Origin of the sequence: Deinococcus cellulosilyticus NBRC 106333 = KACC 11606 (genome assembly GCF_007990775.1) — a bacterium.
Classification (GTDB): domain Bacteria; phylum Deinococcota; class Deinococci; order Deinococcales; family Deinococcaceae; genus Deinococcus_C; species Deinococcus_C cellulosilyticus.
Window position 1 is genome coordinate 346,029 of sequence record NZ_BJXB01000001.1, and the last position, 57,005, is coordinate 403,033.

A 57,005-nucleotide genomic window follows, 5' to 3' on the forward strand; every position below is an offset into this window, starting at 1 on the left:
TTCCTGGGGAAGGAGACCGTGCAGAACCTGATGGTGTTCAGGTTTGCCAACCGTTTCATGGAGCCCATCTGGAACGCTGCCAACATTGCCCAGGTGCAGATCACAGCTGCTGAAACCCTCGGGCTGGAAGGCAGGTACAAGTACTACGATCAGGCCGGAGCAATGCGGGACATGCTGCAAAACCACCTGATGCAGATTTTTGCCCTGACCGCCATTGAACCGGTCAGCAAGTGGGATGCCAACAACCTGCGCCAGCACAAAGTGGAGGTGTTGCAAAGTGTCCGGCCCATTCCGCAGGAGAGGGTCAAGGAGTTTGCGGTGCGTGGACGCTACGGCCCTGGAGTCATGGATGGCAAGAATGTTCCAGGCTATCTGGAAGAAGAAGGTGTTCCTCACGACTCCCGCACCGAGACCTTCGCTGCCATCAAACTGTACATCGACAACTGGCGCTGGGAGGGAGTTCCCTTCTACCTGCGCAGCGGCAAGCGCATGAAACAGAGCTACACCGAGGTGGCGGTGCAGTTCAAAGAGGTCCCGACCCAGCTTTTCTCAGGCGTGGAGGACCTCAGCAACTGGCTGATCTTCCGCATGAAACCCGAAGAGAAAATTGATCTGGTCGCCTATGCCAAGACTCCGGGACTCAATCTGGAGACCCGCACGGTGGTCCTGTGCACCGAAATTTCCAGAAAAGAGGAAATGGATTTCACCGCCTACGAGCAACTGATCATGGACGCAGCAGAAGGGGACCAGACCCACTTCCTGCGCTTTGATGAAGTGGAAGAGGCCTGGCGCATCCTGGACCCCATCCTCAAAGCGTGGCAGCACGGACAGCCTGAAGAGTACGCCTCGGGTTCACTGGGGCCAAACGGTCAGGGTCGCCTGATGGACCCGGGTCACTACTGGCGCAGCCCTGAAGACGATTGAAACTTGAGTTCCCAACCTGTCGTATCTGTTTCAAATTGATCCAGAAAGGAGATTGGACATGAATGTGGAACAGGTGATTGTGAGTGAGGTCTGGCGAATGCTGCCCTGGTGGCAATGGGTGCTGGGGGCCGTTCTGGCCCTTCCATTCACTTTGCTGATGGGCCATGTGCTCAGGAGGGTTTTTCCGTATTGGGTGGAGGACAGCAGCAGGACAGCCTCCCAGGGCTTCAAATAGAGCAACAGTTTTCAGGTCAACAGGACCAGAGATCGGTCATTCTGGTCCTGCTTTCATTCCTGCCCGTTGTTCCTGAACTGCAACTCGTACAGGTCGCGGTACAGTCCTCCTTTTGCCAGCAGTGCTTCGTGTCTGCCTTCTTCCACAATCCGGCCCTGATCGAGCACCACAATGCGGTCTGCACTGCGGATGGTGGAGAGCCTGTGGGCAATCACAAAGGTGGTGCGGCCCTGCATCAGCGTGTTGAGGGCTTCTTGCACCAGCGATTCCGATTCGGAATCCAGAGAACTGGTGGCTTCATCCAGAATCAGCAGCCTGGGATTCTTCAGAAGGGCTCTGGCAATGGCAATGCGCTGCCTCTGGCCTCCAGAGAGCTTGACCCCACGTTCACCCACCACGGTCTGGAATCCTTCAGGAAAACGCCCAATGAATTCATGGGCATTCGCTGCCTGGGCGGCCTCCCGCACTTCTTTTTCAGTGGCACCGGGTCTTCCATACAGGATGTTGTCGGCAATGGTTCCTGAGAAGAGCAGGGTTTCCTGGGGAACGATCGCAATGTGTGCCCGCAGTTCTTCCAGGGACAGGTCGCGCAGGTCCACCCCGTCCAGTGTGATGCGGCCTGCAGTGACGTCATAGAACCTGGGGATCAGGGAAACCAGGGTGCTCTTGCCAGACCCACTCGGGCCCACAATGGCGACCACCTCTCCCGGGTCTGCCTGCAGGTTGATGTTCTCCAGAACATGCCCACGGTCACCGTAACCAAACTGCACCTGCTCGAATTTCACCCGGCCCTCGGCCCTGGACAGGGACACAGGACGTTCAGACTCTTTGAGGTCCGTGTGGGTGTCCAGCAGCTCAAAAATGCGGCTGGAGGCTCCAAGGGCACTCTGGACCTGGGCAAAAATGCTGGTGAGTGTGCCCACTGTGCCCGCAATGTTGAAGGTGTAGAGCACGAAGGTCAGCAGTTCTCCGGGGCTGATTTCTTTGAGGGCCACCAGACGCCCCCCATACCACAACACCAGGGCCAGGGCCGCAAAAATTGAAAAGAAGATCATGGGGCCCAGAAAGGCGCTCATCCTGGCCCGCTGCAGGGCCACTTTCAGGGAAGCCTGGATCAACTCTCCATAACGGGTGGTCTCCACGTTTTCTGCGGTGAAAGACTGCACCACCCGCACCCCACTGATGGTCTCCTCGGCGTGGGCGTTGGCGTGGGCCACCTGGTCCTGGAAGGCCTTGGACATCTGGCGGATCTGCCTCCCCAGAAAACGGGCAATCAGGGCCACTGGAGGCACAACAGAGAGGATCAGGAGGGTGAGCTTCCAGTTGGTGAAAAACAGGATGGCCAGCGTTCCGAGCAGCACAATGGGCAGGGTGAACACCTGAACCAGGGTGGTGGATACCACCGACTGCACTGTGGAGATGTCTGAAGTCAGGCGACTGGTGATGTCGCCTGTGCGGTTGTTCTCAAAGAAGCTGGAAGAGAGCCCCAGCAGGTGCCGGAACAGGGACTTGCGCAACTCTGCCACCACGCTTTCTCCAGTGCGGGCAATCAGGTAGTTCTGGATGCCACTGAAGATGGCCTGCCCGGCAAATACCCCCAGCAGGATGGGCAGAATGCGGTTCAGCTGATCCAGGTTGGCCTCAAGAAAAGACACATCGATGAGACGCCCCACCAGTTGTGGAAAGAGCAGGTTGAATGCTGTGGAAATCAGGCTGGCGATGCCCGCCACCACCAGCCCTCCCATGTAAGGCCGGGCGTAGGCCAGCAGGCGCGACAGCTGTCTGAAGCTGTTGCGGTTCAGGGGTTGCCGGGAACCAGGAGACAGCGGGGGAGAACGGAACATGGCTCCATCCTATCCGTGTTTTGCCCGTTCAATGCAGCTCGGATTGCTTTTTGCAATTCGAAACTTTGCTTCTGCCTGTGCCACTCAGGGATTTCCCTTATCTGCTGGCAGTCCAGCAGCCCTTGATGAACTGCAACCAATCAGACAACATGGTTGTAAGGAGACAACATGGGGACCAAAAGGTTCATCAACAACACTGGCTACAACGTGAGTGTCACTCTGGCTGTCCCTGAGGGTGCAGACCCAGGCCCTTCAGTGTTCACCCGCAATTTTCAGCTGTCCGTGGCTGGAGATCAGGTGTACACCTACAGCGATGACCTCAATCCGTTTCTGAATGGCATCAGTGTGGCGGCCTCGGACACAGAGCAGGGGACCATTGTTGGTGCAGATTTTATTGGTTCCCAGCGGGGCACCACCATTGACAATGACCTCAACATGAATGACACAGTGTTGATCAATCTTCAAAGCCGAAACATTGTGCTGGCTTTTGAAAACACAGGTGTAGGGTCACAGTAACACCACACAGAAGAAAACCCCGACCACTGGCCGGGGTTTCATATATTGATCACACACTCCTGAGGATCTGAACAAGAATAGCATGTCCTGGTTACGCCAGGGTTACGACGGTCACATGGAGGCGTGTGTCAACATCAAAACAGCCCGAGGCATCACGGCACTCGGGCCATTCAGAGGAGCTTTCCAGGCTGGAACAGCCCTCTTTGATTTTCTTTAGGGGCTTCTTGAGTATGGTCGATGTCCCCTGGCAATTGCAAGGCCAAAAGAAATTTTCTGGGTTGCCTGTTGGTTTTTTTGCAACTCTGTGCACAAAACCATCAAAAAGGAGAGCAAGTGCTCTCCTTTCAACAGAATCGGATTTTTATCCCCCCACGTGAACGTAAGGTCGGTGTTGCGGATCGGGTTCCGCCTTGCGCAGGATTTCACGGGTGACGGGTGCAATGTCCCCCTCACCGAACAGGATGAAGCGCAGCAGGTACAGAATCGGGTTGCCTTCGGTCCAGCCAAAATAGATGTGTGGGATGCGGCCTGTTTCATCCCGGATGTGCAGCAGGGAAGCGGCCAGAGCGTTGGGCACACTGGAACTCGTGCCCCTGAGGATGCGGTGGGGTCCCACCTGCACACCCTGCAGATCCAGACGGTGTGCGAAGTCAGAAGCGTCATCAATGCTGATCTCCAGAAACAGCACCACGTCGTCTTCGGGGATGTGGGTGTCGTCCCGCACCTGGGCTTCTTTCAGGCGGTATTCCCGTTCATCTCCGGCATTTTTGCGGTTGGCGATGATGCGGATGCGTCCGTGGTTGTGCCTGGCCTCTTCACGCACAAAACGCTGTGCGGCCTCATCCAGGGTGACTTCTGTGACCCGCAATTCGGTGGCGCGGAACACCCGCGAAATCAGGGAAGTGAAGGTGATCAGCAAAATGAAGAATCCTGCGATTTTCAGACCTCCGAGGTCCTTGAAGAGGTTGATGGCGATGGTGTATGCAAAAAGCAGGGTGACCACTGCAAAAAATCCCATGAGCACCTTCTGCTTCTTGTGCTTGGCCGATAAGGTGGTGGCCACAGCAGCCGAGCCCATCAGGGCCAGAACGCCAGTGGCGTAGGCAGCAGCCTGGGCATTCACATCTGCTTTGAAAATGATGGTGACCACGAAGGCAATCAGGGTGAAGATCAGGACCAGAGGTCTGGAGGCCAGCGTCCATTCGGGGGCCATGCCGTATTTGGGCAGGTAGCGGGGCACGATGTTCAGGAGTCCTGCCATGGCGCTTGATCCAGCGAACCACAGAATCAGGATGGTGGCAACGTCATACAGGGTGGCAAACCAGGTGCTGAAGTGTTCGTGGGCCAGATAGGCCAGAGCACGGCCATTGGCTTCTCCTCCAGGCTGGAATTCCTGGGGGGGAATCAGCAGGGTGGTCACCAGGCTGCTGCACAACAGCATCACACTCATGATCAGGGCGGCAGCGGTGAGCAGCTTCTTGCCGTTCTGGATTCGGCCCACAGGGTTCTGCGGGGTGTCTTTCGGACCCCCTTTGATCTGGGGCATCACCAGCACGCCGGTCTCAAAGCCTGAAAGTCCCAGGGCCAGATAGGGAAACAGCAGGAAACTGGTTCCGAAAATCGACCACCAGTTGTGAGACTGGAAAATCTGTTGTTGCCAGCTGGTCCACACCTGGGGATTTTTGAAGATCTCGTAGAAGCCTTCCATCACCACCACGGCACTCAGGCCGATGTAAAGGGCAACGAGGGCAATGGCAATGCCGATGGCTTCCTTGAAGCCTTTCAGGAACACTGCACCCAGCAGGCCAATCAGGACCAGGGTCAGCCCTACCGGGTGGTCCATCCAGTGGGGAACCAGTGGGTTTTCGATGATGTGGGCCGTGGCGTCGGCGGCAGAGAGTGTGATGGTGATGATGAAGCCAGTGAGGGCAAAGCCAATCAGGATCAGCACCAGGAATTTTTCCTGCCAGAAGGAGAGCAGGCGTTCCAGCATGCTGATCGACCCGTCCCCGTGAGGAGACTCTTCAGCCACACGGCGGTACATGGGGAGTGCGCCAAAGAGAGTCACAATGACCAGAACAAGTGTTGCAAAGGGGCTCAGCGCTCCTGCCGCCAGTGCTGCGATCCCGGGCTGGTATCCCAGGGTGGAAAAATAATCCACTCCAGTCAGGCACATCACCTGATACCAGGGATGGGTGTGTTTTTCAGCTTTGCTTTCGGCTTCGAAAGGGCCTTCGATGGTCTGTGTCTGTCCCTGGAGCAGCCACCGCAGAAAGGGAGATTGAGGACGAAGAGGGGTTCTGGTTTTCGGCATTGGAATCCTTACCGCAAGGTGAATTTTACAGCGATGAGACAGACAGAAGTCCGTCTGGAGGGTCTGTTCGGGCCGCTCCGTCTGCCATCGTATCAGTTTTTCCTCCCGTTGCCATCCAGCTGAAACCCTGCTGATGTCTGCTTTTCTTTCAATCGAAAGCCATGCAGATCAATCCCGTTGCAGATGGATAAATGACAGGTCGGAAACTGAATTCAATCTGAAAATAGGCAAGTCATGTATGTTCCATGAACCCACCATTAATTTCGTTCTGACGCTCCCATGTTTATTTTCACTCCACAACCGTTAGAGTATGTGCATGGTCCACATCTATGAACGCAAATATCCCTGCCCCTGTTCACGGAGTACCATCACCACCACCACCACCGAAGACCCGATGACAGGCACCACCACGACCTATCACATGGATTGCATATTGTGTGACCGTGCATATGAGATCATGCAGCTTTCTGCAAGGCGCATCCACAAATTCCAGTCTCCTTTCTCGATGTATGTGCGGGTGGTGAAAAAAAGAGAAGCTGAACTCTATGAGAACCTCTTTCAGGAGTTCTACCAGTTGCAGACCCAGTTGCTCACCCGTTCCAAACAGCAGTACCTCACAAGCTTTATGGAAGCTGTGCTGTCTGGAGAAGGAAAAAGAGGCATCTGGCTGAAACTTCAGTCCATTGCCGGTGAACCCACGCGCACCCTCAGGGCTTTCTACCGTTACACCCGCAAGCGCATTGAGGAAATTGTGCGCAGCCACTTCACCCTGGAGCGCCTTCCCAGCATCCTGAACAACCTGAACATCAAGGACCCTGAAATCCAGACGATCTTTGGCCGCATGGAGCAGATCCAGCGCCAGATCCACCACCTGGAAGAAGACATGATCAACAATGCCTACCGTCTGGAGGCGGGTGTGACTGTGCAATAAATCTCAGCGTCAGAAATGTAACGTGATTTTGCCCTTCCCCATGTGATCTTGCTGTCTCCTGCAGCCTGGACTGTGGGGTTTTTGTGGTGCAGCCTCCAGAATGGGCTGGATTTGGGGCAATTCCTCCTGTGAACCCCTGAACAGGCCTTTATGCTTTGCACCATGAGACAGAACAAAAAGGAGGCAGCAAGCACCAGACTGTCCACCCCCAACAAGAAATTTGATTATTCGCTGGATTATCCAAACCTCAATTTGCGCGAACATCCCGAGCTTTATCGGGTGGGGGTGGGCGAGCAGGGCGTTTTGCTGGTTGAACCGTACAAGAGCGAAATCCTTCCTGTCTGGCGCTTCAAGACGCCAGAGATTGCCTCAGAAAGCAGTGAGGCCATTTACCGGATGTTCCTGGAATATCTGGCCCGGGAGGATTTTGTGGGTGCGGACATGGCCCGCAAATTCATGCAGATGGGGTACACGCGGGCAAGGCGTTATGCCAACCACAAAAGTGGCCGCAAATATGATGCTGTCACCGGAGAGTTGCTGCCCAATGAAGAGGATGCCGTCAAGGCGGCCGCTGCACTGGTGTTTAAAGAGAAGCTTGCACTGCTGAATTCCAATGCAAAATACCAGCAGATGAAAGCAGAGCACAAATCAAAATACGGTTGAAGTGTTTGGGTCTGTCGTCTGGCACATGGTCTGTTCAGCCGGGGACACGTCTCACCCACACCGACCCACTGGCCTGAGCGATCTGGGTTTCTCTTTTCTTCGATCACCAGATCTGTTATGCTATTTACATATGATCTGTTTGTATTCCGCTTTTAGTGAATCCATGTCGGTGAGGCCACCTGCATGAAACAGCCAACCCTGGAGCAGCAGCAGATCATCCAGCACAACAAAGGAGCTGCGCTGGTCTATGCGGTGGCCGGAGCAGGCAAAACCACCTGCCTGACCCAGCGCATTGCAAGGCTGGTCCGGGACGGCATCTTCCGTCCAGAGCGCATTCTGGCAACCAGTTTCAGCCGTGAAAGCGTGAAGGACATCCAGAGCAAACTTGCTGGTGGCCCGGAAGTGCAGAGGGTGCAGGTCAAGACCCTGCACGGCGTGGGTCTGCATGTCCTGAAAAAGGCCGTTCAGATGGGGCTGTTGCCTGAATTCAAATCCGAAGCAGACAGCGAAGCCACCCGCTCTCGGCTGATCAAACAGGTTCTCCGGGAGTCCAGGTTGCGGGGCCTTCCCATCCCGGACCACTTTGACCTCGAAGATTTCATGAATTACGTGGGGTCCTGCAAGGCGTCTCTCAAATACGCTGAACTGCTGGAATGGGATTTTCCAGAAACCGCCCTGAAGGTGATCTCCCAGGCAGAAGCCCCCGAAGGACTGCCCCACTATCTGGAGCTCTACCGGGCCTTTGAGCGCCACAGGGAACGGGAGAACTTCATCACCTTCGATGACATGATCGGACTTGCCTGGGACCTCTCGGTGAAAAACCCAGACCTGATGGAATGGGTGTCCAGCCAGTACGACTGTGTGCTCATCGATGAATTTCAGGACCTCAACCTGGCCCAGTCGGAATTTGTGCACCTGCTCGTCCAGAACCACCTGAACATCATGGCCCTCGGAGACGACGACCAGACCATTTACAGCTGGCGCGGATCGAGTCCCGAATTCATTCGCAACTTCCAGCAGCGTTACGCGGCCCGCAAGTACCACATCACCCACAACTTTCGGTCCTGCGCAACGCACCTGGCCCTGGCCAATTTTGTGATCTCCCAGAACGAGAACCGGGAAGTCAAACACCTCAGGCTCACCAGGGGCTTTGAGGGGATCACGGAAGTGCATGGGGTGGATTCACAGTTTGAAAGTGCAAAACGCATTGCGGACCAGATCGAGCAGAACCTTGAAAAGGGCTTCAAAGTGCAGGACCACGCAATCCTGGTTCGCACCTATGCCATGACCCCCTTCATTGAAACGGAATTCATCGAACGGCAGATTTCCTACCGGATTCTGGGAGGGCACTACTTTTACAAGAGAGAGGAAATCCGGGTGCTGCTGGACTACCTGAGGGTGGCCCGCACCCTGTACCAGCTTCAGACCGGAACGAAGCTCGACCCGGTGCAGCTCAGGGACCTCAAGACCCAGATGCTCTCCATCATTGGAAGCCCTCGCCGATACATCACCCGCCAGTACATCAACTCGCTGTTCATCCGCCTGCTCGGTCAGGAAGACCATTTGCTTGCGCAAATCCAGCTGGACAGTGAGAATCCCAACCACCAGCGCTTTCAACACGGGCTTCAGGCCTTGCATTTTGTGCTGGACAGCCTCGCTCGCATGGTCGCCTACGATGCGGAGGCCTACGCTGTTCTCGAAAATCTGCTCTACTGGACCGATTACGAACAGCACCTGCTGGCCACCACCGCCGACCCGGAACTGGCAGAGGCCAGAATGCTGGGGGCCAGAAACCTGATTCGTTATGCTTCAGGTAAGGGCAACACCGAGGACTTCCTGCAGCACATGGAGTTCGTGATGTTCCGGGAAACCACCCTCGACGCCATCAGCGATGAACGGGTGCTGATCACCACCCCTTACCGGGCCAAAGGGCTGGAATGGCCGGTGGTGTTTGTGCCCGGACTCAACGAGGGAAGCGTCCCCTCCATGCGCAGTCTGGAGGACCCTGCACAGCTTGAGGAAGAGAGGCGGGTGCTGTATGTCTGCATCACCCGGGCCAGAGAACAGCTTTACCTGTACCACACCGACCGGGAGGATGCCCCTCCGATCAGCCGTTTCCTGCTGGGCAAAAACGAGGAGAAGGCAGACCCGGAAGACCTGTACACCTACCAGAATGTCCTGCAGGAGGTGGGTCACATTCAACAGGCCCTCCAGAAGCCAGAAGAGGAACCCCTGACCCCGCAGGACGTGCATGCCCTGGTGCGTTCCGTTGCTGACCACCACTTCCGCACGTACCTGCAGCACTACGCCTACCATCACTTTGACCTGGACCATCTGATGGTGCTCAGCAGCAAGGTGCTCGGGGCTGCAGAGGGCCTCAAAGCCCTGTCCCATTTCACCGAGGAAGAATTGACCGTGTGGGAGAGCTACGGTCAGGCCCCGGAACCCATGCAGTTCACCCAGAAGGACCTGGAGGTCTACGCCAGAACCCTGAACCTGCATGCCAGCAGGAGCGCCTGATCAGGAAGAAAGGGTCAATTCCTGACGTTGCGGGCTCAGGTGCTCAAAGTTTGGCTCTGGATGCATCAGGAAAGCCGTGTGGGAAATGTTCCAGGCGTAGGCCCCTGCCATTGGGAACACCACCCAGTCACCCACTGCCGCTCCGGAGATCCAGGCACCTGAGCTCAGGCGGTCTTTGGGGGTGCAAAGCTGGCCCACCACATGGACCTGAAGGTCTTGCACCTCAGGTGTTTTCAGGTTGATGACCTCAAAAGGATGGGAATGCCCTTGCGCTGCCGGAGTGCGGAAGTGATGGGTGCCCCCCTGAAGGAGCAAGAAGGTCTCTCCGTGACTTTTTTTGATGTCCAGAATGGGTGTGGCGTAATAACCACAGTGGGCCACCATGCTGCGACCCGGTTCGATGCGCAGGTCCAGATGGGAATGTTGCTGCAGGGCTGCTCCCAGCGTTGCCCAGTCGTATTTCTGCTCCGGGTGCTGGTAATTCACCCCCATCCCTCCTCCCAGATTGATTTCATGCCAGTCCAGATGGTGCTTTCTGGTGAACCCCTCAAACCACCTGAGGGCTTCCTGCAACAGCACAGCATGTCGGTGTGCGTCCCTGATCCCTGAAGCCAGATGCAGGTGCACCCCGTGACAGACCAGTTCAGGGTGCTTTCTCAGCAGGGTCAGGGCTTCTTGCAACAACACCTCATCCATCCCGAAAGGAGAGGGTTTTCCGCCCATTGCCAGGGGCGCATCTGGCAGAGACAGGCCCAGATTGACCCTCAGCAGGATGTGCGCACGCTGGTTCAATCTCCGGGCGATGTCTGAAAGCTGCACGAGTTCACGGGGACCCTCAACGTGGATGCGGTGCACCCCGGACCTGAGGGCAAACTCCAGATCGGCAGGCAGCTTTGAGGGGGCTCCAAAAGACACCTGTGCATCAGGATGGTGGTGCACCACATGGCGAAATTCTCCGCCAGAGGCCACCTCGAATCCATCCACAATGCCGTGCAGGGTCTGCAGGATCTGGGGGTCCGGGTTGGCCTTGGCTGCATAGAGCACCCTGACCCTGCCCAGATGCTGCTTCACCTGCTTTGCATGGTGTTGCAGTGCATCCAGGTTATACAGGTAGGTGGGGTGGGGCTGAAGCCCAGAGATTCTTTTGCGAACCGTCTCAGGAATCACCGGAGCTCCTTCAAAGGGTTTGCAACGGGCACGTATCCCGCTTCCCGGTCTGCCTGGCGTTGCCAGCGGTTGAGCAGGTTGGCCTTGCCAGGAAGGGGAGATCCACTGAGCAGGTCCTGAAGTTCAGGCTCTGCGCCAAATTTCTGCTGGTGGGCCTCAACCTCATCCGCCAGGGCCTGCCACGCGTCCTGCTTGAGCTGCGGATTCTGAATCAGGATGCCTTTGCCCACTTCCAGCAGGTGGTTGACCAGCAGGCAGTAGGCCACCCGCTTCCAGCCCTGATCCCGGTCGTAGGTGATGGCTTTTCGGACCTCTTGTGGTGCATTCTGGAGCAGGTCAGAGTGGTGTTCGGGCAGCACCTTGGTGCCCTCCAGATCCCGGAAGATGGCCTGGGCAGGCAGGCCGTCACGCAGCACGATCAGCACATTCTGCAGGTGCGGTTCCAGCACCACACCATGCTGGAAAAACAGGTGGAGCACGGGAGCCACGGTTTGCCTGAGGTAGGCTTTCCACCAGGGCAGCAGGTCTTTTGAGGAAACACGGGAGAGGTGGGCTGGATGCTGGGCTGCCTCATCGGTCAGGGTGGCACACAGGACCAGGGCCTCTCCGTCCCGGAGGTCAGGGGCAGGGTTTTCCCGGAGCAGCATCCCCAGGTATTCCTTGCTGTGCGTGTCCAGTTTGACCGTGCAATATGCAGGTTCCAGCAGAACACGGGTTTCAGGGAACACCTGCGCCAGATCCTGCAGCACCGGACGCATGTGCTCTGTCAGCAGGGCTGCCCCGGTCAGTTCGTAATGGGCGTTCTTGCGCAGGCAGTTGGTGATGCGGGCATGCAGGCTGAACTTGTAGAACCAGGGATGGCCCTCACGGTACAGGGTGCGGATGCTGGAGGTCGGAGCGTAATGCACGCTTCCCTCGCCCAGGTCCAGCAAAATTCCCTTTTCCAGTGCCTGTTTGATGGCAGGTTGTGCCAGGGCCAGTCTGGCCTGCCAGGGGTGGGCGGGCAGCAGACGGTACCCTTCTGGGGCCTTGATGTTTTCGTGCTCAAACCGGGTGAGGTCGGGTGCGTTGGTTTCGAAATAAGCCTCTTGCACCGCAAAATACCTGAGCACAAATCGGGTTTTCAGTTCAGGGGAGTATTTCTCCCAGCTGCTCAGGCTCCCAGAGCGGCTCTTTGGGGTCGGGTGAAAACGGTGCCCCAGGGTCAGGGATTGTTCGGAATGCAGGTAAGAATCCTGGGGGGCAGGGCTGGCATCCTGCAGAAAACGCAGGGTGAAACGGGCACTCTCCTCAAGCTGATGCAAGAATTCAGGGTTTTCTTCACCTGTCTGGGCGGTCAGTTCGCGGGCCAGCACCTCCCCCACCTCCTGCCACCTTGTGGGGTGCCACTGGTGGTGCACCTTCAGCCAGATCTGCTCTCCAAACTGCAGGGGATCAGCAGACTGCAGGGCCACTTTCAGCAACTGATGGGTGCGTGGGAGTTCGATGTGCAGGTCTCTGCCCACCTGACGGGTGGGAGGTTGCAGCTCCCTGAGGTAGCAATTGAGCAGGTTGTGCCAGATGAAACGTTCCACATGAAGGGTCTGGACGGTCATGAAGCCTCCTTGAAAAGTGAAGTCTGTTTTGCCGGAATCCGATCAATCGGTGGTGGCCTGCTGTAAGGTTCGGGCAGGCGAAAGGGTGAGCAGCACGCTGACCAGGGCAACGGTTCCTGAGAGCCAGAAGGTCCATTCCATGTGGGTGCTCAGGAGGCTGGCAAGAATCCCTGCCACCACGGCGCCACCCTTGCCGTAGGCCTCCAGCACCCCGAACAGCTGACCTCTGGGATGGTGTTCTGCCAGTTCTGCCGCCAGGTCGTTGATGGACGAGATGCACAGGGCCATCCCGAAACCCAGCACCAGACGCAGCAGGCCCAGCAGGAGCAGGTCGCTGGCCCACAGGTGCCACAGCAAACTGATGCCGACCAGCACAAATCCAGCACCAAGGGTCCAGCCCTGCGGGAGTCTGGGAAGCAAGGGAACCGCAAGCAGGTAGGCCAGATGGGGCAAAGAGAACAGCAGCCCTGGGACCCAGGAAAGGGTGGTCTGGTGGCTGATGTGGTCAATGAAATAAGGAAAACTGAGGATGGTGGACAGCACAAACAGAAACTCCAGCCAGAACACCCGCTGCCCTGCTTTCAGGGAGACTTTTTTCTGGGTGCGCTGATGTTTCGCAGTCACTGGAGGTTCAGGCAGGAAAAAGGTGAGAAGGGCAGAAATCAGGGGCAGCAGGCAGAACCAGCCGTAAAGCTGCAAGACCGGATGATGCTGGATCAGCACTCCCACCAGCACAGGGGCCACCAGCAGGGCCAGACGGGCAGAACTCTGCATCAGGGTCAGGGCACGGCTGAGGGTTTTTCCTTTCAGCTGGTTTCCCAGGTAGGCGCTCGATGCCGAGAAGGTGCCGCCCAGCAGCCCTTGCAGCATCAGGCTGAGGGCCAGCATCAGGGGACTGTTTGCCTGACTGGTCAGAAAGTAACTGACGGCGAGGCCAAGCTGGGCACGGATCAGCAGTTTTCGGCTGCCGTAACGGTCTGCCATTTTGCCCCAGAACGGCGCACTGATCGCCACACAGATGGTGGGCAGGATGTACAGGATGCCAGCCCACCTCGTCCCATCTCCTCCCATGCCTCTGAGGGCCTCGGTGAGGTAAGGGGGGAGCCCGAGGGCGGTGAAGGCAGCCACAAAATGGCCCAGCACCACCATCAGGGTGACCTGTCCGGTCATGGGGTCCTCAGGTAATTGGGGGCCTGGCGTCGGTAACTCTTGTTGATGTCACTGACCCCGAGGTCCGCTTTGGGAAACAGGGTTCCTGCACTGAGCATGGTCTTGCTGGGGAAATGCACATCTTCCAGCAGGCGTTTTCTGAAATGGCCTGCAAAGGGTGAATCCTGATGCTCATCCAGCAGCCTTTCGATGCAGTGTCGCACCCCCTGAAGTTCGGTGTGCAGGTCAATCAGTCCTGCTTCTGCAGCCTGTCTGAGCACACTGGTCACGCACAGGTGCAAGATGATGGTGATGAACATGTCGGCCAGGGCGTCCACGCTGTCGGTGGGCAGACAGGGGTCCCCGAAAGGCAGGAGCTTCTGGGCCAGATCAGGGTGTTTGCTCCTGAAATGCTCCCAGTGAATGCGGGGGGCATCGTTGTCCCTGAGCAGCAGGTGCAGACCATCGGGTTTCAGCACCAGGGTGGTGTTCTGCTGGTGGGCCTCCAGCACGATGCCGTGTCGCAGGGCCAGTTTCAGGTGTGTTTCCAGCAGGAGCTGCACGGTGTTCCTCAGGAGCATTCTGGGGCTGGAGGTCAGGTGCTCAATCACCCTGCCTCCATCGGGGTGTGGGGCAAGCAGAGAGGCCAGTCCCACCTGCAAGCTGCCTTTGGGAAGGGCAGGATATTTCCTGAGCAGGTACCCCAGATCCTGGGTGCCTGCATGGCCGTAATGGCTTTCATCGGTCAGCAGCACCTCAGGACCACAGAGTTCACGGAGCACCTCCTGCATGACCGCGCCATCTTTGAAGCACTTTGGCTGCAAAGTGCGCAGGTTGCGGTACCCCAGGGTGCGGATGCGCAGGGGCAGTTTGAGGTGAAGCTCAGGGGCGTCTTCCAGCACCACGGTTCTCAAAGACAGGGTGGGATGCACCTTCAGGAAAGACAGGGGGGCAACTTTGAGCTGCAGATCTGGAGTCAGGCTTTCCACATGATCCAGCGAGTGGGGATGCACAGGCAGCAGGTGATGCTCTGGCAGATCAGGAAGCCCCACATCTGCAAAATCAGGGAAAATCTCAGGCGGCTTGCTGCTCAGAAACACATGCTGTGCTGGCACTGCCACCCAGCGCAGCAGAAACCCCTTGCTGCTTTCGGGGCAGTACATCTGCAGGTCCTGTGGACCAAAGCCCAGCCTGGCAGGCAGGGGATAGATCGGGTGGTCCAGCAGGGCGGCCAGACGGTCAAAGAACAGCAGGTTCTGCTCTGTGGTCTGTTTCGCAAGCAGTTGAGGCATCTGGCTGAGGCGGTACTGGCTGTACTGCTGCGCAGCTTCAAACTCTTCTTTCAGCAGGTCAAAACCAGGGAGGTCCAGCGTCCCGGCAAAATCCAGTGCAGAGATCCAGTTGCGGATGTCTTCATTCCACACTTCAGCAGAGCGGGCCTCCAGCGGGTGCCACAATCCCTCAGGTCTGACGGGAATCAGGTGGGGTCCATGCTGGACGCACAGGCCCAGTGACGGATGCTGCATGGGCGTCTGGTCCAGCCCCCCGATGTTTTCCCTGAGCAGGGCCGTCAGCAGCTTGCGGCTGACCTCCTCCTGCCCGGTGGCCCCTATGAAATCAGCACGGGATGGGGTGAGGCGATGCGCCATTCCAGGCTCCTTTCCAGATCATGCAGGGTGTCCTGAAGCACCACAGGATCAGGGCCAATCATGCGCAGCACCCCCAGGAAGCTCCGTTTGCTGGAGGTCCCATCCACCTGTGACCCCACCTTGCTGAGCACCTGAAACTGGGTGATGGTCCCATTTCGCTCAAACGTCTGGTTTTCTGGGGCAACCGTGACGGTTCCATCCTCTTTTGCAAACAGGTAATGCACCAGAGCGTGCTTTCTGGGGAATTCCAGCGCAGGGAGTTTTTCTCCGGCATGCAGCCTGAGCACCCACTCGAACAACGGAAACTCCAGCAGGTCCTGCAACAGCAGGTCGCACTGGTCCCCGATGTTGCGGTAATTCACCTCGATCAGTGACGCCTGACTGTCCTTCCAGACAAATTCGGTGTGACAGGCCCCAAGGCCAACCCCGAGTTTTGCCAGTTGTTCCAGCACCTGCTGTTGCATCTCTGCAGGCAGATCAGGCTGCCACTCCATGGTTTCTTCAAGAAAGTAAGGGGGTGGGCTGAGGCGCGTTTTGAACCCCCCAAGCACCTGAATGGTTTCACCATCCCCCAGGGTTTCCAGGGTGTAGAGCTGCCCGGTCAGGTATTGTTCGACCACCAGTGGGATTTTTTCTTCACTCCAGACCTGCTGCACGCGGTCACGCAGGGTCAAGGCATCCGGGATGTAATAGGCGTGCCTGCTGGCGACCCCTTCTCTGGGCTTGAGCACCACCGGATAAGGATGGTTGGTGTGCCAGTCCTGATCGGGGTGCAGCACAGTGTGGTAAAAATCCGGGGCCTCAAGCTGCCTGCGCATGGCGGCCTTGTTTTTCGCCCGGTAAGCGGCTTTCCAGGGTTTTCCGGGAAGACCAAAATACTCGGCCAGCAAGGCGGTCTGGGTTTGCAGGTGATCTGAATTCGAGAAGACCACATCGGGTTTGCCATGAGAGGCGACGGCCTCGATCAGGCTTTGCACCTGAAACACATCGGCTTCAATGATTTCGGGTTTGAAAGAGAGGCCTTCATAAGCTTTGTGGTGCAGTTCGGGAACATCGGTGTACAGCATGACCTTCCAGCCGAGTTTTTGCGCTGCGGGCAAAAAACCCTGGGTCACAGCGTCGGTGGGCAGGTATGCAATCAGGGCAAGGGTCAGGGACATGGGTTGACCTCTTTCGGTTGCAGTTGGATTTTGAAAATCAGGTTGAGGGTGCGACCACCCAGGGAACAGTCAGGGAACCTCTTCTGTTCTGAGGGGGATGCTCCAGAGTGTTTTTGGGTGGGCAGGTTGCGGATGTGTGGGTGCAGCCTGCCCAGCAGGTTTCAGGTTTACTTCTGGGTTTTTCCGGTCAGCAGTCCACTGGTGGTGGCCTGTTGCAGAATCAGGTTGATGCCCTGAATCCCGCGCCCCTTGGCCCACAGTTCACGGCTGAAGGTGTAGACCTTTTTGTTCTTCACGGCTTTCAGGTTCTGGTAGAGGGGGTTTTTCTGCCATTCTTTCCAGAGGGCCTCGTCACCTGGGTTGATCATGATCACCAGGGCGTCAGGGTTGTAGGCAATCAGGTTTTCCAGTGTGATCTTGTACTGGGTGTTCTGGGGGTTGCTGACAGGGGTTTTCAGGCCCAGGTCCTGCAGCAGGGAGCCCACGAAGCTCTTGTCGGTGTGCACCCAGAAGTCAGTGGGGGTCATCACGCCGGTCACAAAGGTTTCAGGCCGGGTGAGGATTTTTGCCTTCTGGAAAATGCGCTGGTTGTCGTTCAGGGCCGTCTTTGCCAGACTCTCTTTGCCCACAATCTTTGCCACCACAGAGAACTGCTCAAGCTGGTCCTTGTAGGTGCCGTAGTAGGTGTTGAACATGATGGTGGGCGCAATGCGGTTCAGCTGTTCATAAATGGCCTTGTGGCGCTCGGCGTCTGCCAGGATCAAATCAGGTTTCAGAGCCATGATTTTTTCCAGGCTGGGCTCGGCCAGCAGCCCCACACTGGGCACGTTTTTCAGGCCTTTGGCAAGGTGGGGGAGGGGGCCTGCCCCGTGGTCGGCTACGCCCACAGGTTTGATCCCGAGTTTCAGGAGGGCATCCTGATAGTTGTATTCCAGAGCCACAATGCGTTTGGGGGTGCTTTTCAGTTCGGTGGTGCCTGCAACGTGCGTGATGGTCACGGCCTGCGCTGAGGTGGCAGCAAGCAGGGCGAGGGTAAGCCAGGTTTTCATGTCGGTTCTCCTGATTTCATTAATCCGACTGGATTAGTCGGCATTCAGAGACTAGCATCCGTCTGTGATTTTGGCAACCCTCAAAGGGTGTGGGGAAAACCCCAGGAGCAGCGAAGCAGGAGGGGAAGGATTGAAAAAGCTGTTGCGCACCAACCAGAGTCATCACACAAGTTCACAGTTGACAGTTCACAGTGAACAGCAAGAGAAATGCGTCCAGAAAGCAGAAGCTTGGCCCGTGTCATCATTGATTCTTGCCTGAGATGACGTTGCAGCATTTCCTCAGTCTTCTGCATTTTGCTCTCGGCTTTCGGCCCTCGGCGACAAACATTTCCCTGACAGGTTCCTCCCCTCCCATGCTCCGATAATCCCGAGTTGACAGCTCGGATTTCATGCATTACCATGAACAGCAGAATTCTGACCAAATGGGTCGGAATACAATTTTTGATCAGGAACATCGACCAGGAGGACCATCCTGCTGGCCTGATTCACCTGAGCCGCAAAGGACAGACACCATGCAGATCACAACCTTCCTGAAAACCGCTGCCCTGACCCTGCCCCTCCTGTTTGGTGCTGCCCTGGCCCAGACCACCGTGACCATCAAACACGACGAGGGCACCACCGTGGTCCCCAAAAACCCAAAACGTGTGGTGGTGATCAGTGAAGAAATGCTGGACATCGCTTTTGCGCTCAAACTCAACGTGATCGGGGTGGGTTCTCCCCGCATCCTGCCCACCGATGTGACCTCTGCGGGCAAGGTCAACATCAAGAACCTGGACAAAACCTTCTTCCAATTTGGAAACATTCAGAACGTCACTTATGTGGGCAACTGGATGACCCCCAACATGGAAACCCTGCTTGCCCTCAAACCTGACCTGATCATCCGCCTGTACTGGCAGGGTCTGGGCGAATACCAGAAACTCAGCCAGATTGCCCCCACAGTGTCTTTCAGCACGGACCGTCCCGATGGCTGGAAATCCGCCATGACCGAACTCTCCAAACTCGGGGGCAAAGAAGCCCGTGCCAAACAGTTCCTGAATGATTACGACCGTAAAGTCAAGGCTGCAAAGGCACAACTGCAGAAAGCAGGGGTCTTCAAGAAATACAGCAAGTTCATGGTGATCTGCAGCTTTGCATCTGGCACCGACTACCTCTACACCGGAAACCGGGTGGCCAACGTGATGCGTTCTCTGGGCTTCACCTACAACTTCCCCGAGGGCATCAAAGATGATGGTGGTCTGGTGGGCGTGTATGCCCTCTCCAAAGAAACCCTGTTGAAAGTGCCCGCAGACACCCTGGTGATCAGCGTGCCCTTCACCAACGGAGTGGAAGACACCATCGCCAGCATCAAACCCAGCCAGGACCTGCTCAAACAGAGCAAGGGGCATCTGGTGAATTACATCTATCCGGCCTACAGCCCATGGCTTGGCCCCAACACCGACCGCCAGATGGTGCAGGACCTCACCTCTGCCATCCTGCAATCTGTCAAATGAAACGCCTCTGGGACATGCGGGTTGCAGAGGTGCGCAGGGTGGTGCACCTCACCCCGAAAATGCGAAGGATCACCCTCGGTGGGCCAGAACTGGAAAACTTTCACTCTGGCACCCACCTGAAGGTGTTGATTCCTCCTGCTGGGGTGACCCCACAGTGGCCCATGCAGGACGATGCAGGGAAGGCCGTGTGGCCTGAAGGGCCTTCTCGTCCGGCCATGCGCACCTACACTTTAAGGGCGTACCGACCAGAAGCCGCAGAGATCGACATTGATTTTGTGCTGCACGGCAAAGGCATAGCCTCCCAGTGGGCGGAATGTGCCCGTGGAGGAGAAGTTGTGGGGATCATCCCTCCCGGGAAAGGCAGCACCTATGTGCAGCCTGCCCAGCATCACCTGATTGCCGGAGACCACTGCACTGTGCCTGCGGTTTCAGTGATTCTGGAAGGACTGCCAGAGACAGCAACGGCTGAGGTCTTCATGCTGCTGCCTGATCTGCAGGAGTTGCCTGTTCTCCTGACCCACGCACAGGTGAAGACCCACTGGCTCTTCGAGGACCAGGGTGAAAGCCAGCAACACCTCATCCAGCGTGTTCTGGAAGCCTCATGGCCCAACCACGAAAAAACCTTTGTATGGGTGGGGGGAGAATCGCAACTGGTTCGCACGGTTCGTCAACACGCATTGCAGGAAAGAGGTCTGCACCCTTCCATGCTTTATGCGCTGGGCTACTGGAAGGCAGGCATGACCGAAACCCGCTACAGCACCGAACTCGGGTATGATTTTCGCACCTGATCCAGCAGGATCGTTTTCTGTGAGGAGGCCTGAAAGGCCTCCTCATTCATTGTCCAGAACGGTTAAAAAACCATGCTGGATGGTTCTGGCATAAAGCAGGGCTGCAGCCACCCTCGGGTTCACCCTGGATTGACCGCTGTCCAGACCCAGCGCCACATAAAGCCCGCTCACAGCGTTGTCGATCCACTTCTGGGAGAGGCCCAGATGCCCGGCAATGGCCGCATTGGTGTACCCCTGGGTGATCAGGCCCCAAAGTTCCGCCTGCCTGGGGGTCAGGTGCTCAAAAGGCCCCTGCAGCATGCGCTCGGGCTTCAGAAGCTGGGGGTCCAGGACCACCTCTCCCTCAATCACGCTTTTCAGGGCACGCAGGATGATGGAGATGTCCTGAACGGACTTTTTAAGCAAATAGGCCCAGCCTGTGAAGTCCGTGCCCAGTGACCTTGCGAACACCAGACTGCTGTGGTTGGACAGCAGTACGATGCCCAGATCAGGATGCTCTTCGCGCAGTTTGTGCCCAAGCTGGATGCCGTTCAGAGGGCTGTCTGGCCCCAGGTCGATGTCCAGCACCACTGCATCTGCTTCATGCATGCGGGGATCATTCAGGGTCAGGGTGGAAGAGGGGTGGGCAGCCAGCACCTGCACCTCGCGGGTCTGCTCCAGTGCGGTGCGCAGCAGGTTGCGAAACAGGCTCTCGTCTTCCACCAGAATCACTTTCATTGCCGGTCCTTTCATCGGGGAATCCTGGCCCACAGTCGGGTGGGTCCTCCTTTGTGGCTCTCAATGCCCCACTGTCCTCCCACCTGTTCCACCCGGGCCTGAATCCAGCGCAGGCCCAGTCCGTCATTGGATCGGGTGGCGGGGTCAAATCCCACACCATTGTCTTGCACTTCCAGATCCAGATGGCCTTCGCCCAGGCGCAGGGAGAGGAGGGCTTCACGGGCCTGACCGTGCCGGATGGTGTTGCCCAGGGCCTCCTCGATCACCCGGAAGGCCACGAGTCGGCGGTCTGCGGCCAGGCCCTCTTCCACCCCATCCTCCAGTCGGATCAGGGCACTGTCGGCACGGATCTGCACCCTGACCACGGGTTGCAGGCGGTCTGCCAGCACCTGCAGGGCAGCAATCAACCCGATTTGCAGGGCTTCGGGGTGCAACTGGTGGCTGATCAGGCGCACTTCGTGTTCCCGGATGTGGTCCAGGGCTGCCCGCACCTCCTCCAGGGTTTGCTGTTGTGTTGCATCCAGAGCCTGCACCTGGCCCAGCTGGTACCAGGCCACCAGCAAGCGGGACTGCACCCGGGAATGCAGGTGTTCGCTGATCATGCGCCGGGTGCGCTCTTCGGCCAGAGACAGCAGTTCACGGGAGTCCTGCAGGGCTTTCATGGCCTCTTCCTGCTGTTTGCGAAGCTCTGCATTGTGAATGCCGAAGGCCACCTGGGAAGCAAACGCACGAGCAGTCTCCACCTCTCTTTCAGGCACCTGGGCTTTGTTGTGGCAGCAGACCAGCGCACCATACACCCGTCCTTCGAGTTCCAGAGGCAGCATCATGATGTGGGTGACTCCGGCAATCTTTCCGGCAAGGTGCACCACCATGGGTGGAACCGCCCCCTGAATCACCTGCATGGCCGGGGCCTGCACCACCCGGGCTTCCAGATACACCGAGGCGGTCAGGGGATTGGCCCGCACGGGGGCCACGGTCCCCACGGGATCGAAGTGGGGCAGCAGGCGCTGCACGGCATTCAGGGTGCGCTTCACAGGCTCCAGATGAAACCCTGCCCAGGCGACGCATCCGGCTTCTCCCCGCTCTGGGTGGTACTGGGTCAGAAACACATAAGGGTATCCCAGCACCTGCTGGGTGTGGTTCACGATCTGGTCTGCAAATGCCCCCCAACCGGTGGCCCGGGGGAGGGCCAGATGGCCGCTGTGCATGACTGCATGATCGCACGTCTTCAGCAAAAACCTGTAGGGGGGAAACTCCCTTTTGCCAGAACAGGTCCTGCTTTACTCTGGGTCAAAAGAGAGCCAGAAGCCAGGGCTGTCTTTTACTGTTTCATGTCCAGATTCAAATGTCAGCTGTGGAAGGCCACATTCTGGGCTTCCAGAAAGGACACCCATGCAAAAATTCCATCTTCATCTGATGGTCCTGCCCCTGCTTCTTGCTGCCTGTGGAAAAGTCATGCAGGCTGGACACCCTCCTGTCAGGCCCTTCCCTGCCCATCTGGTGGAGGTGCAGTTCCAGGGGGTGGGAAGCAGTCATCCGCAGAGCTCCCTGCATGTTCCCGGAGGCAGCCTGATCAGCAAACAGGGGCTCTCGGTGGTGGTGGGTGGACTCAGGTTTCAGCACCTCTCCACCAACTCATTCACGGTCAAACGGGAAGGCAAACGGTACCTTTCCACCACCTATCAGGTGACGAACCAGACCGGGCGCACCCTGCAGGGTCTGGGTTTTGTCGGGGTTTCTTTGCAGGACACCGATGGGGACCCCTCCAACAACGCCACAGCGCCCACTGTTCCTGGAACCATTTTCTCACGGGTGCAGCACCCCGATGGTTCGGATGCGTCCAACAGGGCACAGGACATGCAGGTGGGTCCCCTCTACAGCTATGACCGCACTGGCGATCAGGCCGTTGAGGATTTCGGAGGGGCCACTTACCGATCAAGCCTCAACCTTTCTGGCTTTGTGGTTTCCCCTCCTGCAGGCCTGACCGCGCAGGTGCAGAACTTTGGATGGTTTGTGGATGGTTTTTTCCCATCAGGCACCACCCGAAACGTCACGTTCTCCACAAGTTTTCCACTGGCCAGCACACCAGATCAGGACCCTTTCTATTTTTCTTTCATTGCGGCTTTTGCAGAGCAAGCTTACACCCCCTGGCCCCCCACTTTTGATGCGGCATCTTCTGTGCCTACCGATCTTTATCCCAGAGGGGTCATTGCCGCAGATTTCAACGAGGATGGCCTTCAGGACATTGCCGTGCTCAGTGGAGGAGACAGCACGGTGCGGGTGAAGACCGGCAATGGAGATGGCACCTTCAACACCGGTCAGGTGTTCAGCACCGGAGCCTACCCCTTTGCCGGGGTTGCCCGGGATTTCAACCACGATGGGCATCTGGATCTGGCGGTCTCCAACACCGATGGCAACTCCATCAGTGTTCTTCTGGGAGATGGAACGGGCAGTTTCGCTGCTCAGGTCACATACCCCACCGGGGCTCAACCCATGGGCATTGGCACGTCAGACCTGGACCGGGATGGCCACCCTGATCTGGTGGTCGCCAACAACCAGGACAGCACCCTGAAGGTCTTCCGGGGCAAAGGGGACGGCACCTTCACCGAAGAAGGCACCCACCGCACCGGGGACCACCCGAGGGGTCTGGCCCTCGCGGATTTCAATGAAGATGGCAAGGTGGATGTGGTGGTCGCCAACATGTACGGCAACACCCTCAGCGTGCTGCTGGGCCAGGGGGACACCGGACTCCGGGCCCGCACCGATGTGCCTGCAGGCAACGGGCCCTATCAACCTGGCGTTGCGGATTTCAATCAGGACGGTCATCTGGATGTGGTGGTGAATCTGCGCACAGGCAGCACCCTTCAGGTGCTGCTGGGCAATGGGGCAGGAGGGTTTTCCCTGGGAAATGCACCGACGGTGGGATCTGGACCTTACAGCCTGACCGTTGCTGACCTGAATGGCGATGGGGCAGACGACCTCATTGCTGCCATTCGGGACCACGATGCCTTGAATGTGCTTCTTTCCAACCGCGATGGCACATTTGCAGCACCCAGCACCCTTGCCACAGGGATGTCCCCTTATGGTGTGGCTGTTGCCGATTTCAATGGGGACGGCAAGCCTGATCTGGTGTCCCCAAATTACATTGCCCAGACGGCCAGTGTGATTCTGCAGGAGTGAGGGACTGAATTTCAGAGGAACAGGTTGTTTCTGAATCAAATGTCATTGATGTAGAGGGGTCGATTTTCAGGACCCAGACAGAATGAGCATTCATAAACAGGAGAGCGTCCCTGGTCAGGGACGCTCTTGGACCGTTCAGGTTTTCAGGCCCACAGCCCGGGGCACCGTCACTGGGCCCTCCACCTGCATCCCCTGGTCGTTCAGGACCGGGCGTGGTGCAGCAGACAGGTGTTCTGCGCCGAATTTCCTGAGGAGCACCACAGCCACAACCCAGGGCACCAGCGAATAGGCAGTCTGGGCCAGCATGTTCTCGGTGGAGAGCACCAGATAGGATTGCACGGTGTTGCCCCAGCCGTGCAGCAGGACCAGCAGCAGCACGCTGCGGGTGTTGTTGTACACCCAGGTGTTGACGATGGTCCATCCCACGATGCTGAGCACCAGGGAAACCAGCACGCCCAGCACCATTCCTGGAGCCATTTCCCGGTTGTAATACAGGATGAAGGGGAAATGCCACACCCCCCAGAGGATGCCCAGAATCCATGAGGCTTTCTCTGCATTCATGGTGCGTTGCAACTGAGGGAGGGCGAAACCACGCCAGCCCACCTCTTCCACCACACCCGTGAAAACCACCATGTAAAGCAGAAACGGCAGGAACAGGGTCCAGGAAAGGCGAGGCTTCATTGCTGAAGGCTCAACCCCGGCAAACAGCACGCCCAGAAGCAGACTGACGCCAGCCATGAGCAAAGGAAGGAGCAGCACCACGAGGTACCATCTTCCGGCCACTTTCCAGGCCAGGGTGCGTTTCAGCAGGTCACGCAGGGCAGGGGTCCCCCCAATGGCCCAGGTGACGCACAGGGAAGCCACCAGAGGTCCTGCTCCCAGGGTGAAGAGCAGGTAAGGGAGCAGGCTGTCCACCTGTCCGGTGGGGCTGAACAGGGACAGAAAATGCTGCAGGTTCATTTCATTGCTGAGGGTGAGGCCTTGCTGCTGCGCCAGCACAATGGCAGGCACCTGAAACCCCCAGGTGATCCCAAAAGCCAGCACAAAAAAACTGAGAAGGGGAAACTGCCGAATCCATCTTTGCATGCCCTGATGTTAAGCGTGCAGGACATGGATTTTTAGAGACATCCATCATCTGTTCGGGCTGACAAATGTCATCAGGGAGGGCAAGAAGGGAGGCTGGGTGCAATCAGAAACCTGAAATGAGGATTCGCTATACTGGACTCGAATTGGTTCACCATCCAAAAAGTGCAGTTGCGTTCTGGTCAAGGAGGCCCTGATGTTTCCACGCAAGTCCGTCCCCGGGTTCATTGTTTTCGTGCAACACCAGCCCTTTTCCTCTGTTGGCCCCTGCCAGCATCCGGGAGAGCCATGCTGATTCGCAAAGGTGGGCTCACCTGTCTGCTCTTGACCTGTCTGCTGGCTTCCTGCACCTCCACAACACCCGAGGAGCAGCAACGCTTCAAAACCCTTGGTGTCCTGGACCTTACAGTTGGAGACGCTGCAGGGGTGAAACCCCAGAGTTTTACACTGGCGTCCATTCAGTTGAAAGTGCTGGGAAGCACGTCCCATGATGCCAACGGTTACCGTTACATCACCTCCACATACCAGATCCGAAATGCCAGCAGCACAGGGACACCCAGTCCCACCCCCAGAACCAACGTGACTTTCCTGGCCGTGGACACCACCAGCACCCTCAGTGACACTGCTGTGCGCACCATGAAAAAAGCAGATGGAACTGCGGCCAATCCAGCACTGGCAACGCAGGTCCTGCCCTCTGGGAACTTTGCTGGAGATGGGTCTTTCAGCAGTTCACAGAGCATGCAGGTGTTTGATGCCTCAGAAACCAGCAGCCTGTCGGGCCTGCCCAGCAGCATCCAGACGGTGCTCCCTTATGGCTTTGTGGTGGACCGCACTGGAGGAGGCCGCACCCTTGATGCAAACCCGGCCAGCAACGATTACCAGGGAACCGTCAGCCTTTCGGTGAAGGTCCCCTTGCAGACCCCCATCGAAAACACCCCAAAAAGCGTGACCCTGACCATGATTTACGTGGAAGACAGCATCAACCAGGTCACAGAATCGCTGGAGGAAAAGCAACTCGGAAGCAGTGGGCTTGCAGCGAGGGTCGCAGCAGCAGGCGCAAGCCGCGTGAATGTCTTTCCAGGCAGTGCCTACACAGGCACCAGCAGGACGCTCTGCAGTGTGCCCATCTCAGGGGGAGCCACACCTGCGTATCTCATCAACCAGACCCAGAAACCCCAGATCTGGCCGACCTTCAGTGCACAGGGAACCCTTCCGGTCCCCACGACGCCTGTGCTGGCCTCCTACTGCGACGATCAGGCAGGTCCGGTCCTGTCAGGAAGCACCCCACAGAACCAGCTGGTGATTCAGGCCCTTCAGACGGGCAAGAGGCTGAGCGCTTTCAACAGCTTCAATGCGGGCACGTTCAGCCAGACGGGTGGGCAGTGGCGTTACACCCCGACTGTGGGGGCACCCTTCAAACCTGGTGAGGAGGTGGAGGTGACGGCTGTCGGGGGAAGTGCGGCCCTCTCGGCCACCCAGCGGTTCCGCATCACAGGCGCAGCTGAGGGAGCCACGGGGTTCAATGCACCGACCACCATCACCACAGGAGACACCCCCTGGAGTGTGGCCCTGGGAGACCTGAATGGGGATGGAAGGCTTGACATGATTCACCCTCACTATGGTGGATCTCGATGGGCATCCGGTTGGGCAATGGAGATGGGACTTTTCAGGCTGCCTCCGATGTGACCACCACCGCCAACCCCAGAACGGCGCTCCTCGGAGACATGAACGGGGATGGAAAACTGGACCTGGTCCTCACCTACACTGCCCTTCCTGGCAGTGTAGGTGTGTGGCTTGGGAATGGGGATGGCACGTTCCAGACGCCCAGCGTGTACACAGCAGGCAATGGCACCTGGGGTGCGCGACTCGGTGACATCAACCTCGATGGGAAACTCGATGTGCTGGCCGCCAACCTGAGTGGAACGACGGTCAGCGTGTACCTGGGCAATGGGGACGGCACCCTGCAGTCCAGCGGCACCATCTCAGCCAACACCCCCAGTGGTGTGGCGCTCGGTGACCTCAACGGGGACAGAAAGCCAGATGCTGTGGTGCAGAGCTTCAGCACCGACACAGTGAGGGTGGCCCTGGGCAATGGGGACGGCACCTTCCAGACCCCTGTGGCTTATGCGGTGGGGGATGGCCCCCGTTTTGTTGAGGTGGCAGACCTCAATGCCGACGGGAAACTGGATGTGGTGACGGACAACACCAACACCGGAGCCAATTCCATCAGTGTGCTGCTGGGCAATGGAGACGGCACCTTCCAGACCCAGACCACCTACGCCGCAGGAAGTGGAGCCAGATATCCTGTCCTGTGGGACGCCAACGGGGATGGCAAGATTGACCTGCTGGTGACCAACCTGAACGACAACACCGTCAGTTTCATGCTGGGCAACGGGGACGGCACATTCCAGGTGCAGACCACATTTGCGGTGGGCACTTCTCCGCAATTCATTGCACTGGGCGATGTGAATGGGGACGGCAAGGTGGATGCGCTGGTGAGCAACTCTTCCAGCGACACCATCAGCATCCTGATCAAGAAATAAGACCCTCAACAGGAAAACCCCCGCGCAGAAACGGCTGTGCGGGGGTTTTTCTTGTGTTTCAAAAAATCCGGGCAATGCCGTAGGGAATGATGTGGGGCTTCCCGGTGTCCGGGTCCTCAATGATGTGGGCTTTCAGACCAAAGACCTCCTGCAGCAGTTCATGGGTCATGATCTCTGCAGGCTCCCCCTGGGCAAACACCTTGCCCTCTTTCACCACCACCAGATGGGAGCTGTACCTCACCGCCTGATTGAGGTCATGCAAGACCATCAGAATGGTTTTCTTCTGGTCCTTGTTGAGGCGCTGGATCAGGTGCAGCACTTCAAGCTGGTGGCTGAGGTCCAGGTAGGTGGTGGGCTCGTCGAGCAACAGGAGGGGCGTACCCTGGGCAAGGCTCATGGCAATCCAGGCCCTCTGCCTCTGGCCCCCGGAAAGGTTTTCCAGCAGGGTTTTCGCGAAGATGGTCATCCCGGTCTGGGTCAGTGCCCATTGCACGAGGTCCTGGTCTTCTTTGCTTTTGCCCCCCAGAAGTTTCTGGTGGGGGTGACGCCCGAACCACACCAGTTCCTCAACGGTCAATCCTTCCGGGGCAGAGGGGCTCTGGGGCAGGATGGCGAGCTTCTGGGCGACCTGTTTGGTGGGAAGACGGTGGATGTCCTTGCCGTCCAGCATCACACTCCCGCTGGAAGGGGGAAGCAGACGGGCGAGCGACTTCAGGAGCGTGCTCTTGCCACTGCCGTTCGGCCCGATCAGGCTGATGATGCCGCCTGAGGTCAGGTCGATGGACATGTCTTCGATGATGGCCTTGCTGCCGTACGACAGGTGCAGGTTTCGGGTGCTGAGGTCGCTCAAGAGCTCGTTCCTTTACGGTCGCGGAGGGGGAAGTCTCCGGTGGGTCTTTTACTGGGCAAAGATGCGCTGGAGGTCGTCCAGAACCTTGTTTGCAGCCAGCATGCCAATGCCGAGGTACCAGTAGTCGTCATTGACTTCCTTTGCACGGCCATTTTTCACGGCGCTGAGGTTCTTCCACAGAGGGCTCTGCAGGTAGTCTTTCATGGGGGTGGCTTCACTGGGGCCGTAAGCACTGTAGAAAATGTAGCTGCCGTCCATCAGGGGAATGCTTTCCGGGGTGGCCACGTCCATGAAGCCTGCCTTGTTCTGGGATTTGGGCCTGGGCAGCTTCACATCTCTGAGGATGGTCCCGATGAAGTTGTCCTGCAGCATGATACGGGTCTGGCCAGGCACGAAGCGGATCATGCTGATGGTGGTGTTCACGCGGGCTTTTTTCAGTTGCCCCTGGATTTTCAGGATGCGGTTGTTGTAGTTGTTCATCAGGAGCTGGTAGGCCTTGGTTTTGTTCAGGGCCTGTGCGTTCAGCTTGAGGTTGTCTTTCCAGACCACGCCCACGGCTTCAGCCATGACGGTGGGAGCGATTTTGGAAAGCTGGTTGTAGATGTTGCCGTGACGCAGTTTGCTGGACAGGATCAGGTCGGGTTTCAAAGCCAGGATCTTCTCCAGGTTGGGTTCTGCAATGGTCCCGACAGGGGTGATGCCCTCGGTGCGGTCTTTGAGGTAGGCCGGAAATCCGCCCACAGCCTGCACGGCCCCGACGGGTTTGACGCCGAGGGCCAGGGCACTGTCGAGTTCTCCGGTGTCCAGCACCACCAGACGTTTGATTTCTTTTGGAACGCAGGTTTCGCCCATGGCGTGCTGGATCAGGCGACCAGAGCAATTCTGGGCCTGGGCGGTGGCAAACAGAGACAGGGTGAGGATGAGGGGGTATTTCATGGGGGTTCTCCTTGAAGCTTTTTCAGCGGTTCTTTTTGAGCAGGTACAGGAAGTATGGGGCACCGAGCAGCGTGGTGAGCAGCCCGGCAGGGATCTCAATGGGGGGGAGGATGCTGCGGCCCAGCGTGTCTGCACCAATCACCAGCAGGGCACCCACCAGCATGCTCACCGGGAGGGAATTCTGGTGCTGGGGGCCCACCATCAGGCGGGCCATGTGGGGAGCAATCAGGCCCACAAAGCCCAGCAGACCCGCTCCGGTCACGGCAGCAGCAGCGAGGCCCACCGCCAGGGTGAGCAGAATGGCCCGCATGCGTTCCAGACGCACCCCCAGGCTCACGGCACTGGCATCTCCCAGGCTGAGCAGGTTGGCGTAACGGCTCAGGATCAGGCTGAGGGGCAAGAGCAGGGCAGCCCAGGGCAGCAGGCGGTACACCCGGGTGTAGTCTGCGGCGTAAATGGTGCCACTCAGGAAGGAGAGGGCCTGGGCAATGCCATCTGGTGCACGGACCAGAATCAGTTGTTCCACACTCCCAAGGGCAGCCCCTACCGCAATCCCCACCAGGGCAAGGCGTGCCGGGCTGACCTGTCCATTCATGCGGGAAAGCAGATAGGTGCAGGCAAAACCCACCCATGCGCCAAGAAAGGCCCCCCAGGGCAGAAGCCAGGAGGGGGAGGCCGGAATCACCAGCAGCACCAGCACGGCAGCCAGTGCAGCACCTGCATTCACCCCGATCACATCAGGGGCCGCCAGAGGGTTGCGCACCACCCCTTGCAGGATCACACCAGATGCAGCGAACATCGCTCCAGTCAGGGCAGCAGTGAGGATGCGGGGGAGCCGGAGTTCCAGCACAATGCGGCTGTAGAGTTCTTCTGCTTTGCCGGTGAAACTGTTCACGACTTCCATGGCGGGGATGTGCACGGTGCCCATGCCCAGGGCGAGCACACTGAGCAGCAGGGTGAAAGCCAGCAGGATGAGCAGGTAGAGGGTGGTGCGGGCAGTCATGCAGTCACCTCAGGACATCTTGCGCACATTGCGTGCCAGATAAATGAAAAACGGGGCTCCGATGGCAGAGATCAGGATGCCCACCGGGGTTTCGGCAGGGAAGTCAATCAGTCGTGCGGCCACATCGGCGATGGTCACCAGGCTCGCTCCGAGCAGGGCACAGATGGGGATCACCATCTGGTGGTTCACGCCCACCAGTTTGCGGGTGATGTGCGGGACCATCAGGCCCACAAAGGCCACAGGACCCACCACACTCACGGCACTGGCAGCCAGCAGCACGGCCAGCAAGGTCAGCATGAGCTGGTTCAGGCGCGTCTTGATGCCCAGACTGGTGGACAGTTCATCTCCAAGGGCCAGCAGGTTCAGGCGTCCAGAGTAGATCAGGGCCAGGATCACCCCGGCGACCACCCAGGGCCACAGCAGGTGAAAATGGTCCCAGGTGCGCCCGGCCACGCTTCCAGCCAGACTGAACAGCACCCCCTGTGCCCGCTGCTCAAAAAGAATCTTCAGGGCACTGGCCGCAGAACTGAACAGGGCACTCGCGGCCACACCTGCAAGGGCCAGTTTCAGAGGGGAAAAACCCACACTGGAGGTCATACCGAAGACCAGCAGCGCTGCTCCCACCCCTCCCACAAATGCAGCAGGAACATACAGAAATCCGGGCAGGGTGGGGAAGAAGACCACCAGCAAGAGCAGGGCAAGTGCGGCACCTGCATTCACCCCCAGCAGTCCTGGACTGGCCAGTGGATTGCGGGTCACCACCTGCATGATCGCTCCAGAGATCGCCAGGGCAGCACCTGCCAGCATGCCCACCAGGGCTCTGGGAAGGCGGATGGTGTGCACGATCAGGCTGTTTTGCTCATCTGAGGGGTGAAAGGTCAGGGACCACACCTCTAAGAGAGGGATGCGGGCCGCTCCAATGCTGATGGAAAGGGCAAAGCAGAAGGCCAGCAACAGCAGGCTGAGGATCAGCATCAGGGGAAAGCGGGTGGTCTCTGTCATGGCAATAAATCCGAGTGGAATACTCAACTTACCGAGTCTAAAAGTTTGACCAGAGCCTGTCAAGTTTTTTGTTGCAGGTGCAATGATTTTGTAAAGTTTCGGGTCCCTGGGCCTGCAGTCAGGCAGGGTGGTTTCCAGAACTGGGGCTTATTCAAACCTTCATGTTGCTGCCCGATCACACCCCCTGTTCTGCAAAAAAGTCATCATGGTTTCCATGAAACTTTTCAATCGCTCAACCCTTTTTTCAACTTTGTTGATCGGTGGTTCCCTGCTGCTCTCACAGGGGCAGGCCACAGCTTTCCCCCTCAGCCAGGTGATGAAAACAGGAAAAGTGCCTTATACAGCAGTGCATGCAGACTGGGCTGGATTCACCTTTGCCAATCGGGCCTTCCATGTGGATTTTCGGTCCCACTACCAGAACGGCAAACTCAATGAAATGCTCTTTTATTTTGCAGACCGCAACCTCACAGATCAGGAGGCCCACAAGATCGCTGCGCTGGCTGGTCATGTGGCCCTGAATTGCTACAACCTGCTTCCCGAACGCAGAGCAAGCATCCAGAGCTGGGTGTCCACCTGGCTCATCCAGAATGACAGTACACGGGAACGCACCTTTGGACCGCTGCTGGTCAACATGCAGCACACATCCAATGGCGATGTGCTGATGTGGTTCACCCGCACAGGGATTCCGGGCAAGGCTCCCTGGATCAACCACTGCATCAACAGATGAACCTCCGACGGACCTTGCTGGTCTCCCTGATGCTGGGTTTTCATGTGCAAGGGATGCAGAAATCTCCTGGAGAAAAGGAGCTTCAGCAGGGACTGGAGCGCCTTCAGCAAGCCTACCCGCAGGCCATCAAAAGCTGGACGCTGGAGGAGGTCCACTGGAAGGATGGCACGGTTTTGCCGGTGAAGGTTCGCACCAGAGCGGGCACCTACAGCTGGATGCTGGATCACGCAGACCTGCGGGATCAAGTGTCCCAGCCGTATCCGACCTGCCTGCCCCTGAGCACCCCTGTTTACCTTTCAGACCCTGGGCGGGTGCGCAGTGAGGTGTTTTTCAAGAAACTGTACGGTCAGACCCCTCAGGAGGTGGAGTCCAATCTTGTTCCCGTGAAATGGCTGGGTGGAACAGTGAAGTTTCAGGGCCTGCATGGTGCGGCTGCAGCCCTCAGGCGGGTGGAGCAGGCCTTGCAGAAAAATCCGGAGCTGCAGAAATATGTCACACCACACCAGGGCACGTATCTGTGGAGGAAGGTGGCAGGAACCGAACGCCTTTCCATGCACAGTTTTGGCATTGCCATTGACCTGAATGGAAAACACTCCAATTACTGGAAATACCACAAATACCAGGAAGGGCAAAAAGGCATTGTTTACCGCAACCAGATTCCCGAGAAACTGGTGTTTCTGTTTGAACGTGAAGGCTTTGTGTGGGGTGGACGCTGGTACCATTTTGACACCATGCACTTTGAATACCGTCCCGAAATGATCGACCCTTCAAAGTGTCCGATCCAGTGAGGTGCCCTCTGGGGTTTGAGGGGAAGGCCCACTGCAAGGTGGGTCTCAAAAGATGCTGCCGAGTTGGGAGAGCGAATCAGAAGGACCGTTGATTTGTGTACAGCTTCTTTTGGTGGGGACCAAACGCTTCAGCCTGGTGCTCTTGCTGTCCATGAAGGCCTGTCCCTTGCCTTCCTGAACCAGACCTGATACCCTAAAACCGACTAATCCACTCGGATTAATAGAGGAGTTTGAGATGAAAGAACTTCCCCTGACCGTCCTGCTTGCCCTGTCCAGTGCACAGGCTGTCACCATCACCCACGATCTGGGCAAGACGGAACTCAGCAAAACCCCGAAACGCATTATTACCCTGGAACACAGCTTCACAGATGCGCTGGTGCAACTTGGCGTGAAACCCATTGGTGTTGCACAGGACGGTGGCAAAAACCTGGCCTACCTGGATGCTTTCCTGAAAAACGTGGCCCCGGTCGGCACCCGCGCCCAGCCCAGCCTGGAAAAAATCCTGGCTTTAAAGCCCGACCTGATCATCGCAGACACCGAGCGGCACAAGAACATCTATGCCCAGCTTTCCAGAATTGCTCCAACCATCTCCCTGAATTCCTTCCGTGGGGATTACCCCGACATGCTGAGTCAGTTCAGGACCATTGCACAGGCCCTGGGCAGGGAGCAGAAAGCCCAGACCCTTCTGGACGACCACAACCGCATGTTGAACAAGGCAAAAGCCTACACCCGTTCCAAAGCTGGACCCCTGATGGTGATGGTGCTCTCCAGTCAGGCAGGTGCCACTGTGCACTCCACAGAAAGCTTCATTGGCAGCCTGTTCCAGAAAATGGGCCGCACCAATCCCGTGAGACCCCAGAACGGCGAAATCCAGTACACCATCACCCTGGAAAACATCGTGGCCCAGAACCCTGCCACCATCGTGCTGCTGAAAAACGAGGGAGAGGCCACCCCACTGGACAGCTGGAAAAAAGATCCCCTCTGGAACAGCCTGTCTGCTGTGAAAAACAACAGGGTCTACATCTTTGACCGTGACCTGTGGTCCAAAGCCCGTGGCCTCAAAGGCATGAACCTGATCTTCTCGCAGATGATCTCAAGCGGTGTGCTTGCAGACCGTCCCGCAAAATAACACATTCAGACAGGAGGAAACCATGCAGAACCCATCCACCCAGACCCGACAGAACGCCCACCCCATGAGGTGGCAGAAGGTGAACCCCTACCTGGGTTCTCTGGTGTTTCTGGCCTCCCTGCTCACGGTGGCGTTCTCCTTTCTGGCACTGTTCCGTTAGACCCAGCCAGGATGAAACAGAAAGAGCGGAGATGCATCCGCTCTTTTGTTCTTGTGGGACGTGTTTTTCACCTGTCGGATGAGATGAGCAGGTTCCAGGCGTCGGAGATCAGTTCAGCCACCCCACGGAGCCCCAGTTGCTGAACCGGAGGTGGAACCTGCTGACCACTCTGTTGTTCCAGCAGCCACAGGGCCCCTTCCACACATTCCAGCGCCTGATTGCGGTGCAGGTCCAGTTGGTGCAGATCGGTTTCGGTGAGATACAGGGGTTTCTGGGTGAAGTTCAGAGGTGCTGAACGCACGAGGGGAAAGATGTGGTGGTGTGCTCTGTGAAGTGCCTGCAGAAGCGTCTTGTGGTCTTCTGGTGTGCTCCCCAGCTGAAGCAGAAAGTGGGCTGCCTGCAACTGGTAGCACAGGGCGTCTTTGCGGTCTTCGCCCAGCTGTGTTGCCATGACTCCATGCTAGCGATTTCGCCTTACAATTCACTGACACAACTGTCATTGAGGGTGAGAAAGGAACAGTGAAGTGCCCCGGATTTTGGATGGCCCGAGTTTGTGCTGTCTGAGACTTCTTTTCAGCTCCCATTCAATGCCGGGCAAGCCGCTTGAACCGGGTCTGTTTTTTCAGGTTTGCACTGCCCCTCTTGCAAATCGAATCGATTCGGTATAACAATAAGAGCAGCCAAATCATAAAAGTCTCAATGCCCTCAAGACATCTGCTTTCATCGTTGAGACATGGAATCAATTCGAATCGATTCGAAGACGATTTGATTCCATCTTTGTTCTCATCCCCGAGCAGGATGAAGCCGTCCCCTGTTGTGTTTTGCTGCCTTTCTGTTTTCTTCTTCCCCGGCAAGACTGAAGTGCTTTTGTCGTCACCATGCATGGACTCTGGCAGTGGAACAACCTGCCTGAACAGCCCCCAGGAGAACCCTCATGAGCAAACGCATCCCCCTGACCCTTGTTGGCCTTCTCACCCTCAGCCTTGGTTCTGCCTTCGCACAGAACACCCCACTCACCGTTACGGCGTTTTTCGCTGACACCAACGCCAACTGGGCCAACATGCAAGACGATGTGGGCAGGGAGCTCACCAAACGCACAGGCATCACCCTCAAAGCCGAATTTGCGGTGGGTGACCCGGACCAGAAGATCAACCTGATTGCTGCCTCTGGACAGTACCCCGACCTGATTGCCCCCAAAGGTGCTGCAGGGGTCCTGATTGATGCCGACGCTGTGCTGGACCTGACCTCACTCATCAACAAGAATGCCCCGAACATCAAAAAAGTCATCGGCAACCAGATGAACCGCATGAAGTTTTCGAACAAAAACCAGGGCATCTACTTCATTCCCAACAACGACACCATCGGACAGATCTACTTTGACAATGATGCCTGGTTCAAATTGCAACTGCAGGCCCTGAAAGAGCAGAAGTACCCCAGAGTCAAAACCCTCAAGGACTTTGAGAAGGTCATTGCCGACTACGTGATAAAACACCCCAAGACCGCAGATGGCAAACCCACCATCGGTCTGTCCCTGCTCGCCGATGACTGGCGTTTCGTGATCTCTGTCACCAACCCTGCATTCTGGGCCACAGGTGGCTGGGACGACGGGGAGTGGTACATCGACCCCAAAACCTTCAAAGCCATGCCCCATCACTTCCGGCCTGAGGAAAAAGAATACTTCCGCTGGCTGAACCACATGAACGACATCGGCCTGCTGGACAAGGAATCGTTCACCCAGAAGTACGACCAGTACCTTGCCAAGATTGCCTCTGGCCGGGTGGTTGGTCTGATTGATGCCAACTGGGAAATCGGGGACGCCATGAACTCCTTGAAGGCTGCAGGCAAGCATGAGCAGATGTACGGACGCTTCCCTGCGGTGCTGAACAGCAAAATGAAAGCTGCTTACAATGCGCCCACCGGATTCCGTGGCGGTTATGGCATCGGCATCACCAAAGCGGCCAAAGACCCTGTGCGCATTCTGAAGTTCCTGGATTACCTGTCCAGCGATGAGGGACAGGTGTTGATCAACTGGGGCATCGAAGGCAAGCATTACAAAGTGGTGAATGGCAAGCGTGAATTCCTCCCCAAATACGAGGAGATGCGCAAGAAGGACCCCGCTGGATTTGCTCGCGAAACGGGCATTGGCAATTATGGTCTGTCCCTGCGTTACGGGGACGGGGTGAAGGACAAAACCGGCAACTACTACACCACCAACTTCCCCGACCAGATCCTGGAGAACTACACCGACGCCGAGAAAGCTGCCCTGAAAGCTTACAAGGTGAAATTCTGGGGTGATCTGCTGCCCAAAGCCAGCCAATTCAAACCGATTCCCTGGGCGGCTGCGTGGAGCATTCCTGTTCCCCAGGACAGTGCCCTCAGTGAATTCTGGGCCAAGGAGCAGGACATCACCCGCAAGTACATTCCCAGAGCAATCCTGGCTGATCCCAAGGACTTCGACAAGATCTACGATGAGATGCTGGACGTGATGGAGAAACAGCTGAGCAAGTACAACGTGCTGATGACCCAGCTGGTGCAGGACCGTCTCAAGCTCTGGGGAGTCCTCAAGTAACTTTTGCAGAAGTCCTCTGGAAGTTTCTGTTTGTTGGCAGCCTCCGTGTCCCCGTTGCTTGGCAACGGGGATTTTGTTGATGGGGCGTCCTTTTTCTTTGCCTGATGCCAAAAGTTCAACAGAACACCATCTGCACTGTGTAGAACGGTGTTGGAAGTCCAAAATGGAATCCGGGTGGGCAGGGAAGAGCGCTCAAACCATCAGGATTCATCCTGCCGGATGGGAATGTCACGGTTCTTGGCCCATTCCTCAGCACGGTCAGTGGCAATGGCAATCGCACTGCCTTCGTCGTGACCCTCCTCAAGCAGGGCATTGGCAATCTCCACGGCCTTGCTGCGCACTTCAGGGTTGAAGTTTTTCAGTGACTGGGGATAATTCTCCGAATTCCAGGGCATGTGCACCTCCAGACCATCAGGATAGAAAAAGCCTGTTGAATGGACAGTACGAAGGTGCGCTTTTGGAGGGGATCATGGGACCTTGTTTCTGATCCCTGATGTGAAGGGTTTCCCATTCAGATTTCTGTAGGACGTCCAGGATTACACTGACTTCACTTCTGCACAGCACACATCGCGTGGAAGGAGGGGATATGGTTTCCATTCTGGACTCGCTTTTCATCAACGTCTGCATGGTGATTGCTCTGGGGTACCTCCTCAGTCTGACTTACACCGACTGGCGTCCTGAAAAGCGCATTCATGTGTTGCTTTTCCGTACAGGCTTTGCTGCACTGGGTTCCATTTTGCTGATGTACCATGGCATCGACCTGCAGCGCAACATGATTGACCTCAGACTGGTGCCCATCCTCCTGATTGCCCTCAGGTATGGGCTCAGCTATGGCATTCTGGCCGCCCTGCCCGTGGTGGTGGTCTGCGCAGTGTTCTTCTCTGATTTGCCCCTTCTGCCCGTGGTCACGTCCATGGGTCTGAGCCTGATGGTGGTGGGCCTGGTGCGCATGTCTTTCAAAACGGATGTGGCCCCCTCGAGGGCGTACTTCCAGGCACCTTTGCTGGCTTTTCTGGTCAGTGGGGTGGGCATTGCTGGGGCTGAACCTGCAGAACAGCAGGCCTTCATCAGGATCTTTCCGTGGTATTACGGGGCCAATGTGCTGGGCTTCTGGGGAGCGGCACGCATTGTGCGCACACGCATGAAGTACCTGAGGGCCACCGAGCACCTCAGGGAAGAGTCCCTGATGGACCCCCTGACCGGGCTCCTGAACCGCAGGCAGTTCGAACTGGACCGCAAACTGTTTGAAGATGGGGACGCTTTTCTGGTGCTGGACCTCGATCACTTCAAACAGGTCAATGACACCTTTGGTCACTCCATGGGAGATGAGGTCCTGAAGCAGACTGCGGCTCTGTTGCGCAGTGCCACACGTGGCTATGACCGGGTTTACCGCATGGGTGGTGAGGAATTTCTGGTGGTGCTCAGGAGGACCCAGGGGAACCAGGCAGAAAGCATTGCCGAGCGCATCCGCCAGACCATTGAAGCTCACCTGTTCCCCATTCCCAGGCCAATCACCATCAGTGGTGGCCTGGTGACCCTGCATCCCCTCACCACCTTGCAGGCTGTGCTGGAACTTGCAGATGAACTGCTTTACCTCTCCAAGTCCAGCGGACGCAACCAGGTGCAGAGCGAAGGGGTGTGCCACAAAGGCCATGTCCCTTATCCTGCCCAGATCAACATCATGAAGGACCCGGATGTGCCTGTACCAATTGAACCTGCGAAGCGCATGGACTAAGCTGTAGGTATCACATTGCTTCTGCTCCTACAGACTGCTGGAAACGACAGACCTTCTGGCAGCTTTCTGAATTTTTCAGTTCAAGCCAGAGACCATCAAGTCTCTGTATGGTTATGCATGCTAAACTCTGAAAACTTTTTTGGACACAATGTCAAAAAGTTTCTGGGAATTTGAAAAGACAAAATATTGCACGGAAAAAATAAGATCCCACATTCTGAAATTTGCTTGACAGTGCTTAAATCACAAACTTATAATGGCCTCCATAGGTTAAGTCGGCTCCAGTGAGGGCACGAACCATTCCCGAAAAAACCAGATTCGTGTGCAGACCTGACTCCGGGTGTTTTGAACAGAAGCATCAGGGCAGGTCGGAGAGGTTGTTTTGATGCATAAAGATCCATCCTCCGGTTTTCAGGAATATTACGCTCCCCTCACCCAGCATGAAGCGCTCACTGAAGCGAACCGCTGCCTGTACTGCTATGATGCGCCCTGCATTCAGGCCTGCCCGACCCACATTGATATTCCAACCTTCATCAAAAAGATTGCTTCAGGAAATCTGCGCGGCAGTGCGAAGACCATCCTGGAATCCAACTTTCTGGGAGGCACCTGTGGCCGCGTCTGCCCGGTGCAGGAACTCTGTGAAGGGGCGTGCGTGCTGGGCAAAGACCACAAGCCTATCATGATTGGTCGTCTGCAACGTTATGCTGTGGACCATGTGCAGGACAGAGGCATTGAGGTTTTCCAGCCAGGGGAGAGCAACGGCATGAAAGTGGCCGTGATCGGCTCGGGACCCGCCGGACTGTCCTGCAGTGCAGAACTTGCCAAACTGGGTTACGCCGTGACCCTCTATGAAAAACGGGATCTGGCCGGAGGGCTCTCGACTTACGGCATCATCGTGCTGCGCGAACCCGTGGAAGTCTCCCTGCGTGAAGTGGAATCGGTGCAGAAACTGGGTGTGCAGGTGCAGACCGGGCACAGCATCGAAACGAAAGAAGAATTCGACGCCCTGGTCGGTCAATACGATGCCGTGTTCCTTGCCGTGGGCCTCGGGGCCGTGCCTGCCATGGGCATTCCCGGAGAAGAATACCTGCAAGACGGTCTGAAGTTCATTGAAGACAGCAAAATCGACCTTCCCAATTTGCGGGTTGGAGACAACGTGGTGGTGATCGGGGCAGGGAACACCGCCATCGACGCAGCCACCATTGCCAGACGGGCAGGGGCAGACGTGACCATGGTCTACCGCCGCACCGAAAGCGAAATGACCGCCTATGAGCACGAATACCACTTTGCCCTCAAAGAAGGCATCCAGTACAGTTTTCTGACCCAGCCTGTGCGGGTGATCACCGAAGAGGGGAGGGTCCTGGGTCTCGAGTGCGTGAAGATGGAACTCGGAGAACCCGACGCTTCAGGACGTGCCACCCCGCGACCTGTGGCCGGTTCTGAATTCATCATCCCCTGCGATCAGGTGATCAAGGCCATTGGGCAGGAAAAACCCGCCCTGGCTGTCACCCTCGGCCTGGAACTGGAGAAAGGCTACATCAGGACGGATGACACCCTGCAGACGAGCATCCCCAATGTGTACGCCGGGGGAGACTGCATCCGTGCAAAAGGCACCGCCTCCACGGTGATGGCCGTGCAGGATGGCAAGATTGCTGCGGCTGCCATCCACGAGAACCTGAGCATCAGAAAGGAAGTCGCCCATGGCTGACCTCAGCATCAACTTTGCAGGCATCCGTTCCCCCAATCCGTTCTGGCTGGCTTCCGCACCCCCGAGCAACTCCGGTTACCAGGTCAACAAGGCCTTTGAAGCCGGGTGGGGAGGGGCCGTATGGAAAACCATTGGTGCCCCCGTCCTGAACATCAGCAACCGCTATGGGGGACTGAGCATTGGTGGACAGCGCCTGATGGCCATCAACAACGTGGAACTGATCTCGGACCGCCCGCTGGAAGTGAACCTGCGTGAAATCGCAGAAGTCAAACGCCTGTGGCCCGACCGTGCCGTGATCGTCTCTGCCATGGTGGAGGCAGACCCCAAAGCCTGGCAGGACATCATCATGCGCATCGAGGACACCGGAGCAGACGGCATCGAGCTGAATTACGGCTGTCCTCAGGGCATGAGTGAACGCGGGATGGGCGCAGCAGTGGGGCAGGTCCCGGAGATGTGCCAGATGAACACCGCCTGGGTGACCAGCATGACCCGCCTTCCGGTGATTGTGAAACTCACCCCCAACATCACCCACATCATTGAACCTGCCCACGCAGCACTGGCCGGGGGAGCCCATGCGCTCAGCCTGATCAACACCATCAACAGCATCATGAAAGTGGACCTCGACACCCTCCGCATCACCCCGAGCATCGGGGGCAGAGGCACCCACGGAGGCTATGCCGGACCCGCAGTCAAGCCCATCGCCTTGAACCTCCTCACCGAGTTGATGACCGACCCCAATGTGCTCCGCTCAGGGGTGCCGATTTCCGGGATTGGGGGCATCAGCAACTGGCGAGACGCCGCAGAATTCCTGCTGCTCGGGGCCACCAGCTTGCAGGTCTGCACTGCCGTCATGCACTACGGCTTCCGCATTGTGGAAGACATGATTGAAGGCCTGTCCAACTGGATGGATGAAAAAGGCTTCGCCACCATCTACGACGTGGCCGGACAGAGCCTCCCTCAGGTCTCCAAATTCAACGACCTCGACCTGTCCTATCAGGCCGTGGCCCGCATCAACCCCGACAAGTGCATCCAGTGCAACCTCTGTTACGTGGCCTGCAACGACACTGCCCACCAGTGCATCGACCTGATCGCCCCGGATGGTGCTGTCGTGGCTCCCGGTTACGACCCCCGTGTGAACGGCAAACAGGTCGCCGTCACCCGCCCCACCCCCAGCGTCCGCGAAGAAGACTGCGTGGGCTGCGCCCTGTGCTACAACGTCTGCCCCGTGGACAACTGCATTGAAATGGTCAGTGTTCCCTCGGGCCGCGAATCCATCACCTGGGGTGCCCTCACCACCGAAAAACCCGAAGTGGGCACCGACTGGGGCGTGATGGAGGAATACCGGAAAGATGTGGGGATTGACATTCACTAGCGCTTCGCGCCGAGGGCAGAAGGCAGATGTAAGGGTGCAGCGTGCTGCGCCCAGAGGCAGAAATCTGAGACAACACCTGTAGGGGCGAGGCGTGCCTCGCCCTTTCCAAAAGAGGGAAATCCCTGAGACATTCTGGTTAAGATGGAATCGTTCATAGGACAGAGAGGTCAAGTGCTGGATTTTTCAGGGGAGCTGGAAGGCAAAGTCATCAGTTTCGAATGAAAGGATGTTTCGTGCTATGCCACTGCTGATCAAGAACGGCGAAATCATCACCGCAGACACCCGCTACAAGGCTGACATTCTGGTGCAGGACGAGACCATCACCCAGATCGGTCTGGACCTGGAGATGGACGATGAGGATCTGGAGGTCATTGATGCCACAGGGAAATACATTTTTCCGGGCTTCATTGATCCGCACGTGCACATTTACCTGCCTTTCATGGCGACTTTTGCGAAGGACAACCACACCACGGGCAGTCAGGCTGCACTGATCGGGGGGACCACCACGTTCATTGAGATGTGCTGCCCGAACCGCAACGATGACCACTGGGAGGCTTACAACCTGTGGAAATCCAGGGCGGAAGGCAACAGTGCCTGTGATTTCACTTTCCACATGGGCATTTCGAAGTTTGATGACACCGTGGAAAGCCAGCTGAAGCAGATTGTTGAAGACGGGATTTCTTCTTTCAAGGTGTTCCTGTCCTACAAGAATTTCTTCGGGGTGGAGGATGGTGAGCTGTATCAGGTCCTGACCCTGGCGAAAAAGCTGGGGGTGATTGTGACCGCCCACTGTGAGAACGCGGAACTGGTGGCCCAGTTGCAGCAGAAACTGCTGGCAGAGGGGAAAACAGGACCCGAGTACCATGAAAAGAGCCGCCCGGTGCAGGTGGAGGCCGAGGGCACCAACCGTTTCGCCACTTTTGTGGAGATGACCGGGGCCACAGGTTACATCGTGCACCTGTCCTGTCAGGCTGCGCTGGAACGGGCCATGGCTGCGAAATCCAAAGGGGTGCCCCTCTACATAGAGTCGGTGATTCCGCACTTCCTGCTGGACAAGACTTTTGCAGAGAAGCCCGATTTTGAGGGTGCGAAATACGTGATGTCTCCGCCTCTCAGAGACAAGAGCAACCAGAAACACCTGTGGGCTGCACTTGAGCAGGGTTTCATCGACACGGTCGGCACGGACCATTGCCCCTTTGATGTGGAGCAGAAAGACATGGGCCGTGGAGATTTCACCAAGATCCCCAACGGCATTCCTGCCATCGAGGACCGGGTGAACCTGCTTTACACCTATGGAGTGAGTCGCGGAAATCTGGACATCCACCGGTTTGTGGATGCGGCCAGCACGAAAGCAGCAAAACTTTTCGGCCTTTTCCCCAGAAAGGGGACCATCGCAGTGGGCAGTGACGCCGATCTGGTGATCTATGATCCCAATTACCGGGGCACCATCAGCGTGAAAACCCAGACGGTGAACAACAATTACAACGGCTTTGAGGGCTGGGAGATCGACGGGAAACCCGAGGTTGTCACGGTCCGGGGCCAGGTTCAGGTCAGAGACGGCAAGTTCGTGGGTGATGCATCCAGAGGCCAGTTCCTCAGGCGCAAACCCTCTCATTTCTGAGGCAGGTGGGATGTGACCGCACAGAACAATTTCACACAGGGCAATTCATCAAGTTCCAGTCCTCCACTGGTCAGCGTGCGCGATGTGACCATGATCTTTCGCACCCAGGACACCGAAACCATCGCCTTGCAGGGGGCAAACCTGGACATCCAGCCTGGAGAGTTCATCAGCCTGATTGGACCTTCCGGGTGTGGCAAGACCACTTTGCTGAGGATTCTGGCCGACCTGCAGACGCCAACCTCTGGTGACATCTCGATCAAGGGGATGACCCCCACAAAGGCCAGAGAGTCCCGTGCTTATGGGTACGTTTTTCAGGCTCCTGCATTGATGGACTGGCGCAGTGTTCTGAAAAACGTGATGCTGCCGCTGGAAGTCATGAACTTCCCGAAAGAGAACCGCCTCGAAAAAGCCCGCGAGATGCTCAGGCTGGTGGGCCTTGAAAAATTCGAGAAGAACTTTCCTTTCCAACTTTCAGGGGGGATGCAGCAACGGGTGAGCATTGCCCGTGCACTGGCGTTTGACCCGCCCCTCCTGTTCATGGATGAGCCTTTCGGTGCACTCGATGAGATCACCAGAGAGAACCTGAACATGGAACTCCTGAGGCTCTGGCGCGAAACTGGCAAGACCGTGATTTTCGTGACCCACAGCATCAGCGAAGCAGTGTTTCTCTCCACCCGCGTGGTGGTGATGACCGCAAGGCCCGGCAAGATCGAGGGCATCGTGAATGTGGACCTTCCGCAGCCTCGCTCTGTGGAGACCCGCGAGCACCCCAGGTTCTTCGAGATCGCCACCGAAATCCGTGAACTTCTGCGCAAAGGTCACGCATGAACACCCTCCTGCAGAGAACTTTGCCTCTGCTGGTGGTGGCTGTGATCATTGTGCTGCTGTATTACCCCCTGATGATCTGGGCGAATTCACCGGTGGCCCAGCGTTCTCTTGAAACGGGCGCAGACATTGGCTGCAAAACGGTCTCGGAGTGTGTCTACATGCTCAGAAACCCGGTCATTCCTGCCCCTGCTCAGCTTGGCGAAGGGATCAAGAGCCTGACCATTCCTCCTCTGGCCCCCACCTCTGCTCCTTACAATGCTCTGGTGACCCTTGGAGAGGCCATTGTGGGCCTTGCCCTGGCCTCTGCAGTGGGTTTGCTGCTGGCAATTCTGCTTGTTCTAAGTGGCAGCTTTGAGCGTGCAGTGCTGCCCTGGCTCGTGGCCTCCCAGACGGTCCCGATCATTGCCATTGCTCCCATGCTGGCCGTGATTCTGGGTCAATATGGAGTGCAGGGATGGTTTCCCAAGGCCCTGATTGCCGCTTACATCGCCTTCTTTCCGATTGTGATCGGGGTCAGCAAGGGCCTGAAAAGCCCGGACCCGTTGCAACTCGACTTGATGAAGACCTACAACGCCTCCCGGGTGCAGGTGTTCACCCTGCTGAGGTTCCCTGCTTCGGTGCCTTTCCTGTTTACAGCGTTAAAAGTGGCTTCCACAGCTGCGATGGTCGGAAGCATCGTTGCTGAGATCAGCACCATCAGCTTTTCGGGAATTGGCAAGATGCTGGCAGAGAACTCCCGTGCCAGTGACACCATCGCCCTGTGGGTGATCATGTTTTATGGAGCACTCCTGGGAATCGTGCTTGTTGCTCTCATCAACCTGCTGGAAAGGATGGTGGCCCCATGGCGAGCTACTCGGTCATGAAAGAAAACCGTCCTCAAGCCTCCAGGGCCTGGATCTCCTGGACCCTGGTTCTGCTCGCCCATCTGGTGCTGTTTTTCATCTCCTACACCCTGAACCAGCAGCAGGGGGTGTCCCAGAAACTCCTCTTGCAGATCGTGACCGTGCTGTCCCTGTTTGTTGGCCTCACAGCAGTGGGACTTGTGGCCCAGAACAGACGGGATTTCATTCCCGCAGCCCTGCTTTTCACAGTTTCTGTGCTTTTTGTGGAGGCGATGCTCAGGGTCAACGAGGTGCCTGCAGGCCTCATCCCCACCCCGAGTCGCGTGGTGGTCGCCCTGTACAACGCCCGTGAAGTGCTGATGCTGGATGTGTTCTACACCTTCGTGCTCGAAGCCCTGATCGGGTTTGTGGCTGGAATTGTGATTGGTGTGCTGGCCTCTATGGCGGTGGCCCGGTACAAGTTTCTGGAACTGGGCATTCTGCCTTATGCCAGCATCTTCTCCAGCATCCCGATTGTTGCACTTGCCCCTGTGATGGTTAAGGCCATTGGTCTGGAGTGGCCCTCCAAAGCTGCTGTGGTCGCTGTGACGGTGATCTTCCCGATCATTGTGAATGTGGTGCGGGGTCTGCAGAGTGCCAGCCCTCTTCACCTCGATCTGATGCGTTCATACGGAGCAAGCCCCATGCGCGTTTTCTTCGACGTGCGGGTGCCCACTGCCATGCCCTACTTCTTCAACGCCCTCAAGATTTCCACCACCCTGAGCCTGATCAGTGCCATTGTTGCAGAATTCTTTGGCACCACAGGCAATGGGCTGGGTTTCAGGATTCAGATTGAAGCTGGACGCTTCAATTTCGACATCGTGTGGGCTGCCATTGTGGTAGCCTCAGTCATCGGCATCGTGTTTTTCTCCCTCATAGGTGCCCTGGAACGCAAAGTCACCGGATGGCACGCCAGTTACCGCAGTTGAGCCCTAAAGAGTTCCACCGATTCCCTGTTTCAGTTCCCGCAACACCCAGGAGGAAGGTATGAAGAAACTCGTCTTGATCGGACTTCTACTCGGCGGCGCAGCCAGCGCAAAAGACCTCGTGCAGGTCAAACTGCAGCTCAAGTGGTTCCCCCAGGCCCAGTTTGCAGGATTCTTTGTGGCCAAAGAAAAGGGCTATTTCGAAGCAGAAGGTCTGGACGTGCAATTCCTGCCCATCGGAGACCAGAGCCCCATCCAGACCGTGGTGACCGGAACCGCTGACTTCGGAACCACCTGGATCACCGACCTGCTGACTGCCCGTCAGAACGGCCTCCCTGTGGTGCACATCGCCCAGATCTTCCAGAAGAGCGGATTCACCCTGGTGGCCCTCAAGAGCAGTGGCATCAACAAACCCGCAGACTTCAAGGGCAAACGCATCGGGGTGTGGCCCAGCGGAAACGAATACCCTGCAGTCGCCCTGCTGAAAAAATACAAGATGACCAGCAGCCTGGATTCCAGCGTGGCCCGCCCAGACGTGCAGGCCGTGACCTATCCTTTTGACCCCAGCATCGTTTTCCCTGACAAGGTGGATCTGGTGTCTGCCATGACTTACAACGAGGTGGATCAGATCGTCGGCCTCGGGTACAGCATGGACAAGATCAGGGTCTTCAAGGCCAGCGATTACGGGATCAACCTGCTTGAGGACCTGATGTTCAGCAGTGAGCGTGTGCTGAACAACCCCAATTTCAAAAACAGCGGCATGAGTGGCAAGGAGATTGCAGCCAAACTGGTCAAAGCCTCCCTCAAAGGCTGGGATTATGCCGTCAAGAACCAGAAGGAAGCCGTCAGCATCGTGCTGCCCCTCTGCGGCAACACCTGCAAAGGCTCTGGCACCCGCGCAGATGCCCGTGCCCACCAGACCTGGCAGATGGCCGAAGTCGCCAAGCTCTACAACGCAGGCCCCACCCTCAAGGGCAACGCTGGTCTGCTGGACGCCAAAACCTACGCCAGCAACGTGAAACTGCTGCGTGATCTGGGCATCCTCAAATCTGCCCCACCTGCCTCTGCAGTGGATTACAGCATCTGGGAAATGGCAACAGGGAAGAAGGCGAAATAACCCCACAGGGCGTAGCACGCTGCGCCCCTACATTGGTCTGAATCACGTAGGGGCGCAGCGTGCTGCGCCCTTCCAGAAAGGAGAGGTCATGCTCAGCCCGAGTCGAACTGTCGAAGAACTCAAAGCCCTGCGAGAACTGACCGGGGATGCAAACGGTGCCCAGCGTGTGGCATTCACCGAGAAGTGGCTGGCTGCACGGGCATTCTTGAAGGACAAACTGGATGCTCTTGGCATTCCTTACGAGATGGACCCTGCAGGGAACCTCTGGGCCACCCTCAAAGGGAAAAGCGACACCACCCTGGTGATCGGAGGCCACCTGGATTCTGTGCCCAATGGAGGCTGGCTGGATGGCTGCCTGAATGTGCTTGCTGGGCTGGAAGTCCTCAGGGACATCCAGAGCAGGGGCACCCCGGACATCACCCTCAAACTGGTGGACTGGGCCGATGAAGAAGGGGCACGGTTTGGCCGCAGTCTTTACGGATCGAGTGCCTTCTCCGGGTACTTCGATGTGGAAACCATGCGCAAGCTCAAAGACCGGGATGGGGTTCCTCTGGAAGACGCCCTGCAAAATGTTGGGATCACCCTCTCGGATGCACCAAAAGCAAAAGAGGGCCAGCAGAACATTGCAGCTTATCTGGAACTGCACATCGAGCAGGGACCTGTCCTTGAAGGCATGGGGCTTCCTCTGGGAGCGGTACTGGGAACCGTTGGTGTGGAAAGACACACCATCACCTTCAAAGGTCAGGCGGCCCACTCAGGCTCCACGCCCATGAACGTCCGTAAGGATGCCTTCCTGGCTGCGGGCAAGATGAGTCAGGAAATCTATGAGATCGCAGCCCGCCACAACGGGGTCTGTACCATCGGCAGTTGCACCACCAAACCTGGAATCGTGACCTCCGTGGTCGAGGAGTGCACCATCACCCTGGACCAGCGTCACCTGGATGCAGAGCATCTTGCAGCCATGTGGCAGGAAGCCCAGGATGCTGCAAGACGCTTTGCTGAAGAAGGCAACGTTGAAGTGGAATTTGGCTACCTGTGGAACATTGAACCCATTCTGTTCCACCCGGACCTGATCGACGCATGCGCACAGGCCATTCAGGAAACTGCCGGAGTGGTTCATCGCCTGCCCTCCGGCCCTCTCCATGATGCTGCTGAGGTCGCCAGAGCAGGCATCCCCACGGTGATGCTGTTCGTGCAGAGTCTGCGCGGCATCAGCCACAACAAGATCGAAGACACTTTAGAAGAGCACATCGAAATGAGCGTGACGGCACTCGGGAAACTGACGGATCAGGTGATTGGGTGGGTGCTCAATCACGCCGAGGGCCGAGGGCCGAGCGACCAGTGCGACGCGGGCCGTCCCGCAAGCACGACTTCGGGTCAAGACAGAGCCGAGAGCCTGTGAGAAAGTTGAATCTGAAGAGGTGACCATGCTCCCCACCCTGCAGGAAATTCTCAACCTTCCAGCGTTCCGCAAAGCAGAAGTGCTGTGTGGGTTCAGTCAGCTGAATCAGGTGGTGACCTGGGTGCACGTCAGTGAAGTGCTGGATGCGCACAGGTTCCTGTCTGGTGGGGAACTCCTGCTGACCACCGGGGTGGAACTGGCCCGTGCAAAACCCCAGGAGCAGGCGAACTTCATCACCTCTCTGGCGCAGGGGGGAGCCCATGGGCTGATCATCGAACTGGTGCAGTGGATGAAGGAGGTCCCGCAGGATGTCCTTGCTGCAGCCCGACTCTATGATTTTCCCCTGATGGTCTTTAAGGAAGAAGTGCGTTATGCAGACCTCACCCGAGCAGCCCACCAGAGAATTTTGCAGCCCCACAGGGAAACCACCCTGGAAGGCAACCCCATCATTGAAGCCCTGGTTGAAACGGGCCGCCACACGCAATTTCTGGCCGATCAGCTGGGACCCATCCTGAGCCTGCCCAGCCGTCCCAGAAGTTCCCTTTTAAGCACCCTGCAGACCCTGCTAAACCACCAGTTCAACATTGCAGAAGCCGCCCGCATTCTCGGGGTCAGAAGACAGACCATTTATTACCGTCTGGAACAGCTGAGAGGCATGCTGGGAGATCTGGATTCCCCAAAAAGACAGCTTTACTTGCAAGTTGCACTGGAAGTGCTGGTGCTGGAACCCACAGATTTTGACACTCTGTCTCTTGTGAGGCAGGAAAACAAAAAAATACTATAGGGAGCAAGGAAACCCCATCCCGCCCTTCTTCCAGATCCATGTTCCATGCTCTGGTGTGATCCTTTCGTTCCATTGCAAGTTGAAGATTTGAGGCAAGACAGGCATGACCCTGGTGCTCTCGGCCCTCGGCTCTCAGCCCTTCTTGACCTCACAAAGTGCTTGCGGGATGGCCCGCGTCGCACAGGTCGCTCGACATTTCCGGAGGAAATTTATGGACAGCAAGGAAGTCATCCAGCAGAACCGTGATTACACCCTGTTCTCCTGGTCGGTGCAGAGCCAGGCCAACCCCATCCACATTGCTGGAGGCAAAGGAGCCTACTTTTTTGATGGGGATGGCAACCACTGGCTGGATTTCAGTTCTCAACTGATCAACATCAACGTGGGGCACCAGCATCCCAAAGTGCTGGAGGCCATCAAGAAGCAGGTGGATGAACTGTGCTTTGCAGCCCCTGCTTTTGCCAGCAAACCCAGAGGGGAACTCGGCAAGAGACTTGCAGAAGTGACTGGCCTTGCCAAGAGTTTTTTCACCCTCGGAGGCAGTGAGGCCAACGAGAACGCCATGAAGATCGCCCGTCTGGTGACCGGCAGGGACAAGATCATCACCCGTTACCGCAGTTACCACGGGGCAACGATGGGGTCCATGACGGCTTCGGGTGATCCGAGACGCTGGCCTGTGGAGCCGGGAATTCCCGGAATTGTGCGCGTGTTTGATCCTTACTGTTACCGCTGCCCTTTCGGGAAGCAACCCGACTGGTGCCACCGGGAGTGCGTGAGCCACATTGAAGAGGTCATCCAGATGGAAGGCCCCCACACCATTGCAGCCATCATGGTGGAAGGCATCACAGGATCGAACGGTCTGCTGGTTCCCCCCGATGATTACTACCCCAAATTGCGCGCCCTGTGCGACAAATACGGCATCCTCCTCATCGACGATGAGGTGATGAGCGGATTTGGCCGCACTGGAACCTACCTTGCCACCCAGCACTACGGCATCAAGCCAGACATCGTGACCTGTGCCAAAGGCCTGACCTCCGGGTACATGCCCCTCGGTGCTGTGATTGTCTCGGACAGAATTGCACAGCATTTTGAGAACACCATGCTGTGGGGCGGCCTGACCTACTCCAGTCACCCGGTGAGCTGCGCTGCTGCCATTGCCAACCTCGATGTGTACGAAGAGGAACGCATTTTCGACAACGTGAACAGTCTGGGCCACCACCTTGGGCAGCGTCTCGAAGCCATGAAAGAGAAGTTCGCGTGTGTGGGGGATGTGCGCTACATTGGCCTCTTCAGCGTGCTGGAACTCGTCAAGAACAAGGAAACCCGTGAACCTCTGGCCCCTTTCAATGGCAGTTCTCCAGAAATGCAGAAACTGGCCGCTTACCTGAAAAGCAAACACATCTATGCCTTCGTGCGTTTCAACATGGTCTGGGTCTGCCCGCCCCTGGTGATCAGCCAGGAAGACCTCGACAAGGGGCTGGACGTGTACGAGGAAGCCCTGGCCCTGGTCGATGAGATGATTCAGGCTCCGGCCGCGGATTGACCCAGGGCGAGGCATGCCTCGCCCCTACAGATTTCAAACCCAACGAGGTACCCAAAATGACCATCAGTCAGGACATCAAACGCATCAGCCACTGGGTGAACGGCACCGTCACCCCCAGCAACAGCGGACGGCACGGCAACGTGTACAATCCGGCCACCGGAGAAATTCAGGCCACCGTGGATTTTGCCAGCACAGAGGAACTGGATCATGTCATTGCAGTGGCTAAAGAGGCCTTCAAAACCTGGAGGAGCACCCCGCTCTCAAAACGGGCTGACATCCTGTTCAAGTTCCGGGATCTGGTGGACAGGAACCGTCTGGAACTGGCAAAATTGCTCACTGCTGAGCACGGGAAAGTCACCAGCGATGCTCTGGGCGAGATCGCCCGTGGTCTGGAGAACGTGGAGTTCGCCTGTGGGATTCCCAACCTGTTGAAAGGCAATTACAGCGAGCAGGCTTCCACAGGGGTGGATGTGTATTCCATTCCTCAGCCTCTGGGGGTGGTGGCAGGGATCACGCCGTTCAATTTCCCTGCGATGGTGCCCATGTGGATGTTTGCCAATGCCATTGGGTGCGGGAACACCTTCATCCTGAAGCCCAGTGAGAAGGACCCCAGTGCAAGCCTCTTCATGGCCGATCTGCTGAAACAGGCAGGACTCCCGGATGGGGTGTTCAACGTGGTGCAGGGCGATAAGGTGGCTGTGGACCATCTGCTGAGCCACAAGGACATTGCTGCCATCAGTTTTGTGGGTTCCACCCCGATTGCCCAGTACGTGTATGAAACCGGAACAAAACACGGCAAGCGGGTGCAGGCTCTGGGCGGTGCAAAAAACCACATGCTGGTCCTGCCCGATGCGGACATCAACATGGCTGCAGATGCTGCGGTCTCTGCTGCATACGGTTCTGCCGGAGAGCGCTGTATGGCCATCTCGGTGGTGGTCGCTGTGGGTGGGGTGGGAGATCAACTCGTCGAGGCCATTTCTGAGCGCCTCCCGAAACTCAAAGTAGGTCCAGGGAATGATCCCCAGAGCGAAATGGGACCTCTCATCACCAGAGAACACAGAGACAAAGTGGCCTCTTACATCGCAGGCGCAGAAACCCAGGGTGCCAAAGTGGTGGTGGATGGTCGCAGCACTGAAGTGCCTGGAAATGGCTTCTTCCTCGGGGTGAGCCTGATCGACAACGTGACGCCAGACATGTCCTGTTATCAGGATGAGATTTTCGGTCCGGTGCTGTGTGTGGTGCGTGCGGACACCTATGAGGAGGGCCTTAACCTCATCAACGACAACCCTTATGGCAACGGAACCGCCATCTTCACCCGCGATGGTGGGGTGGCCCGCAAGTTCCAGTTCGAGTGCAATGCTGGCATGGTCGGGGTGAATGTGCCCATTCCTGTTCCTGTGGCCTATTACAGCTTTGGAGGCTGGAAAGCCAGTCTGTTCGGGGACACCCACATGTACGGACCGGACGGCATCAAGTTCTTCACCCGCACCAAAGTGGTGACGAGCCGCTGGCCTGATCCGAGCACATCGAAAGTGGACCTCGGATTCCCGCAGACCCGCTAAACCAGAATGTTTGCAGGAGGCTCCCTTCGGGGAGCTTCTTCGTTTGATGCGGGATTCAAACACCAAAACGTGCGGGTTCATTGCAGACATTTCGTGCAGCACCTGCATACTCAGCTTCGTTGCTGATGAAGTGTTCCTCCAGCAGTTGTTTTGCTTCTGCCAGAGATTGGGTGTGCCCCAGGGTTTCAAGGTTGTGGATCAGACGAAGCAAACGGATGGTGCGTTGAATGGCAGAATGACGATTCCTGACCAGCCTTCTGCGTTTCAGGTTGCAGATTCTGATTGTGGCTTTCAATCGATCACTGGCACCCCGTTCAATGATTCTGCCCAGTGGACTGTACTTGATTTCTGCTTCGGGATGGTCCACACATGGATGCAAAAGCAGGGGTGCTTCATCCAGAAGGTTGCCAGAGGGATGTCTGACCCGTTTGGTTTCGTCCTTCAGAGGGAATTGGGTGAATTTGCCTGCTGCAGCAATGCGGGTCGGATCATCCCACAGGGGGCGATCTGAGAGGTTCTGATTGCACGGAGCACAAGAAGGCAGCAAATTGTTCCAGTCGTAGATCAGCCAGTAGTAACCAGGATGGCCTGGACAATTGGCGACTGCCCCTTTGGGACGGTAATGCTCAATGTCCCAGACAGCGCCCGTGATGCGTGTTTCACAGTAGGCACACTTGCCATAAAAGAGTTTCTCCAGCGCCATCCTTACCTGATCATGCCCATACACAGAGGACCGGGCTTCATGTTTTCCAATGGCCGGGTTCTCGGTTTCTGCAATGGCCAGAGCAGTATGTTTTGCGGCAGAGTTGAACCATGTTTTGTTGGGGCGAATGTCTTTGCCGCGTGCATCTTTGCGGTTAAAAACAATGTCAATCATTTTTGCGTTCCTGCCGGAGGGTTTGTTCCAGCTTTCTGAGTTCCTTGAGAATCAGGTCGTCGGGGTCTTCAGATTGCATCTGGGTGGCAAGCAAGTTCATGCGATGAAGGTCCTGAGGGGTTCTCTGTTTCTCACTTTTGCTGACCAGGTCATCGTATTCATCAGAAATGGCTTTCAGGTGTGAGCTGTAGATTTCTGTGTCGAACATCTGTTCACTTTCCACCAGATCTTCAAGGGTGGACAGTCGATAATCCGGGGCTTCTGCCACAGTGACTTCAGATGGAGAAATGTGTTTCAGCACCACCACCTCACTGGGGTCCACACCCAGAGTCACGATGGGACTGTGGGTGGTCGCAATGATCTGCATCTTTGGAAACAGAACAGACAGATTCTGCATGAGGCTGTACTGCAGTCTGGGGTGCAGGTGTTGTTCAATTTCGTCAATCAGCAACAGTCCACTGATTTCCTGAGAGTGGTCAAACTTTTCATGGTTGAGTGCCCAGGCATAAACATCAATCACCCACTGGAAAGTCAGGCGGTACCCATCCGCCCAGCCTTCCAGTGGAATTTTTTCTCCTCTGGGCTGCTCGATGAATACACCTCCACCTTTGTTGATCACCAGTTTTGCACCACGTGGCAATCCCAGAGCCTTTTGAATGCCAGTCATGAAAGAGGTGTATTTTTGCTTTCCATAAAAATCCTGGATGCGTCTCAGGGTCAATTCTGGATCGGCCAGACCGCTGCCAGCTTCAAACAGGGTTCGGGTGGCCCCTGAAACTTCATACTGGCTGCTGGTTCGGCTTGATTTTTCGGAGCTTGAACGGGAAACTCCATAGCCAACAACAAATTCTCCAGGCCTTTCTCGATCAAAGGACATTCCATATCCAGCCCGGATCAGGTCATGGTTTTTTTCTCGTTCAAGATTAAATGTGATGGATGTGCCACGAAAGGTTTCCGCAGTGATCTGCCCGAGCCCACCAGACCCTGTGAAATGCCCATTGTGCAGATCCACCAGGAGCCTGGCTTCCCGAACGTCTGCATAGGCAAGGGCAATGGTGCGCAGCAGGGTGGTTTTGCCTGTGCCATTCTGTCCAATGATCAGGGTGCGCATTCTGGGGGCACCTTCATGAACGAAATCAAGTTGCAGGTCTTTAAAGAGACGAATGTTTTTCAAGTGCAATTTTCGGAGATAAGCGGTTTCTTCGTACCCTGGCATGGAAATATTATATGTGGGCAATGGAGCTTGCAGCCATTCGGCAGATGTCAGAGGGTGCAGTAAACCGATACGCTGAACCCCATGACCCAGAACCAGCAAGGCCAGATCATCCTGCTCAACGGAGCTTCCAGTGCAGGAAAGTCCACCCTGTGCAGGGCCATCCAGGCACAGATCGACCAGCCTTTTTTGCAGTTTTCCCTGGATTTTTTCTTTTTCCGTGGGGAGGTTCTGCCAGATCGCAGGGACAGCGAAGGCCCTTTTTCCTGGCCCGTGATGCGTCCCAAATTGTTTGAGGGGTATTTCAATTGCCTCTCTGGACTGCTGGATGCAGGCAACAATCTGGTGGTGGATTACATCGTGGAGACCAGAGAACAACTTGCTGCACTGGTCCAGCGTCTGTCTGCTTTTGATGTGTTCTATGTCGGGGTGCACTGTCCACTCGAGGAACTGGAACGCCGGGAACTGCAAAGGGGAGACCGCAGGCCCGGGGATGCCCGCATGGATTTCCAGACCGTCCACACCTTCAGTGGTTATGACTTTGAGGTGGATTCCACAGATTCACCAGAGCACAATGCTGAAAAGATCATTGCTGCCTGGAAAGCCAGAGCGTCTTCGGGGGTGTTTCAGCAACTGTTTCGAGAATTCACTTCATCATGATCCTGGTTTTCATCCTGAGAATTTGAACCAGTGTTTATTGCTTTCAGCAACAGTCCGTTTGACAGACTTTTGTCGAGCAAAGCGAGTATGAAGGTCAGGACACAGGAAGAGGCTTAAACGGTTTTTGCTGAGCTCAGCAACATCGCTGTTGAATGGTCTATTGTGAAATCATGAATCAGGATGCGTTTCAGAAGAGCAGGGTCGTCTGTAAAATGGCCCTGGTGGTGATTGTGGTGGCTGAGCTGGTGTTCTTTTTAAGCATGGATGGAGCGCCAAGAACACGGGTGATGCTGGCAATGGGATTGTCTGCGCTCATTCCGATTGGTTTCTGGTTGTACACCAATAAAATCGAACGAGAACATCAAAACATGCAGGATTAACCTTAAGACATGTTTTTCAGCAGTGCAGCAGAAATTGAGAAATCAATTTCTGCTGCTGACCACAACACGGAGAACCAACGTGGCCTCAAGTCATGTCTACACCTGTAATTGATGTTCGCAAAAAGCACTACAGTGCTTTTTGCTGAGCAAAGCGAATGGAACGGTTAGGACACTTGAGAAACCTACAGTTCTTTTGGCGAAGGTCAATAGGCCTCGTTGTAGCGTGATCAAAAATCAGCCAGCTTCCTGCACTGCTGCAGCCGGGACAGAAGGTGCCGACTCGTTTTTCAGAGCCCTCCCGATGGTCAGGTCATAAAGCCATGCGCCGACCAGTGCACCAGCAATGGGTCCGACCACAGGAATGATCCAGATGGTGCTGCCCACCAGACCGTTGTTTTCGAATCCGGCCACCAGAGAAAAGAGCCTTGGGGCAAGATCACGGGCAGGATTGACTGCGAAGCCGTGCATGCCACCAAAAGACGCACCAATGGCAACCACGAGCAGACCAAAGACCACAGGGGCCAGTGCTTTTGCGGAGGGGGTTTTCAGGTGGTCTCCGATGGCCAGAATCATGCCCATCAGGAGGGCTGTTCCCACCACCTGATCCACAAATCCAGGCCAGAATCCGGGAACTGCAGGAAAGGTGCTGAACACACCCGCAGTCTGGCTGAAGGTGGGATCAACCTTGATCCACTGACCGTAATACACCGCAAAGACAATGGCAGCTCCCAGAAAAGCCCCCATCATCTGGGCAGCAAGGTAGGGCAGCACTTTGCTCCAGGAGAAGCGTCCGGTGACGGCGAGGGCCAGGGTCACTGCAGGGTTCAGGTGCGCTCCGCTGATCTGGGCGGAAATGAAAACGCCCATGGTGACGGCGAGACCCCATCCGAGCACGATGTTGGTGTAGCCTCCCTTGACGACCTCGCCAGGGATGGCAGGTGTGGCTGGGAAGAGCACCACCATGGCGACCACGCCCAGTCCAAAAGCAATCAGGACCAGCGTTCCGATGAGTTCTGAAATGAATTCCTGTCCGGTTGTGTATTTCATGGGTTTTCCTTTGTGATGCAATCAGGAGAATCCTCCCGTGCCAGACGTGAACCAGCACGGGAGCAGGATCAAACGGTCTTGTGAATTTGAGGTTCAGCCCAGGATGAGGTCTTCGCGCTTCAGGAGGCCAGCTTCATAAAAGCGGTCCTGCACTTCGGGATCATCCAGAATGCCCAGTTCACGCAGGTAACGGCCCAGAGAGGAGATGGAATTGGCAATGTGGCTTGAAACGATCTCTTTGGTGTAGGTCTCTGCGATGACCTGCTCGATGTGGTCTCTGGGGATGCCGTAGGAGGACAGTTCTGTGCGGATGGAATCCACATCTGGGCTCAGGAAGGCGTAGATCAGGCTGGGCAGCAGTTTGCCGATCTCTTTCCTGTAGCGTCTGTCCAGCTGGGGCCAGATGCGCTTGAGGAAATCTGCGAAGTACACGTGGTGTTTGCCCTCGTCGATGGCATGGTCCCGCACCACAGCCCGGATGGAGGGTTTCACATCCCTGGCGGTGGGGATGTCGGAGAGGAACCCAGAGATCAAAGTCTCACTGATGATCACGAAGAAGATCTCCACAAGCTCCTGCAGGTTGCTCTCACTGTACTGGTGTTGCAGTTCATGCAGTCGGCGGATGAAGTACGGCTGCAACTGCTGGGTGACGGCACGGATGCCGGTCAGGTCCT

The 57,005-nt window shown here is 56.8% G+C and carries 51 protein-coding genes (2 of these 51 cut by a window edge); 30 read left to right on the forward strand and 21 right to left on the reverse strand.

The genetic code is table 11. The annotated features are described in order from the left end of the window. A protein-coding gene (zwf, locus tag DC3_RS01455) for a glucose-6-phosphate dehydrogenase (protein ID WP_222594671.1) crosses the window boundary here: on the forward strand, positions 1 to 924 show its 3' portion. The gene continues 513 nt to the left of window position 1, outside the view; the window shows 924 of its 1,437 coding nt (coding positions 514-1,437); its start codon lies off the left edge, out of view; it ends in the stop codon at positions 922 to 924. Between the two features lie 58 nt (positions 925 to 982). Next, positions 983 to 1,159 (forward strand): hypothetical protein, encoded by a 177-nt coding sequence (locus DC3_RS28885; RefSeq protein ID WP_186815760.1) that lies wholly within the window; start codon positions 983 to 985, stop codon positions 1,157 to 1,159. Positions 1,160 to 1,212: 53 nt separating this feature from the next. On the opposite strand, the gene DC3_RS01460 is transcribed toward DC3_RS28885, so the two are convergent. Beyond that, positions 1,213 to 3,003: an ABC transporter ATP-binding protein gene (locus tag DC3_RS01460; protein ID WP_146881805.1), complete on the reverse strand. Its 1,791-nt coding sequence runs from the start codon at positions 3,001 to 3,003 to the stop codon at positions 1,213 to 1,215. Positions 3,004 to 3,171: 168 nt separating this feature from the next. Between DC3_RS01460 and DC3_RS01465 the strand changes: the two genes are divergently transcribed. Beyond that, positions 3,172 to 3,519, forward strand: a complete 348-nt coding sequence (locus tag DC3_RS01465) for a hypothetical protein (protein WP_146881806.1) — start codon at positions 3,172 to 3,174, stop codon at positions 3,517 to 3,519. Between the two features lie 361 nt (positions 3,520 to 3,880). On the opposite strand, the gene DC3_RS01470 is transcribed toward DC3_RS01465, so the two are convergent. Next, on the reverse strand, positions 3,881 to 5,833 hold the full coding sequence (locus DC3_RS01470; protein ID WP_146881807.1) for an APC family permease: 1,953 nt from the start codon (positions 5,831 to 5,833) through the stop codon (positions 3,881 to 3,883). Between the two features lie 316 nt (positions 5,834 to 6,149). Here DC3_RS01470 and DC3_RS01475 point away from each other — a divergent pair, with 316 nt between their 5' ends. The 3 genes from DC3_RS01475 (at position 6,150) to DC3_RS01485 (ending at position 9,947) form a co-directional block, all read left to right on the forward strand. Then, positions 6,150 to 6,764: a hypothetical protein gene (locus DC3_RS01475; protein WP_146881808.1), complete on the forward strand. Its 615-nt coding sequence runs from the start codon at positions 6,150 to 6,152 to the stop codon at positions 6,762 to 6,764. A 162-nt stretch (positions 6,765 to 6,926) separates the two neighbouring features. Then, positions 6,927 to 7,427: a DUF4385 domain-containing protein gene (locus tag DC3_RS01480; RefSeq protein ID WP_146881809.1), complete on the forward strand. Its 501-nt coding sequence runs from the start codon at positions 6,927 to 6,929 to the stop codon at positions 7,425 to 7,427. A gap of 183 nt (positions 7,428 to 7,610) precedes the next feature. After that, the gene (locus tag DC3_RS01485; protein ID WP_146881810.1) at positions 7,611 to 9,947 is read left to right on the forward strand and encodes an ATP-dependent helicase; all 2,337 of its coding nucleotides are present in this window, start codon (positions 7,611 to 7,613) and stop codon (positions 9,945 to 9,947) included. Here DC3_RS01485 and DC3_RS01490 read toward each other — a convergent pair whose 3' ends face one another. The 6 genes from DC3_RS01490 to DC3_RS01515 form a co-directional block, all read right to left on the reverse strand. Next, positions 9,948 to 11,114 (reverse strand): alanine racemase, encoded by a 1,167-nt coding sequence (locus tag DC3_RS01490; RefSeq protein ID WP_146881811.1) that lies wholly within the window; start codon positions 11,112 to 11,114, stop codon positions 9,948 to 9,950. It abuts the gene before it with no gap. Further along, complete coding sequence (locus DC3_RS01495) at positions 11,111 to 12,709, reverse strand: IucA/IucC family protein (RefSeq protein WP_146881812.1); 1,599 nt, start codon at positions 12,707 to 12,709, stop codon at positions 11,111 to 11,113. Before DC3_RS01495 ends, DC3_RS01490 begins: the two co-directional genes overlap by 4 nt. Positions 12,710 to 12,751: 42 nt before the next feature. Beyond that, positions 12,752 to 13,879: an MFS transporter gene (locus DC3_RS01500; protein ID WP_146881813.1), complete on the reverse strand. Its 1,128-nt coding sequence runs from the start codon at positions 13,877 to 13,879 to the stop codon at positions 12,752 to 12,754. Beyond that, on the reverse strand, positions 13,876 to 15,507 hold the full coding sequence (locus DC3_RS01505) for an IucA/IucC family protein (protein WP_146881814.1): 1,632 nt from the start codon (positions 15,505 to 15,507) through the stop codon (positions 13,876 to 13,878). The genes DC3_RS01500 and DC3_RS01505 overlap by 4 nt, the downstream gene beginning before the upstream one ends. Beyond that, positions 15,468 to 16,667, reverse strand: a complete 1,200-nt coding sequence (locus DC3_RS01510; protein ID WP_146881815.1) for an ATP-grasp domain-containing protein — start codon at positions 16,665 to 16,667, stop codon at positions 15,468 to 15,470. Before DC3_RS01510 ends, DC3_RS01505 begins: the two co-directional genes overlap by 40 nt. Positions 16,668 to 16,834: 167 nt before the next feature. After that, on the reverse strand, positions 16,835 to 17,716 hold the full coding sequence (locus tag DC3_RS01515; RefSeq protein WP_146881816.1) for an ABC transporter substrate-binding protein: 882 nt from the start codon (positions 17,714 to 17,716) through the stop codon (positions 16,835 to 16,837). Positions 17,717 to 18,228: 512 nt separating this feature from the next. Here DC3_RS01515 and DC3_RS01520 point away from each other — a divergent pair. Continuing rightward, positions 18,229 to 19,206, forward strand: a complete 978-nt coding sequence (locus DC3_RS01520; RefSeq protein WP_186815761.1) for an ABC transporter substrate-binding protein — start codon at positions 18,229 to 18,231, stop codon at positions 19,204 to 19,206. Continuing rightward, on the forward strand, positions 19,203 to 19,994 hold the full coding sequence (locus DC3_RS01525; protein ID WP_186815762.1) for a siderophore-interacting protein: 792 nt from the start codon (positions 19,203 to 19,205) through the stop codon (positions 19,992 to 19,994). Before DC3_RS01520 ends, DC3_RS01525 begins: the two co-directional genes overlap by 4 nt. A gap of 42 nt (positions 19,995 to 20,036) precedes the next feature. Here the strand turns inward: DC3_RS01525 and DC3_RS01530 are convergent, their stop codons facing one another. Next, positions 20,037 to 20,726 (reverse strand): response regulator, encoded by a 690-nt coding sequence (locus tag DC3_RS01530; protein ID WP_146881819.1) that lies wholly within the window; start codon positions 20,724 to 20,726, stop codon positions 20,037 to 20,039. Further along, positions 20,723 to 21,919, reverse strand: coding sequence for a GAF domain-containing sensor histidine kinase (locus DC3_RS01535; RefSeq protein WP_146881820.1), 1,197 nt, complete (start codon positions 21,917 to 21,919; stop codon positions 20,723 to 20,725). Before DC3_RS01535 ends, DC3_RS01530 begins: the two co-directional genes overlap by 4 nt. A gap of 184 nt (positions 21,920 to 22,103) precedes the next feature. Between DC3_RS01535 and DC3_RS01540 the strand changes: the two genes are divergently transcribed. Next, entirely contained in the window at positions 22,104 to 23,891 is a 1,788-nt protein-coding gene (locus DC3_RS01540) for an FG-GAP repeat domain-containing protein (protein WP_146881821.1), read from the forward strand. A 135-nt stretch (positions 23,892 to 24,026) separates the two neighbouring features. Here the strand turns inward: DC3_RS01540 and DC3_RS01545 are convergent, their stop codons facing one another. Continuing rightward, a complete protein-coding gene (locus DC3_RS01545; protein ID WP_146881822.1) occupies positions 24,027 to 24,977 on the reverse strand; it encodes a CPBP family intramembrane glutamic endopeptidase in 951 nt (316 codons plus the stop codon). Between the two features lie 285 nt (positions 24,978 to 25,262). Between DC3_RS01545 and DC3_RS01550 the strand changes: the two genes are divergently transcribed. Together DC3_RS01550 and DC3_RS01555 are read left to right on the forward strand one after the other, a co-directional pair. Further along, complete coding sequence (locus DC3_RS01550; protein WP_146881823.1) at positions 25,263 to 26,660, forward strand: FG-GAP repeat domain-containing protein; 1,398 nt, start codon at positions 25,263 to 25,265, stop codon at positions 26,658 to 26,660. Then, complete coding sequence (locus tag DC3_RS01555; protein ID WP_146881824.1) at positions 26,606 to 27,517, forward strand: FG-GAP repeat domain-containing protein; 912 nt, start codon at positions 26,606 to 26,608, stop codon at positions 27,515 to 27,517. The genes DC3_RS01550 and DC3_RS01555 overlap by 55 nt, the downstream gene beginning before the upstream one ends. A 58-nt stretch (positions 27,518 to 27,575) precedes the next feature. Here the strand turns inward: DC3_RS01555 and DC3_RS01560 are convergent, their stop codons facing one another. Genes DC3_RS01560 through DC3_RS01575 form a run of 4 tightly spaced genes read right to left on the reverse strand, consistent with a single transcriptional unit; the run spans position 27,576 to position 31,335 of the window. Next, positions 27,576 to 28,367, reverse strand: a complete 792-nt coding sequence (locus DC3_RS01560; protein ID WP_281292427.1) for an ABC transporter ATP-binding protein — start codon at positions 28,365 to 28,367, stop codon at positions 27,576 to 27,578. A 48-nt stretch (positions 28,368 to 28,415) separates the two neighbouring features. After that, the gene (locus tag DC3_RS01565; protein ID WP_146881825.1) at positions 28,416 to 29,303 is read right to left on the reverse strand and encodes an ABC transporter substrate-binding protein; all 888 of its coding nucleotides are present in this window, start codon (positions 29,301 to 29,303) and stop codon (positions 28,416 to 28,418) included. Between the two features lie 22 nt (positions 29,304 to 29,325). Continuing rightward, positions 29,326 to 30,306 carry a FecCD family ABC transporter permease gene (locus DC3_RS01570; RefSeq protein ID WP_146881826.1) on the reverse strand — a complete coding sequence of 327 codons (981 nt, stop codon included), beginning with the start codon at positions 30,304 to 30,306 and terminating at the stop codon, positions 29,326 to 29,328. Positions 30,307 to 30,315: 9 nt separating this feature from the next. Beyond that, positions 30,316 to 31,335: a FecCD family ABC transporter permease gene (locus DC3_RS01575; protein ID WP_246130497.1), complete on the reverse strand. Its 1,020-nt coding sequence runs from the start codon at positions 31,333 to 31,335 to the stop codon at positions 30,316 to 30,318. 187 nt (positions 31,336 to 31,522) lie between these two features. Here DC3_RS01575 and DC3_RS01580 point away from each other — a divergent pair, with 187 nt between their 5' ends. From DC3_RS01580 to DC3_RS28890, 4 genes are all read left to right on the forward strand, one after another. Then, complete coding sequence (locus DC3_RS01580; protein ID WP_146881827.1) at positions 31,523 to 32,035, forward strand: hypothetical protein; 513 nt, start codon at positions 31,523 to 31,525, stop codon at positions 32,033 to 32,035. Further along, positions 32,032 to 32,823, forward strand: a complete 792-nt coding sequence (locus tag DC3_RS01585) for a M15 family metallopeptidase (protein WP_146881828.1) — start codon at positions 32,032 to 32,034, stop codon at positions 32,821 to 32,823. Before DC3_RS01580 ends, DC3_RS01585 begins: the two co-directional genes overlap by 4 nt. A 235-nt stretch (positions 32,824 to 33,058) precedes the next feature. Beyond that, the gene (locus tag DC3_RS01590) at positions 33,059 to 33,952 is read left to right on the forward strand and encodes an ABC transporter substrate-binding protein (RefSeq protein ID WP_146881829.1); all 894 of its coding nucleotides are present in this window, start codon (positions 33,059 to 33,061) and stop codon (positions 33,950 to 33,952) included. A 22-nt stretch (positions 33,953 to 33,974) separates the two neighbouring features. Next, entirely contained in the window at positions 33,975 to 34,112 is a 138-nt protein-coding gene (locus tag DC3_RS28890) for a hypothetical protein (protein ID WP_186815763.1), read from the forward strand. A 67-nt stretch (positions 34,113 to 34,179) separates the two neighbouring features. Here the strand turns inward: DC3_RS28890 and DC3_RS01595 are convergent, their stop codons facing one another. Beyond that, positions 34,180 to 34,563 (reverse strand): hypothetical protein, encoded by a 384-nt coding sequence (locus tag DC3_RS01595; RefSeq protein WP_146881830.1) that lies wholly within the window; start codon positions 34,561 to 34,563, stop codon positions 34,180 to 34,182. 483 nt (positions 34,564 to 35,046) lie between these two features. Here DC3_RS01595 and DC3_RS01600 point away from each other — a divergent pair, with 483 nt between their 5' ends. Beyond that, positions 35,047 to 36,681, forward strand: a complete 1,635-nt coding sequence (locus DC3_RS01600; RefSeq protein WP_146881831.1) for an ABC transporter substrate-binding protein — start codon at positions 35,047 to 35,049, stop codon at positions 36,679 to 36,681. A 200-nt stretch (positions 36,682 to 36,881) separates the two neighbouring features. Here DC3_RS01600 and DC3_RS01605 read toward each other — a convergent pair whose 3' ends face one another. Beyond that, positions 36,882 to 37,076: a DUF2188 domain-containing protein gene (locus DC3_RS01605; protein WP_146881832.1), complete on the reverse strand. Its 195-nt coding sequence runs from the start codon at positions 37,074 to 37,076 to the stop codon at positions 36,882 to 36,884. A 191-nt stretch (positions 37,077 to 37,267) separates the two neighbouring features. Here DC3_RS01605 and DC3_RS01610 point away from each other — a divergent pair, with 191 nt between their 5' ends. The 12 genes from DC3_RS01610 to DC3_RS01665 all read left to right on the forward strand — a co-directional run bounded on the left by DC3_RS01610 (position 37,268) and on the right by DC3_RS01665 (position 52,154). Beyond that, on the forward strand, positions 37,268 to 38,416 hold the full coding sequence (locus tag DC3_RS01610) for a GGDEF domain-containing protein (protein WP_146881833.1): 1,149 nt from the start codon (positions 37,268 to 37,270) through the stop codon (positions 38,414 to 38,416). 382 nt (positions 38,417 to 38,798) lie between these two features. Next, the gene (locus DC3_RS01615) at positions 38,799 to 40,121 is read left to right on the forward strand and encodes an NAD(P)-dependent oxidoreductase (protein ID WP_146881834.1); all 1,323 of its coding nucleotides are present in this window, start codon (positions 38,799 to 38,801) and stop codon (positions 40,119 to 40,121) included. Further along, positions 40,114 to 41,493, forward strand: a complete 1,380-nt coding sequence (preA, locus tag DC3_RS01620; RefSeq protein ID WP_146881835.1) for an NAD-dependent dihydropyrimidine dehydrogenase subunit PreA — start codon at positions 40,114 to 40,116, stop codon at positions 41,491 to 41,493. The genes DC3_RS01615 and preA overlap by 8 nt, the downstream gene beginning before the upstream one ends. A 238-nt stretch (positions 41,494 to 41,731) precedes the next feature. Then, entirely contained in the window at positions 41,732 to 43,114 is a 1,383-nt protein-coding gene (hydA, locus tag DC3_RS01625; RefSeq protein WP_146881836.1) for a dihydropyrimidinase, read from the forward strand. Positions 43,115 to 43,126: 12 nt separating this feature from the next. Beyond that, entirely contained in the window at positions 43,127 to 43,942 is an 816-nt protein-coding gene (locus tag DC3_RS01630; protein WP_246130498.1) for an ABC transporter ATP-binding protein, read from the forward strand. Continuing rightward, positions 43,939 to 44,805, forward strand: a complete 867-nt coding sequence (locus DC3_RS01635) for an ABC transporter permease (protein WP_246130499.1) — start codon at positions 43,939 to 43,941, stop codon at positions 44,803 to 44,805. Before DC3_RS01630 ends, DC3_RS01635 begins: the two co-directional genes overlap by 4 nt. Continuing rightward, a complete protein-coding gene (locus tag DC3_RS01640) occupies positions 44,784 to 45,752 on the forward strand; it encodes an ABC transporter permease (protein ID WP_146881837.1) in 969 nt (322 codons plus the stop codon). The genes DC3_RS01635 and DC3_RS01640 overlap by 22 nt, the downstream gene beginning before the upstream one ends. Positions 45,753 to 45,810: 58 nt before the next feature. Next, positions 45,811 to 46,866 carry an ABC transporter substrate-binding protein gene (locus DC3_RS01645; RefSeq protein WP_146881838.1) on the forward strand — a complete coding sequence of 352 codons (1,056 nt, stop codon included), beginning with the start codon at positions 45,811 to 45,813 and terminating at the stop codon, positions 46,864 to 46,866. A gap of 88 nt (positions 46,867 to 46,954) precedes the next feature. Continuing rightward, the gene (locus DC3_RS01650) at positions 46,955 to 48,268 is read left to right on the forward strand and encodes a M20 family metallo-hydrolase (protein WP_146881839.1); all 1,314 of its coding nucleotides are present in this window, start codon (positions 46,955 to 46,957) and stop codon (positions 48,266 to 48,268) included. A gap of 25 nt (positions 48,269 to 48,293) precedes the next feature. Beyond that, entirely contained in the window at positions 48,294 to 49,052 is a 759-nt protein-coding gene (locus DC3_RS01655) for a PucR family transcriptional regulator (protein ID WP_146881840.1), read from the forward strand. Between the two features lie 211 nt (positions 49,053 to 49,263). Continuing rightward, on the forward strand, positions 49,264 to 50,592 hold the full coding sequence (locus DC3_RS01660; RefSeq protein ID WP_146881841.1) for an aminotransferase class III-fold pyridoxal phosphate-dependent enzyme: 1,329 nt from the start codon (positions 49,264 to 49,266) through the stop codon (positions 50,590 to 50,592). 56 nt (positions 50,593 to 50,648) lie between these two features. Further along, on the forward strand, positions 50,649 to 52,154 hold the full coding sequence (locus tag DC3_RS01665) for a CoA-acylating methylmalonate-semialdehyde dehydrogenase (protein WP_246130501.1): 1,506 nt from the start codon (positions 50,649 to 50,651) through the stop codon (positions 52,152 to 52,154). Between the two features lie 55 nt (positions 52,155 to 52,209). Here DC3_RS01665 and DC3_RS01670 read toward each other — a convergent pair whose 3' ends face one another. Both DC3_RS01670 and DC3_RS01675 read right to left on the reverse strand, forming a co-directional pair. Continuing rightward, positions 52,210 to 53,031, reverse strand: a complete 822-nt coding sequence (locus DC3_RS01670; protein ID WP_146881842.1) for an HNH endonuclease family protein — start codon at positions 53,029 to 53,031, stop codon at positions 52,210 to 52,212. Next, positions 53,024 to 54,247: an AAA family ATPase gene (locus tag DC3_RS01675; protein ID WP_146881843.1), complete on the reverse strand. Its 1,224-nt coding sequence runs from the start codon at positions 54,245 to 54,247 to the stop codon at positions 53,024 to 53,026. Before DC3_RS01675 ends, DC3_RS01670 begins: the two co-directional genes overlap by 8 nt. 81 nt (positions 54,248 to 54,328) lie before the next feature. Here DC3_RS01675 and DC3_RS01680 point away from each other — a divergent pair, with 81 nt between their 5' ends. Continuing rightward, positions 54,329 to 54,904: a chloramphenicol phosphotransferase CPT family protein gene (locus tag DC3_RS01680; protein WP_146881844.1), complete on the forward strand. Its 576-nt coding sequence runs from the start codon at positions 54,329 to 54,331 to the stop codon at positions 54,902 to 54,904. Between the two features lie 170 nt (positions 54,905 to 55,074). Further along, complete coding sequence (locus DC3_RS01685; protein ID WP_146881845.1) at positions 55,075 to 55,284, forward strand: hypothetical protein; 210 nt, start codon at positions 55,075 to 55,077, stop codon at positions 55,282 to 55,284. 234 nt (positions 55,285 to 55,518) lie between these two features. On the opposite strand, the gene DC3_RS01690 is transcribed toward DC3_RS01685, so the two are convergent. Further along, entirely contained in the window at positions 55,519 to 56,331 is an 813-nt protein-coding gene (locus tag DC3_RS01690; RefSeq protein ID WP_146881846.1) for an MIP/aquaporin family protein, read from the reverse strand. 93 nt (positions 56,332 to 56,424) lie between these two features. Next, positions 56,425 to 57,005, reverse strand: partial view of a diiron oxygenase gene (locus DC3_RS01695; RefSeq protein ID WP_146881847.1) — the 3' portion only. Its footprint extends 463 nt past the window's final position; only the last 581 of its 1,044 coding nucleotides appear in the window; its start codon lies off the right edge, out of view; the stop codon is at positions 56,425 to 56,427.

What these genes read in the sequence shown, in the direction of transcription:
- DC3_RS01585 (WP_146881828.1), top strand. Translation starts at nt 32,032, where the DNA reads ATGAACCTCCGACGGACCTTGCTGGTCTCCCTGATGCTGGGTTTTCAT.
- DC3_RS01645 (WP_146881838.1), top strand. Translation starts at nt 45,811, where the DNA reads ATGAAGAAACTCGTCTTGATCGGACTTCTACTCGGCGGCGCAGCCAGC.
- DC3_RS01690 (WP_146881846.1), bottom strand. Translation starts at nt 56,331, where the DNA reads ATGAAATACACAACCGGACAGGAATTCATTTCAGAACTCATCGGAACG.
- DC3_RS01515 (WP_146881816.1), bottom strand. Translation starts at nt 17,716, where the DNA reads ATGAAAACCTGGCTTACCCTCGCCCTGCTTGCTGCCACCTCAGCGCAG.
- DC3_RS01530 (WP_146881819.1), bottom strand. Translation starts at nt 20,726, where the DNA reads ATGAAAGGACCGGCAATGAAAGTGATTCTGGTGGAAGACGAGAGCCTG.
- hydA (WP_146881836.1), top strand. Translation starts at nt 41,732, where the DNA reads ATGCCACTGCTGATCAAGAACGGCGAAATCATCACCGCAGACACCCGC.
- DC3_RS01535 (WP_146881820.1), bottom strand. Translation starts at nt 21,919, where the DNA reads ATGCACAGCGGCCATCTGGCCCTCCCCCGGGCCACCGGTTGGGGGGCA.
- DC3_RS01550 (WP_146881823.1), top strand. Translation starts at nt 25,263, where the DNA reads ATGCTGATTCGCAAAGGTGGGCTCACCTGTCTGCTCTTGACCTGTCTG.
- DC3_RS01520 (WP_186815761.1), top strand. Translation starts at nt 18,229, where the DNA reads ATGCAGATCACAACCTTCCTGAAAACCGCTGCCCTGACCCTGCCCCTC.
- DC3_RS01655 (WP_146881840.1), top strand. Translation starts at nt 48,294, where the DNA reads ATGCTCCCCACCCTGCAGGAAATTCTCAACCTTCCAGCGTTCCGCAAA.
- DC3_RS01545 (WP_146881822.1), bottom strand. Translation starts at nt 24,977, where the DNA reads ATGCAAAGATGGATTCGGCAGTTTCCCCTTCTCAGTTTTTTTGTGCTG.
- DC3_RS01595 (WP_146881830.1), bottom strand. Translation starts at nt 34,563, where the DNA reads ATGGCAACACAGCTGGGCGAAGACCGCAAAGACGCCCTGTGCTACCAG.
- DC3_RS01485 (WP_146881810.1), top strand. Translation starts at nt 7,611, where the DNA reads ATGAAACAGCCAACCCTGGAGCAGCAGCAGATCATCCAGCACAACAAA.
- DC3_RS01470 (WP_146881807.1), bottom strand. Translation starts at nt 5,833, where the DNA reads ATGCCGAAAACCAGAACCCCTCTTCGTCCTCAATCTCCCTTTCTGCGG.
- DC3_RS28885 (WP_186815760.1), top strand. Translation starts at nt 983, where the DNA reads ATGAATGTGGAACAGGTGATTGTGAGTGAGGTCTGGCGAATGCTGCCC.
- DC3_RS01675 (WP_146881843.1), bottom strand. Translation starts at nt 54,247, where the DNA reads ATGCCAGGGTACGAAGAAACCGCTTATCTCCGAAAATTGCACTTGAAA.
- DC3_RS01610 (WP_146881833.1), top strand. Translation starts at nt 37,268, where the DNA reads ATGGTTTCCATTCTGGACTCGCTTTTCATCAACGTCTGCATGGTGATT.
- DC3_RS01475 (WP_146881808.1), top strand. Translation starts at nt 6,150, where the DNA reads ATGGTCCACATCTATGAACGCAAATATCCCTGCCCCTGTTCACGGAGT.
- DC3_RS01505 (WP_146881814.1), bottom strand. Translation starts at nt 15,507, where the DNA reads ATGGCGCATCGCCTCACCCCATCCCGTGCTGATTTCATAGGGGCCACC.
- DC3_RS01685 (WP_146881845.1), top strand. Translation starts at nt 55,075, where the DNA reads ATGAATCAGGATGCGTTTCAGAAGAGCAGGGTCGTCTGTAAAATGGCC.
- DC3_RS28890 (WP_186815763.1), top strand. Translation starts at nt 33,975, where the DNA reads ATGCAGAACCCATCCACCCAGACCCGACAGAACGCCCACCCCATGAGG.
- DC3_RS01590 (WP_146881829.1), top strand. Translation starts at nt 33,059, where the DNA reads ATGAAAGAACTTCCCCTGACCGTCCTGCTTGCCCTGTCCAGTGCACAG.
- DC3_RS01540 (WP_146881821.1), top strand. Translation starts at nt 22,104, where the DNA reads ATGCAAAAATTCCATCTTCATCTGATGGTCCTGCCCCTGCTTCTTGCT.
- DC3_RS01555 (WP_146881824.1), top strand. Translation starts at nt 26,606, where the DNA reads ATGGGCATCCGGTTGGGCAATGGAGATGGGACTTTTCAGGCTGCCTCC.
- DC3_RS01460 (WP_146881805.1), bottom strand. Translation starts at nt 3,003, where the DNA reads ATGTTCCGTTCTCCCCCGCTGTCTCCTGGTTCCCGGCAACCCCTGAAC.
- DC3_RS01570 (WP_146881826.1), bottom strand. Translation starts at nt 30,306, where the DNA reads ATGACTGCCCGCACCACCCTCTACCTGCTCATCCTGCTGGCTTTCACC.
- DC3_RS01500 (WP_146881813.1), bottom strand. Translation starts at nt 13,879, where the DNA reads ATGACCGGACAGGTCACCCTGATGGTGGTGCTGGGCCATTTTGTGGCT.
- DC3_RS01635 (WP_246130499.1), top strand. Translation starts at nt 43,939, where the DNA reads ATGAACACCCTCCTGCAGAGAACTTTGCCTCTGCTGGTGGTGGCTGTG.
- DC3_RS01615 (WP_146881834.1), top strand. Translation starts at nt 38,799, where the DNA reads ATGCATAAAGATCCATCCTCCGGTTTTCAGGAATATTACGCTCCCCTC.
- DC3_RS01580 (WP_146881827.1), top strand. Translation starts at nt 31,523, where the DNA reads ATGAAACTTTTCAATCGCTCAACCCTTTTTTCAACTTTGTTGATCGGT.
- DC3_RS01480 (WP_146881809.1), top strand. Translation starts at nt 6,927, where the DNA reads ATGAGACAGAACAAAAAGGAGGCAGCAAGCACCAGACTGTCCACCCCC.
- DC3_RS01565 (WP_146881825.1), bottom strand. Translation starts at nt 29,303, where the DNA reads ATGAAATACCCCCTCATCCTCACCCTGTCTCTGTTTGCCACCGCCCAG.
- DC3_RS01650 (WP_146881839.1), top strand. Translation starts at nt 46,955, where the DNA reads ATGCTCAGCCCGAGTCGAACTGTCGAAGAACTCAAAGCCCTGCGAGAA.
- DC3_RS01525 (WP_186815762.1), top strand. Translation starts at nt 19,203, where the DNA reads ATGAAACGCCTCTGGGACATGCGGGTTGCAGAGGTGCGCAGGGTGGTG.
- DC3_RS01605 (WP_146881832.1), bottom strand. Translation starts at nt 37,076, where the DNA reads ATGCCCTGGAATTCGGAGAATTATCCCCAGTCACTGAAAAACTTCAAC.
- DC3_RS01465 (WP_146881806.1), top strand. Translation starts at nt 3,172, where the DNA reads ATGGGGACCAAAAGGTTCATCAACAACACTGGCTACAACGTGAGTGTC.
- preA (WP_146881835.1), top strand. Translation starts at nt 40,114, where the DNA reads ATGGCTGACCTCAGCATCAACTTTGCAGGCATCCGTTCCCCCAATCCG.
- DC3_RS01600 (WP_146881831.1), top strand. Translation starts at nt 35,047, where the DNA reads ATGAGCAAACGCATCCCCCTGACCCTTGTTGGCCTTCTCACCCTCAGC.
- DC3_RS01665 (WP_246130501.1), top strand. Translation starts at nt 50,649, where the DNA reads ATGACCATCAGTCAGGACATCAAACGCATCAGCCACTGGGTGAACGGC.
- DC3_RS01495 (WP_146881812.1), bottom strand. Translation starts at nt 12,709, where the DNA reads ATGACCGTCCAGACCCTTCATGTGGAACGTTTCATCTGGCACAACCTG.
- DC3_RS01680 (WP_146881844.1), top strand. Translation starts at nt 54,329, where the DNA reads ATGACCCAGAACCAGCAAGGCCAGATCATCCTGCTCAACGGAGCTTCC.
- DC3_RS01640 (WP_146881837.1), top strand. Translation starts at nt 44,784, where the DNA reads ATGGCGAGCTACTCGGTCATGAAAGAAAACCGTCCTCAAGCCTCCAGG.
- DC3_RS01510 (WP_146881815.1), bottom strand. Translation starts at nt 16,667, where the DNA reads ATGTCCCTGACCCTTGCCCTGATTGCATACCTGCCCACCGACGCTGTG.
- DC3_RS01660 (WP_146881841.1), top strand. Translation starts at nt 49,264, where the DNA reads ATGGACAGCAAGGAAGTCATCCAGCAGAACCGTGATTACACCCTGTTC.
- DC3_RS01670 (WP_146881842.1), bottom strand. Translation starts at nt 53,031, where the DNA reads ATGATTGACATTGTTTTTAACCGCAAAGATGCACGCGGCAAAGACATT.